The 57,671-nt window shown below is 34.7% G+C and carries 47 protein-coding genes (1 of these 47 running past the window's edge); 9 read left to right on the forward strand and 38 right to left on the reverse strand.

What is annotated here, in order from left to right:
• On the forward strand, window positions 1-701 hold a 701-nt coding region (locus tag BCR26_RS05020; RefSeq protein ID WP_139124885.1), incomplete at its 5' end, for an ISL3 family transposase.
• 99 nt (window positions 702-800) lie between these two features.
• On the opposite strand, the gene BCR26_RS05025 is transcribed toward BCR26_RS05020, so the two are convergent.
• From BCR26_RS05025 to BCR26_RS05060, 8 genes are all read right to left on the reverse strand, one after another.
• On the reverse strand, window positions 801-1,187 hold the full coding sequence (locus BCR26_RS05025; protein WP_069697885.1) for a DUF1149 family protein: 387 nt from the start codon (window positions 1,185-1,187) through the stop codon (window positions 801-803).
• A 102-nt stretch (window positions 1,188-1,289) separates the two neighbouring features.
• Window positions 1,290-2,633 (reverse strand): PFL family protein, encoded by a 1,344-nt coding sequence (locus BCR26_RS05030; protein ID WP_069697886.1) that lies wholly within the window; start codon window positions 2,631-2,633, stop codon window positions 1,290-1,292.
• A gap of 40 nt (window positions 2,634-2,673) precedes the next feature.
• On the reverse strand, window positions 2,674-2,943 hold the full coding sequence (locus BCR26_RS05035) for an ACT domain-containing protein (RefSeq protein WP_069697887.1): 270 nt from the start codon (window positions 2,941-2,943) through the stop codon (window positions 2,674-2,676).
• A 243-nt stretch (window positions 2,944-3,186) separates the two neighbouring features.
• On the reverse strand, window positions 3,187-3,618 hold the full coding sequence (locus BCR26_RS05040) for a hypothetical protein (RefSeq protein WP_069697888.1): 432 nt from the start codon (window positions 3,616-3,618) through the stop codon (window positions 3,187-3,189).
• 100 nt (window positions 3,619-3,718) lie between these two features.
• Entirely contained in the window at window positions 3,719-4,111 is a 393-nt protein-coding gene (locus BCR26_RS05045; protein WP_069697889.1) for a GyrI-like domain-containing protein, read from the reverse strand.
• 74 nt (window positions 4,112-4,185) lie between these two features.
• Window positions 4,186-5,079 (reverse strand): helix-turn-helix transcriptional regulator, encoded by an 894-nt coding sequence (locus tag BCR26_RS05050; RefSeq protein ID WP_069697890.1) that lies wholly within the window; start codon window positions 5,077-5,079, stop codon window positions 4,186-4,188.
• A 25-nt stretch (window positions 5,080-5,104) separates the two neighbouring features.
• The gene (locus BCR26_RS05055; RefSeq protein ID WP_069697891.1) at window positions 5,105-5,506 is read right to left on the reverse strand and encodes a DUF3224 domain-containing protein; all 402 of its coding nucleotides are present in this window, start codon (window positions 5,504-5,506) and stop codon (window positions 5,105-5,107) included.
• A 131-nt stretch (window positions 5,507-5,637) separates the two neighbouring features.
• A complete protein-coding gene (locus BCR26_RS05060) occupies window positions 5,638-6,156 on the reverse strand; it encodes a hypothetical protein (RefSeq protein ID WP_069697892.1) in 519 nt (172 codons plus the stop codon).
• Between the two features lie 169 nt (window positions 6,157-6,325).
• Here BCR26_RS05060 and BCR26_RS05065 point away from each other — a divergent pair, with 169 nt between their 5' ends.
• Window positions 6,326-6,976: a Crp/Fnr family transcriptional regulator gene (locus BCR26_RS05065; protein ID WP_069697893.1), complete on the forward strand. Its 651-nt coding sequence runs from the start codon at window positions 6,326-6,328 to the stop codon at window positions 6,974-6,976.
• Between the two features lie 81 nt (window positions 6,977-7,057).
• Here the strand turns inward: BCR26_RS05065 and BCR26_RS05070 are convergent, their stop codons facing one another.
• Window positions 7,058-7,840, reverse strand: coding sequence for an ankyrin repeat domain-containing protein (locus tag BCR26_RS05070; RefSeq protein ID WP_069697894.1), 783 nt, complete (start codon window positions 7,838-7,840; stop codon window positions 7,058-7,060).
• Window positions 7,841-7,977: 137 nt separating this feature from the next.
• Between BCR26_RS05070 and BCR26_RS05075 the strand changes: the two genes are divergently transcribed.
• The 3 genes from BCR26_RS05075 (at window position 7,978) to BCR26_RS05085 (ending at window position 9,592) form a co-directional block, all read left to right on the forward strand.
• The gene (locus BCR26_RS05075) at window positions 7,978-8,310 is read left to right on the forward strand and encodes an ArsR/SmtB family transcription factor (protein ID WP_069697895.1); all 333 of its coding nucleotides are present in this window, start codon (window positions 7,978-7,980) and stop codon (window positions 8,308-8,310) included.
• Window positions 8,311-8,410: 100 nt separating this feature from the next.
• Window positions 8,411-8,962: a hypothetical protein gene (locus BCR26_RS05080; protein WP_069697896.1), complete on the forward strand. Its 552-nt coding sequence runs from the start codon at window positions 8,411-8,413 to the stop codon at window positions 8,960-8,962.
• A gap of 48 nt (window positions 8,963-9,010) precedes the next feature.
• Complete coding sequence (locus tag BCR26_RS05085) at window positions 9,011-9,592, forward strand: NAD(P)H-dependent oxidoreductase (RefSeq protein WP_069697897.1); 582 nt, start codon at window positions 9,011-9,013, stop codon at window positions 9,590-9,592.
• A gap of 131 nt (window positions 9,593-9,723) precedes the next feature.
• Here the strand turns inward: BCR26_RS05085 and BCR26_RS05090 are convergent, their stop codons facing one another.
• Entirely contained in the window at window positions 9,724-10,800 is a 1,077-nt protein-coding gene (locus BCR26_RS05090) for an endonuclease/exonuclease/phosphatase family protein (RefSeq protein ID WP_069698092.1), read from the reverse strand.
• A gap of 545 nt (window positions 10,801-11,345) precedes the next feature.
• Window positions 11,346-12,794 (reverse strand): glycoside hydrolase family 1 protein, encoded by a 1,449-nt coding sequence (locus BCR26_RS05095; protein ID WP_084387027.1) that lies wholly within the window; start codon window positions 12,792-12,794, stop codon window positions 11,346-11,348.
• Window positions 12,795-12,985: 191 nt separating this feature from the next.
• Here BCR26_RS05095 and BCR26_RS05100 point away from each other — a divergent pair, with 191 nt between their 5' ends.
• Window positions 12,986-13,804: a MurR/RpiR family transcriptional regulator gene (locus BCR26_RS05100; protein WP_069697899.1), complete on the forward strand. Its 819-nt coding sequence runs from the start codon at window positions 12,986-12,988 to the stop codon at window positions 13,802-13,804.
• A 276-nt stretch (window positions 13,805-14,080) separates the two neighbouring features.
• On the opposite strand, the gene BCR26_RS05105 is transcribed toward BCR26_RS05100, so the two are convergent.
• Window positions 14,081-14,932, reverse strand: a complete 852-nt coding sequence (locus BCR26_RS05105; RefSeq protein WP_069697900.1) for a MurR/RpiR family transcriptional regulator — start codon at window positions 14,930-14,932, stop codon at window positions 14,081-14,083.
• Between the two features lie 231 nt (window positions 14,933-15,163).
• Here BCR26_RS05105 and BCR26_RS05110 point away from each other — a divergent pair, with 231 nt between their 5' ends.
• Window positions 15,164-16,183, forward strand: a complete 1,020-nt coding sequence (locus BCR26_RS05110) for a Gfo/Idh/MocA family oxidoreductase (RefSeq protein WP_069697901.1) — start codon at window positions 15,164-15,166, stop codon at window positions 16,181-16,183.
• Between the two features lie 139 nt (window positions 16,184-16,322).
• Here BCR26_RS05110 and rlmD read toward each other — a convergent pair whose 3' ends face one another.
• On the reverse strand, window positions 16,323-17,690 hold the full coding sequence (rlmD, locus tag BCR26_RS05115; RefSeq protein WP_069697902.1) for a 23S rRNA (uracil(1939)-C(5))-methyltransferase RlmD: 1,368 nt from the start codon (window positions 17,688-17,690) through the stop codon (window positions 16,323-16,325).
• A 257-nt stretch (window positions 17,691-17,947) separates the two neighbouring features.
• Here rlmD and BCR26_RS05120 point away from each other — a divergent pair, with 257 nt between their 5' ends.
• Window positions 17,948-18,460, forward strand: coding sequence for a LysM peptidoglycan-binding domain-containing protein (locus BCR26_RS05120; RefSeq protein WP_069697903.1), 513 nt, complete (start codon window positions 17,948-17,950; stop codon window positions 18,458-18,460).
• 152 nt (window positions 18,461-18,612) lie between these two features.
• On the opposite strand, the gene BCR26_RS05125 is transcribed toward BCR26_RS05120, so the two are convergent.
• The 15 genes from BCR26_RS05125 to BCR26_RS05200 form a co-directional block, all read right to left on the reverse strand.
• Window positions 18,613-21,720: a type I restriction endonuclease subunit R gene (locus BCR26_RS05125; RefSeq protein WP_069697904.1), complete on the reverse strand. Its 3,108-nt coding sequence runs from the start codon at window positions 21,718-21,720 to the stop codon at window positions 18,613-18,615.
• Between the two features lie 37 nt (window positions 21,721-21,757).
• Entirely contained in the window at window positions 21,758-22,942 is a 1,185-nt protein-coding gene (locus BCR26_RS05130) for an AAA family ATPase (RefSeq protein WP_084387028.1), read from the reverse strand.
• A 1-nt stretch (window position 22,943) separates the two neighbouring features.
• Window positions 22,944-24,086 (reverse strand): restriction endonuclease subunit S, encoded by a 1,143-nt coding sequence (locus tag BCR26_RS05135; protein WP_069697905.1) that lies wholly within the window; start codon window positions 24,084-24,086, stop codon window positions 22,944-22,946.
• Between the two features lie 135 nt (window positions 24,087-24,221).
• Window positions 24,222-24,380 carry a hypothetical protein gene (locus tag BCR26_RS18485; RefSeq protein WP_169818857.1) on the reverse strand — a complete coding sequence of 53 codons (159 nt, stop codon included), beginning with the start codon at window positions 24,378-24,380 and terminating at the stop codon, window positions 24,222-24,224.
• Between the two features lie 119 nt (window positions 24,381-24,499).
• On the reverse strand, window positions 24,500-24,811 hold the full coding sequence (locus tag BCR26_RS05145) for a hypothetical protein (protein ID WP_069697906.1): 312 nt from the start codon (window positions 24,809-24,811) through the stop codon (window positions 24,500-24,502).
• 19 nt (window positions 24,812-24,830) lie between these two features.
• A complete protein-coding gene (locus tag BCR26_RS05150) occupies window positions 24,831-26,204 on the reverse strand; it encodes a Tle-like phospholipase domain-containing protein (protein WP_069697907.1) in 1,374 nt (457 codons plus the stop codon).
• A 2-nt stretch (window positions 26,205-26,206) separates the two neighbouring features.
• Complete coding sequence (locus BCR26_RS05155) at window positions 26,207-26,710, reverse strand: hypothetical protein (protein ID WP_069697908.1); 504 nt, start codon at window positions 26,708-26,710, stop codon at window positions 26,207-26,209.
• A gap of 122 nt (window positions 26,711-26,832) precedes the next feature.
• Window positions 26,833-28,389 carry a type I restriction-modification system subunit M gene (locus tag BCR26_RS05160; protein ID WP_069697909.1) on the reverse strand — a complete coding sequence of 519 codons (1,557 nt, stop codon included), beginning with the start codon at window positions 28,387-28,389 and terminating at the stop codon, window positions 26,833-26,835.
• 766 nt (window positions 28,390-29,155) lie between these two features.
• Window positions 29,156-30,223, reverse strand: coding sequence for a diacylglycerol kinase (locus BCR26_RS05170; protein WP_069697911.1), 1,068 nt, complete (start codon window positions 30,221-30,223; stop codon window positions 29,156-29,158).
• Between the two features lie 18 nt (window positions 30,224-30,241).
• Entirely contained in the window at window positions 30,242-31,672 is a 1,431-nt protein-coding gene (gene gatB, locus BCR26_RS05175) for an Asp-tRNA(Asn)/Glu-tRNA(Gln) amidotransferase subunit GatB (RefSeq protein WP_069697912.1), read from the reverse strand.
• A complete protein-coding gene (gene gatA, locus BCR26_RS05180; protein ID WP_069697913.1) occupies window positions 31,672-33,141 on the reverse strand; it encodes an Asp-tRNA(Asn)/Glu-tRNA(Gln) amidotransferase subunit GatA in 1,470 nt (489 codons plus the stop codon). The genes gatB and gatA overlap by 1 nt, the downstream gene beginning before the upstream one ends.
• Window positions 33,141-33,446, reverse strand: a complete 306-nt coding sequence (gene gatC / locus BCR26_RS05185) for an Asp-tRNA(Asn)/Glu-tRNA(Gln) amidotransferase subunit GatC (RefSeq protein ID WP_069697914.1) — start codon at window positions 33,444-33,446, stop codon at window positions 33,141-33,143. The genes gatA and gatC overlap by 1 nt, the downstream gene beginning before the upstream one ends.
• A 189-nt stretch (window positions 33,447-33,635) precedes the next feature.
• Window positions 33,636-35,681, reverse strand: a complete 2,046-nt coding sequence (gene ligA, locus BCR26_RS05190; protein ID WP_069697915.1) for an NAD-dependent DNA ligase LigA — start codon at window positions 35,679-35,681, stop codon at window positions 33,636-33,638.
• A 12-nt stretch (window positions 35,682-35,693) separates the two neighbouring features.
• Window positions 35,694-37,943, reverse strand: coding sequence for a DNA helicase PcrA (pcrA, locus tag BCR26_RS05195; protein WP_069697916.1), 2,250 nt, complete (start codon window positions 37,941-37,943; stop codon window positions 35,694-35,696).
• Between the two features lie 149 nt (window positions 37,944-38,092).
• Window positions 38,093-39,013, reverse strand: a complete 921-nt coding sequence (locus BCR26_RS05200) for an L-lactate dehydrogenase (protein WP_069697917.1) — start codon at window positions 39,011-39,013, stop codon at window positions 38,093-38,095.
• 440 nt (window positions 39,014-39,453) lie between these two features.
• On the opposite strand from BCR26_RS05200, the gene BCR26_RS05205 reads away from it, so the two are divergent.
• A complete protein-coding gene (locus tag BCR26_RS05205) occupies window positions 39,454-40,389 on the forward strand; it encodes a LysR family transcriptional regulator (RefSeq protein ID WP_069697918.1) in 936 nt (311 codons plus the stop codon).
• 58 nt (window positions 40,390-40,447) lie between these two features.
• Here the strand turns inward: BCR26_RS05205 and metF are convergent, their stop codons facing one another.
• The 10 genes from metF to BCR26_RS05255 form a co-directional block, all read right to left on the reverse strand.
• Window positions 40,448-41,329, reverse strand: coding sequence for a methylenetetrahydrofolate reductase [NAD(P)H] (gene metF, locus BCR26_RS05210; RefSeq protein ID WP_069697919.1), 882 nt, complete (start codon window positions 41,327-41,329; stop codon window positions 40,448-40,450).
• Complete coding sequence (metE, locus tag BCR26_RS05215) at window positions 41,330-43,591, reverse strand: 5-methyltetrahydropteroyltriglutamate--homocysteine S-methyltransferase (RefSeq protein ID WP_069697920.1); 2,262 nt, start codon at window positions 43,589-43,591, stop codon at window positions 41,330-41,332.
• Window positions 43,592-44,092: 501 nt separating this feature from the next.
• Window positions 44,093-44,884 carry a MurR/RpiR family transcriptional regulator gene (locus tag BCR26_RS05220; protein WP_069697921.1) on the reverse strand — a complete coding sequence of 264 codons (792 nt, stop codon included), beginning with the start codon at window positions 44,882-44,884 and terminating at the stop codon, window positions 44,093-44,095.
• A gap of 14 nt (window positions 44,885-44,898) precedes the next feature.
• Window positions 44,899-47,508, reverse strand: coding sequence for a glycoside hydrolase family 38 N-terminal domain-containing protein (locus BCR26_RS05225; protein ID WP_069697922.1), 2,610 nt, complete (start codon window positions 47,506-47,508; stop codon window positions 44,899-44,901).
• A 93-nt stretch (window positions 47,509-47,601) separates the two neighbouring features.
• On the reverse strand, window positions 47,602-48,054 hold the full coding sequence (locus tag BCR26_RS05230; protein ID WP_069697923.1) for a PTS sugar transporter subunit IIA: 453 nt from the start codon (window positions 48,052-48,054) through the stop codon (window positions 47,602-47,604).
• A gap of 39 nt (window positions 48,055-48,093) precedes the next feature.
• On the reverse strand, window positions 48,094-49,590 hold the full coding sequence (locus tag BCR26_RS05235; RefSeq protein ID WP_069697924.1) for a PTS fructose transporter subunit IIC: 1,497 nt from the start codon (window positions 49,588-49,590) through the stop codon (window positions 48,094-48,096).
• Window positions 49,591-49,951: 361 nt separating this feature from the next.
• Complete coding sequence (locus BCR26_RS05240) at window positions 49,952-51,220, reverse strand: RidA family protein (RefSeq protein ID WP_069697925.1); 1,269 nt, start codon at window positions 51,218-51,220, stop codon at window positions 49,952-49,954.
• A 1,130-nt stretch (window positions 51,221-52,350) separates the two neighbouring features.
• Entirely contained in the window at window positions 52,351-54,882 is a 2,532-nt protein-coding gene (locus BCR26_RS05245; RefSeq protein ID WP_069698094.1) for a cation-translocating P-type ATPase, read from the reverse strand.
• A gap of 885 nt (window positions 54,883-55,767) precedes the next feature.
• Window positions 55,768-56,967 carry an amidohydrolase gene (locus BCR26_RS05250; RefSeq protein WP_069697926.1) on the reverse strand — a complete coding sequence of 400 codons (1,200 nt, stop codon included), beginning with the start codon at window positions 56,965-56,967 and terminating at the stop codon, window positions 55,768-55,770.
• A 13-nt stretch (window positions 56,968-56,980) separates the two neighbouring features.
• On the reverse strand, window positions 56,981-57,671 hold the 3' portion of the coding sequence (locus BCR26_RS05255) for an MFS transporter (RefSeq protein ID WP_069697927.1). It continues 596 nt past the right edge of the window; 691 of the gene's 1,287 nt are visible here — the last part of the coding sequence; its start codon lies off the right edge, out of view — the gene reads right to left on this strand; it ends in the stop codon at window positions 56,981-56,983.

Consider the following 57,671-nt stretch of genomic DNA (forward strand, 5'->3'; position numbering starts at 1 on the left):
ACTTTTATTCCTATGCTTATAAAACAAGAGCCGCCGTTCAATATATTGTCATTGACATGTACAAGCCTTACGTCACTCTTGTAAAAAAGCTTTTTCCCAATGCAAAATTGATCATTGATCGTTTCCATATTGTTCAACATATTGGACGTACCTTTCTGACGCACCGAATTCAACAGATGAATCAGCTGAATCGAAAAAATTATCAAGAAGAACAACAATACAAGCATTTAAAGAAGTATTGGAAATTACTTCAGAAAAATGCTTGGCATTTAGAGCATAAAAAACAGGTTTTGCATCCTAGTTTTCGGGCGCATTTGACTGAATCAGAAGTCGTTGACCGCTTGCTTTCCTATAGCCCGGAACTCAAGCAAGGATATGGTGTCTACCAAGATTTTCTAGCAGCGGTTCGAACGAAAGATTCTCACTGGTTTCAAGAGCTTTTAAAACAAAACTATTCTCATCTACCAGAGAAGTACACGACAACCATTAAGACGTTTAAACAGTATCAAGAAGGTATTTTAAACGCACTTGAACAGCCATATTCTAACGGTTCCTTAGAGTGTTTGAACAACCACATAAAAGTATTGAAACGAAATGCGTACGGCTTTAGAAGCTTCTATAACTTTAAACTGAGAATTCTATTAACCCTAGGAACAACTCTTTTTAATCCACAGAAAAAGAAAAAGCCTGTAGAGAAATAATTTTCCCCTACAAACTTTTTCTAGCTTCACATTATTCTATTGGTTATTCTTCACCAACACTAGTTGACAATGAGCCAAAACTATCACAAACTTTTTTTCTTATTCAGCTTCAGAAGACTGAAAATTCAATTGAATACCAGGCTGATCTAATGCAATTTCAGTAATTTCATAAGCCATACGTTGCACGATATTAAACAACGGTCCAACTAATTCGTCTACTTCTTCTTGAACAATATCTTCTTGCTTTTCAATTTTACGATTGATAATATGGTTAATTTGGCTAACTACACCAGATAGTACATATGTATCAAAGACTAAACGAAATTCTAAACGAGCAGCAATCACTGTATTTTCTTTAGGATAGTTCTCATCATCTGGTTCTATTGGTGAAAAACCTACTCGTAAGTCTGTTTCTAATTCTTCATTTTCTTTTCTTAAGTCATAATGAAAGGCTTCTACAACCTCTTGCTGACGTTTAATTTCCACTTGATTAACACTCCTTTATTCTACTCTTTGTATATTCTATATTTTTTTGTCAAAGAGGTTTCCTATTGATTATAACATATTTTTTTTCAAGCAGAAAACTATTTAATTTTTAAAGGAATGGATAGGAGCTGGAATTCTTCCCCCACGTAAGATAAAATCAGTTGACCCATATTTGTTGACTTGCATCACGGGAGCTCGCCCTAAAAGCCCACCAAATTCCACCATATCACCAACTTTTGTCCCTTTAGCAGGAATAATTCGAACAGCGGTGGTTTTATGATTGATTACGCCAATAGCTGCTTCGTCTGCAATCATTGCTGCAATTGTTTCAGCCTTTGTTTCTCCTGGGATCGCAATCATATCTAAGCCAACTGAACAAATAGCAGTCATGGCTTCTAGTTTTTCTAAATTTAAGGCACCATTGTTAACAGCATCAATCATACCAGCATCTTCTGAAACAGGAATAAACGCTCCTGAAAGTCCTCCAACATGATTACAAGCCATTACGCCCCCTTTTTTTACAGCATCATTCAATAGCGCTAATGCTGCTGTTGTTCCATGTGTACCAACACTTTCTATGCCCATTTCTTCCAAAATATACGCTACACTATCACCAACAGCTGGTGTAGGAGCAAGAGAAAGATCTACGATACCGAAAGGAACATTTAATCGTTCAGAGGCAATTCTTCCAACAAGTTGACCCATTCGTGTGATTTTAAACGCCGTTTTCTTCACTACCTCGGCTACTACATCAAAAGGCTCTCCTTTGACTTTTTCAAGTGCTCTTTTGACTACTCCTGGACCACTAACCCCTACATTAATTACACAGTCAGCCTCGCCAACTCCATGAAAGGCGCCGGCCATAAAGGGATTATCTTCCACTGCATTGGCAAAAACAACCAATTTAGCACAGCCCATATCTGATTTATCAGCGGTTTCTTTAATTACGTACCCCATATGTCTAACCGCATCCATATTAATTCCAGCACGAGTGGAACCAATGTTTACAGAAGCACACACAAAATTTGTTTCTGCTAAGGCTTGTGGAATGGAATTAATTAAAATATCGTCTCCATATTGGTAACCTTTTTCTACTAGTGCACTAAAACCACCAATAAAGTTTACTCCGACTGATTGAGCTGCCCGGTCTAATGTTTTAGCATACTTGACGTAGTCTTTATCTTTACATGCTGCAGCTACAATACTAATGGGTGTGACAGATATTCGTTTATTAATGATTGGAATCCCATATTCTGATTCGATTTCTTCTCCGACTTTTACAAGATTTTTGGCCATACGTGTGATTTTATCGTAAATTTTTTGACAGGCCTTTTCGCTATCACTATCGATACAATCCAAAAGCGAAATTCCCATCGTAATTGTACGAATATCTAAATTTTCTTCTTCAATCATACGTATTGTTTCTAATATCTGATTAGTTTCCAAAGATACTCACCTCTATTTTTAAGTAGTTAATCGCTATTCTTTATAATTTATGCATGGTATTAAAAATTTCTTCATTTTGAATACTAATCTTAACCCCTAATTTCTCTCCCAAAAGATTTAAGTCTTCACGAATTTGCTCAATATTATGATTTTCTTTCGGAATTTCCAACATCATCATCATCGTGAAATATTCATCCATAATTGTTTGAGATACATCAATAATATTAATTTTTAATTCAGATAATTTCTGGCTAACCCCTGCAATAATTCCTACTTTATCTTTCCCAATTACTGTTAAAACAGCTCTCATAAACGTGCCCCTCCTAAATTGTTTGCCCTATTATATCATAGTTCTGTTTATTTTTTATAAGAAAGTCAGAACAAATAATCATTAAAAAAGATGATTGTTCGGGTTTCTATTTACTCCCAATCAATCATCTTATGTTCTTTTGGTATCATTTAAAAATTGAAACTACCAATCACTTTTTACTTTTTGATCTTGTTTTATTTTGACCATAGCTTGCTTCTACTCTTTATCTTATAGAAGCATAGTTTAAACCTTTTTCGAAAACTGTTGATGACATTTAGAACAAGTTACTTTTATTTGACCTTTACCTTTTGGTGCTCGTAAAGATTGTTTGCAACTTGGACAAGTAAAATACTTATAGATTTTCCGTTGTTGAAACCTTAGTTTGATCTTTTTTATTTTCCCGAAAATACGATTATGAATCTTCAAATATTTAGTATTCTCATTTGCACGAACATAGATTCTTTTTGAAAGAAAACGATAATAAATAAACACAATTAGCGCAAGTCCAATCCATCTTAAAACAGAAGTTGGCAAAAATGAATTTGCAATAATCAAAACGATACTACCAATTAGCATTGTTTTATTTAATTGATCCATTCGTGCATATCTTCCTTTTAGAAAGTGTTGTAGTTTTGCATTCCATCTCATTAATCGTTCCATCCATACTTGGCCCATAAGACTCACCCTTCTATATCAATTACATACTGCATAGTATAACATATTCAGATTTAAAAGGATGAATCTTTAGTTATTCTGATATTCATTTTATAAATTCTTATTGAATACCAATATAGAGGGTCACAGTTCCATCTAAATCATATTTTTCAAAATCGTATTGATAGGTACGTTCAATTTTACTTTCTTCTTCTAAACTCCAAACTTTTTGCCAAGCTTCTATCACTCCTATTTCAGAGGTCGTATCAACAGGGAATAATTCATATTTTTGACTTGGTATGTCCAAAAGTCTTTTGACTGTTTTTTGCTCAGAAGCAATCGTTAATGTGTAGTCGCCATGATAATCATTTTCATAATCATGGTAGATCCCATATATAACAGTATCATCATTTTGGACTTGTGACATCACCTGTGACCATAATTGGCCAATTTTTTCACCCACGTCTTTTGAAAAATTATTTGTTCTTACTGAATCAATCTCATAAAGCTTCATGTTATCATCCTCTTTTCATTTATTTTGTAACTAACTGAATCGTAACAAAAAAAGGTGACAACAGTTTGTCAAGTTTAAAAATAAAGTTGATTTAATTTGGTTAATTCTTTCTTTATCTCTTCTCGGATTTCTTTGGGATGCAAAACTTCTATTGTTGAACCAAAGGACAACAAATAATGAATTAGCCAATCTCCTTCTGGCTGTAAAGTTTTAACTTTAATCATCCCATCTCCAATTAATTCAGTTTCTTCTATTCCACGCAACTCTTCTCTTAAACGCTGGTATAAAGAGTCCTTTACAATAAATTCCACATAGATGTAAGCATAGTTTGGTTGGTATTCTTTCACCAGTAAAGTCTCGTCTAACATTCGTTCAGATATAACCACTTCTGTGATACGTTTTAATTTAAATAATCGGGTACTCTTTTTTAAGCAGCAATAGCCAACTAAATACCAAGCATTTTTTTTGAAGAATAATTTATTAGGCATCACTTCACGAATTGTTTGTTCATTTTTGCTATTTGTATAAGAAAATCGGACACACTTTGATGCTATTTTTGCTTTTGTAATCACTTTAATTGCTATTGATTCTTCCTCTCTACCCCAACTTGAAAAATCAATTGCCATTAAGGGCTCTGGGCTTTTATTAAATAGAGACGACATTTTATTTACTAAAGGAGAGGCTTCTTTAAGATTGGTAGCAGCTAAATTTTGCAGGGCTATGAGGATTTGGTCTTGTTCTTCTCCACTAACAAAGGTTGATGGTACGTGATGGTTGTCTAATAGCCGCAGTCCCCCTCCTCTGCCATTTTGAGAATAGACCGGGAAACCTAATCCAGATAAAGTATCAATATCTCTATAAATTGTTCTTGTGGAAACTTCTAACTTCTCTGCCAATTCTGTTGCCTTCGCCTGTTTGTTGAGAGATAAAAAATAAACAATATAAAATAATCTTGATAAGCTATTCATCACTAATCCCCACAATCATTTCAATTCAGTCTATTCCTTTAAAATCCAAAATTAATTTACTCATTTGACCAATAAACTGATAATGATAAGAACCTTTTAGCTCCGATAGGTTCCCTGTACTTTTAATAATCATACCTGGAGAATCAAGATGACCTTTATCAAAAATTCCTTTTTCAGCAGCAGTAAAGGTTCCTGTTTTTCCTTTATAAGTGCCTTCAAAATAAAGAAATCCAGCTGTTCTTGCTGTAGCTAAATGTCCGTCCTCCATATTACTTTCTAAATAATACAACAAATATTCTACCGTTGCTTTGCCTTGAAGCTCTCCTTCAATTTGATATTCAGCATGAACGCTGTTAATTGGAAATCCGGTCATATGCTGAGAGATTGGTTGTTCTTCCCATTTTGTCACACTAAAATCTACTTTCATAAACGTCCCCTCCTTCATATTCACATTATACAGAACGTAAGTTCTTATTTCAATAGCCAGATACTCTAAATAAAAAAATAACTCAAGACATACAGCCATGGCTATTTATCTTAAGCTATTTTCATTTTTTGCTATTTATCCGCAATAAACGCTAGAATACCTTCGCTAAAAATTGAAATATTTTCTTTTTTTGATGCACCCGTAGTCGCTTCAATGTTATCTGGTTGTTTTGACCACACTCTTGAGTCTGCTGTTAAAAAAATGCCGATATTTACCTTTTCCTCATATTTATTGATATAATCTAAAGCTTCTTTTGGAGGGTCACTTGATTGGACTGTGGATAAAATTATAACCTTATCCCAACCAGATGGATTATTCTTATTAATTTTTTCAATAGGTTCAATTTTAAGGTAGATATTTTCATCTTTTATCTGCTCTTTTACTTCTTCTAAAACGCTATTTTTGAAAGCTCTATCTTGTGTATAAACAACAACTTTATTCGTCTTGCTTCTATTCTTGATTGAGGCATTTATTTCCTCACTTGTTGCTTTCCCTTGAATTCTTTGAAGCCGATAAACGCCTAAAAAGCCACCTGCTCCAATGATAATGACTGCTAAGGAAATCAAAAAAATCTTAAGTTTTTTATTCATTTAAATCCCTACTTTCTTTTTTAATAGGAATTCATTGTAATTGAATTTGTCCGGCGTATTTATATCACTGAGATAAACACGGGATTGTTTTGCAATTTTTCTAAATGAAATAGTCTATCTTGCTATGCTATAATTTAATTATCTTATCAATGAATCCGGAGGTAAAATTTTGGAATACTTTAAAAACAACCTTGCTTTGATTCATTTTTTAAAAAGTAATGATTTATCAAAAACGAACTGGATTGAGCAAAAATATCTCAAAGAGCAATCTATTATCAATGAATTTGAAAAGTCAGATCGAATCTATTTTATGAACAGTGGGGTTGGCGTTGTTGAAATTCTAGGTCATGAGAAGCAATATATTTCAAGCTTTATTTTTGAGAACGATTTATTTGGTTTGGATAGTTTTTCGACGTTTAAACAAAAAGCTCATTCAATCAGAATTGTTAGCGATCAGGCTGTTATTTTTAGTATAAAAAAAGAGCACTTATTAGCTGCTCTAAATCAAGAACCTACTTATTATGAAATGATCCTAACAAATTTTGCTGATATCTTGCAACGGCACTATACCTATTTTGATTTTTTGCATCTTCCTACTACTGACAGAGTTAAGCAGGCGTTAACTTATTTAAATGATCGAATCGGAGTATTATCTGAAGAAGAGATAATTGAATTACCTAAATATATTACGCAAGATGTTTTAGCAAAATTTTGTCGAACTTCCCAATCTAGAATCTCCGTCTGTCTGACTGAATTGCATGTGGCTGGCTGGTTGAAAAAAAAGACCGTTCCGATTACCTTAAACGATTGTCAGTATTAATTTTTTTGGTCGTATAAATATAGAAGTCTGGGGTAAGCTACAATATTTTTTATTTCAACTTTTTTAAAACTGCGGAATCATTTAATAGCTTTGTAGCAATTCTATCATATTTCCATAGCCAAATTGTCTAGCATAATCTACTGCACTTCTACCGGTATTATCTCGTAAGGTTTTATCTGCACCGTTCTCTAAGAGCACTTTAACAATTTCTTGATAAACTTCTGAACCATCTCTTAAAGCCACAGCTTCAATCAAAGCCGTATAGCCAGAATGATTTTGATGATTCAGGTTTACTCGACCATCTCGTAATAGTAGTTTCACATTTTCTAGATGTCCTTTTTCTGCTGCCGGAATAAGTGCTGTTCCCCCGAAACGATTAAATTTTTGTTGATCTGGAACTTGTTTATCTAGCATATAAGCTAAAATTTCAGTCCTACCCTGTGCTCCAGCAAATAAATAGGGACTATCAGAAATTGCATCTTGTTGATTAATATTTGCTCCTGCATCAATTAAAGCCTTGGCAATCTCAATCAAATTTTGATGTGTGGCAATTAGAAGTGATGTTTCATTTTTCTCATTTACTTCATCAATCGAATACGTTTCATCTTGCAAAATTCTTTTTACCAGTAACAAATCATTGTTACTAACTGCTTTTAAAAGCGTTCCATTGGAAAACCTCTCCGGTACTATTTCTTTTATACTTGATGTATCTTGATCTGTTGCCTTAGTTACTGAAGAATCCATTCGTAAACTTTCTCGTGTAGTCTCTTCTTTAATAGGTTTTGTTTTATCTGCACAACCACTAAAAAAGATCGCCAGACACACACAGCCTAGCACAAATAAATAGGTCTTTAAACTGTTCATATTGTCCTCTTTTTTAATTTTTATATAGTATAACTCACTCACTAAAAGTAAGCAAATGTATTTGCTTATCAAACTATTTTAGATTTACACTTGACAATGCATAAGTGTGCACATATAATGTTTTTAGAGGTGAAAAAATGGACAAGAAAAAAATCAACGATGAGGTTTGTTCAGACAGAATTGAAAAAGCCTTAGATTATGAATTTTATAAGGTGCTATTTGATCCTGTAAGAACTAAAATAATGGCCTACCTTGGTGCTAACGGAGCTCGTTCTATTTCAGAGATTGCCGAACACTTTCCGCAAGATAGAACCGTTATCTCTAGGCACTTGAGCTTGATGAATCGTTATGGCATTCTGGAAAAAAAGAAAAAATCACGAGAATACATTTATTACTTAAATGCAGAATTTGTGATTGAAAAGTTCGATCAAACAACTAACAGCTTAAAGGAATTAGCTCGTAATTCTTGATAATTCCTTTTTTCCCCCCATAAAGATGCATAAGTGCACACTCTTGAACTTTAAAGAAAGGAGCAAATAATAAATCTATTTTTAAGGAGACTAACCTATCTTGAATATTTCAACTAAAATAAGAGAAAAAAGTACTGGAAAAGTAGTAACAGTGACGACACTACTATTCATCAGTATGTTAATTCTATTAAATGTCATTTCTTTTCAACTAACCAAGAATACTGGTGAGCAAATATTCGATTTTTCACTTAACTATTCTCCAGAAACAGCCTATAGAATGATAGCTAATTATGGTTCAGAAGGTCGATCGCTATATAGAATTATGTTAATACTCGATTTCCTATTTCCAATCACGTATATGCTATTTGGAATAACTTTGACTGGCTATCTAGTCAATCATTATTTTCCCGAAAACAAAAAGCTGAATACTTTATTTTTTGTGACAATTATGGGTATGATTTTTGATTGGATTGAAAATATTTTCATTCTTACTATGCTAAATAATTTTCCTGAAAAAACGGATTTCTTAGCCAATTATACAAGGAGCTTTACTATTTTAAAATTTTCGCTTCTTGGAATTACTGTCTTGTCCCTACTCTTGATGACAATCGTAGGTTTATCGTCGAGATATAGAAAACAGGTTAAATACTAACTATAATTTATACAACTAATTACAAACAATCATAAAGGAGTTTAACATATGAAACAAACAACGATTATTCTAGCACATCCATGGCATGGTAGTTTTAACAAACGAATTTTGGATGAAACAATCCGGAACTTAGAAAGAAAAAAGCAAAAATATCAACTGATTGATCTAAATAAAGATCAATTTAATCCGGTTTTAAAAGAAGAAGAACTGGCTCTATTTGCAAAAGGGGAGCACTTAGATCCATTAGTTAGTAAATATCAAAAGTTGTTAAAAGAATCCGATTCGCTAATTTTTATTTTTCCTATTTGGTGGGCAGATATTCCCGCTATTTTAAAAGGGTTCCTTGATAAAGTGATGTTAAAACAGTTTGCCTATACCACTGGAAAATTTGGATTAGAAGGACGTCTAACGCATATCAAAAAAGCAACGGTAATCACTACTTCTGATTCACCAAAATGGTATCTTCGCTATTTTGCTGGCAACTCGATTAGAGGTGTTTTTATTAATTCAACATTGAAGGGAATCGGCATTAAAAATGTACGTTGGTATCATTGTAATCATATAAAAAAAGAAGGGTTACCACAGCGGAAAAAGTTTCTGGAAGTGATTAAACAAGCTTCATTTCAGTAGAAAAAAAGAGCTAAAGAGCTTAGAAGTCGTTTGTAGTAAATTTCCGAAGACACAGACTTTTGATCACTATTTATTCAGATTTAGAGGATGAAACAAAACTGATTTTTAGTTTTGTCTCATCCTCTTGCTTTTTATTTAATCAATTTAAAATCTAACTTGACGGGATTATGATCTGAGTTTTGAAACTCCATATTGATCACTTTGTTGCTTACTTGTTTTACATTGTCAGATGTAATAAAACCATCAATAACCGCCACAAATGATTTCCCTTTTTCATACGGTTTATCTAAATTACGAACAGAAGGGACTGGTTCTTTGGTTTCAGTTAAAGTAGCTACCTTCATTCCTTTTGGTAAGTCCTCTTTAGGGAAAGCTTGCAACCATGAGTAGGCTTCTTTTGTCTCATTTTCAAATGTTTCCGAAGAAGAATCTAACAAATCATGATTAAAATCCCCACCACAAATAACATAATTTCCATTGTCATACTCATTTTTCATATGATCAAATAGCTTCAACATTTGCGCTTTTTGAATTTCTTTATCTTTGATATAAGCGGAAAGATGGACATTGTAAAGCATTAAAAATTTTCCGTTTTCAACAGGCACCTTAGTCACCGTAAAAGAACGATCCAGATCAAAAAATTTATTGAAATTCGTTTCGATTGGCAAGCTATGACGAATACTATTTTCAATCATAGTATTACTTAGTGTTAAAATGCCTGATTTTGATTTACCAATCGGGTCTAAGAAAGGATACATTAGGTAAGCCGAATCATAGTTAACCGCAAAACTATTAGAATAGTCTGGAAAAGAATTCTCTATTTCATTAACTTCATTGACTTTTCGACTTCTTGTAGCTTGTTCGTCAACTTCTTGAAATAAGGCGAAATCTGGTTTTTCTTTTTGAATCGTTTTAACAGCACCTGAAATATTTTTCTCGACTGTTTCTTTATCTACTGCTTTCGACTGCTTCCCACCGTCCATAAAAAAGGTGTAGTCTGGTGTATACGAGCCATAACCAATATTGAAAGTTGTCACATTGTATTCTTTCTCTAATGACAGTTGCTTTTCTTTCGCTTTTTGATTAACTGTCAGCTCTATATTGTCGTTAATTCTTGAATAACTAAAATAAACATATCCAACATAGGATAAAATAATTGCAATTGCTAAAATAATGACGCCAAAAAAAACTTTTAGAACTTTCTTCATTTTCACTTAACCAACTCCTCTATGTGACTTACTATTTTATTAAAAGATACCGTTTTTTAGACTATTTGAAAACGATTCTTTTTATGTTTGGAGCCATTCTACCAGTTTATCTCCATTGTTTTTTTAGCTGAATCTATCGATATGATTCGCTTCACCTAACATTATCCCCCAACAACAGAGAAATATATGTGCGCACTCCTCTCTTGACTATTTATCCTTTTAAAAGTATTCCATTTTTATAAAAATATGAATCTACCTAAAGTCTAATCAAAATTAGCTAATAAAACAACCTCCTAAAAGGAATTTAACCATTTTTTTGAAAAAAAAAAGAAGATTTAAAGAAAGATTTACTCATTTATTTTATTGGTTTATTTTATAATTATTTATCCATTTTTAATCGTTATTTTTTTGAAAAAAAGGATGAAACAAAACTGATTATTAGTTTTGTTTCATCCTCTAAATCTGAATAAACGGAGGTCAAAAGTCTGGGTCTTCGGAAATTTCCCGAAAATGACTTCTGTCTCAAGCTCTTCTATTTTTGACTTTTATTTCAAATCTGCTCCGTTAGTCGCAATGACTTTTTTATACCAATAGAAGGAATCTTTTCTGGAACGTTTTAGTGTTCCTTTCCCTTCATCATCTAAATCAACATAAATAAACCCGTAACGCTTAGACATTTCACTTGTACTCGCACTAACTAAGTCAATACATCCCCAAGGAGTAAATCCTAGCAAATCAACACCTTCATCGATTGCTTGTTCCATTTGCTCAATATGACTTCTCAAATAATCAATACGATAATTATCATGAATGCTTCCATCTGCTTCAACAACATCTTTCGCTCCTAAACCATTTTCCACGATATATAATGGCACTTGATAACGATCATACAGTTTATGCAATGTCACTCTCAACCCTACCGGGTCAATTTGCCATCCCCAATCACTTGCTTCTAAATAAGGGTTTTTCTTAGAACCTAAAAGGTTACCAGCTGTTGTTTCGCCGTCTTTCTTGTGAGAAGCAATGCCACTCATATAGTAACTAAAGGACATAAAATCAACTGTTCCTTCAAGTAAAGTCTCATCATCTCCAGCTTCTTTTTGAATGACGATTTCATTATCACGGAAAAATTTATCCATATATTTTGGATAATAACCACGAATTTGTACATCTGAATAGAATAAATTGCTATGATCGCTATAAACACTTTCCATTACATCTAAGGGATGACATGTTTCTGGATAAGATTCCATTCTGGCTAACATACAGCCAATTTGAGCATCAGGAATAATTTCATGACAGGCTTTAACTGCTAAAGCACTTGCAATAAACTGATGGTGCACGGCTTGATACTGTGCTTGTTTCATATTCTTATGATTATCAGCTAAAATTCCTCCGCTTAAATAGCCAGTCAAACCAATAATATTAATTTCGTTAAAGGTCAACCAATATTTTACTTTATCTTTATAGCGATTAAAGAGGACACGAGCATATCTTTCAAAACAAGCGATCGTTTCTCTGCTTTCCCAACCATTTTGTTTAAACGCCAATCCCAGAGGAAACTCATAGTGGGAAATCGTTACTAAAGGCTCTATATCATATTTTAAACATTCATCAAACACCTTGTCATAAAAAGCTAAACCAGCTTCGTTAGGTTCAAGCTCATCACCATTAGGGAAAATTCTTGGCCAAGAGATTGACAAACGAAATGTTTTGAAGCCCATTTCTGCAAACATCGCAATATCTTCTTTGTATCTATGATAAAAATCAATCCCGTGACGCTTTGGATAGACAGCTTTCTTATCGTTCATTGCAAACTCAACATCAGCCTTTGTCGTTGGTTTTAGCAAAGCGTGTAAATTGGTTCCTGCATCTTTATTGTAACGAGCAGTGTCTGCGGTAGACCACCCTTTTCCATCCTCTAAAAAAGCTCCTTCAAACTGGTTAGCAGCCGTTGCTCCGCCCCATAAAAAATTCTCTGGAAATTTGCTCATTTTTTTCATCCTCTCAAGATCTATTTTAGTGTATAATTGTCGTAACAGTTTTATAGTAACATGAGTCATGCCCTAAATGAGTTTCTTATTCAAGGTAGTATTTTCATGATGCCCGATCATTTTCATGTTTATGAAAATGGGTTAATGTTATCAACGAGTATATAGAAAAAAATGAACAGGAGATTGGTAAGATGCTTGATATTTATGATTTACTTAATTATTTGAACGAAAATAGTAAAGAAGCTACCTATTCCAAAATAATTATCTACTTATTAACCCATTCTGATGAAGTACACTCTCTAACCATCTCAGAGATTGCAGCAAAATGTTATGTTTCTCCAGCAACTTTAACTAGGTTTTGCCATCATTTTAATATACCTTCATTTCCTTATCTAAGAGATGCTTTAGGTGCCTTTAGCACATTGCAAGGACACAGTGGTCTGCGAATGAAAGAAGCTGAATTAACGACTTTAAAAAATGATCCGAAAAGCTATTTAGCTTCCTATGGTCAAGAAATTATTGCTTCTATCAACGATACAATTGCCACTATCAATATTGATGAAATTGATGCTCTTTTAAAGGATATTCATGCTGCTGAAGAGATTTTGATTATTGGTTATAGCTCCACCTTAGAATTAGCAAAAGATATGCAAGTTTCTTTTTTGTCTAACCGAAAACTATTATTTGTAGGAGAAACTGATCTAATCCAAAGACGATTTGTTAAACAACTTAGTAAAAATTCGATGGTTTTTGTGATTTCTTCTTACGGTACACTGCTAAATAAAAGCAGTCGCTTGATTCAAGAAATTATAAGCAGTCCTGCAAAATCTGTTTTGCTGACACAACATACTCAAAATACCTTGACGAATTTATTTGATCAAGTAATTAATGTTACCACTACTAATTATGTCCGCATTGGAAATTATCCTCTTGCCTTTTTCATTGATTATCTGTCGAGAAGATACGCTAGTTTGTATAGCCAACAAATAAATGTTATGCCTAAAATGTAGTACACATACAAAAAAAGCTAGCCCTCAAAATAATGAAATAAGAGGTCTAGCTTTTGCGTTGTCTCTACAAGTCCTGCACGAAATATCTTTTGACGCAATACAAAACAATTTAGTTTTTCTCATTAAAACATCCTTCAAACTATTAGAATAATTAGCTCCAGTACAATAAAAATTCACAAGAAAAGAATATTTATTGGCTTGCATTACACTGTAAAATCAACGATGTTTTTAATTATTCACTTTAAATCTGCGTTGATTTTTTCTAGTACTCCATTTTTATTTTTCAAAGCGTGTATTCAAAAAGAGCATTTCTGAAGCCACTCGCTTATTTTGATTGACCTCGTAATTAGACATAAAAATACAAGCATAAAGAACATTTAGCATATAGTCAATTGCAATTTGAGAAGAAAAGGTAGAAAGTTTTACAGATTTACTTTCATTTTTAGCCACTGGTAATACTAAACTAGCTAACTTGGCGATGTGAGAGTCAGGATAGGCTGAAATGACAATTATTTTCGTTTGATTTTGTCTGAGAATGTTAGCAATCATATAATTATCTTTACTTTCTCCGCTATAGGATAAAACAATAGCACAGTCCTCTTTCGTAAAATTAGTAGCCAAATGACGATTTTCCCCAGGTAATGTGCCAATCTGAACATTTGTATTAATCTTCATCATTTTATTTTGAAAATTCAATGCTGGCAAAAAGGTATCTCCATAGGCAAAAATCCCAATTTTTTTAGCTCCCAAAATCATTGCAACTGCTTTTTCAACTTGTTGCTTATCAATAATGGTATATGTATTCTTCAATGAATCTGTAAATAACTCCAATACTTTTTTAGGGATTTCACCATAGGTATCTCCCTCATTAAATGGAAAATCTGGATTGATATTAGTGATTTTGTTATAGTTCATTTGCAGCTCTGCAGCCAATCGGATTTTAAAATCTTTAAAGCCTTTTAGTCCAATTTTTTGACATAGCCTAAAAATCGTCGATGTTGAAGTAAACGTCTCCTCTGAAAGCTGTTGAATCGATTGCTCCAGTACTTTCTCTTTTTTTACTAATATATAGTCTGCTAACAGTTGTTCTGAGTCATTAAAATTCTTCTTTTCTTCTAGTGCACTCATTATATTCAGTTTAAAAACCTCCAATCTATCAAATACCTATCCTTGAAAAAAAATTCCAAATAACAGAACTTTTTTGCTCTTTTTTTTGAATAAAATGTTGAATTATATAAATCAGATTTACACTTATCACTCTCCATGATTTAATTAAAGCACTAAGTTCTCCCCGCTAATACTTCCTTAGCAAAACTATCTCTTAGAAAAATTTTTATTTAACGAAATGGAGGAACAATCATGTTAACTATAGCATATATTGGTAATGGAAAAAGTACAAATCGCTATCATATCCCTTTTTCTCAAAAGATAAAAGATATCCGTATTAAGACGATTTACTCTCGAAAAGAGCAATCCCCTTGGACACCGATAGCTGGTGTCAATTATGTGCAAGATATCAATAAAATTTGGGATGATGCTGACATTGAACTGGTGGTTATTTCTACTCCACCTCAAAGTCATTATCAGCTTGCAAAAGAAGCTTTGGAAAGCGGAAAACATGTTCTTGTAGAAAAACCTTTTGTAGAAACGTCTCAACAGGCGAGAGAACTTTTTGATTTAGCCCACCGAAAAGGGTTATTCATTCAGTGCTACCAAAATCGTCGTTTTGATTCAGATTTTTTAACCGTTCAAAAGGTCATTGAAAGTAAACGATTAGGCGATATTTTAGAAGTTGAAATGCATTTTGACTATTTCCGTCCAGAAGTGCCTGAACAGACAAAAAACTTTGAAAAAATGAATAGCTTTCTATATAGTCACGCTTGCCATACTGTAGATCAAGTGCTATCCTACTTCGGAACGCCTTTAAATATACACTATGATGTTAGACAGCTATTAGGAACGAACCATATGAACGACTATTTTGACTTAGATTTCTTTTATGAGAACAACCTGAAAGTATCAGTCAAATCTAGCTTTTTCCGATTAAAGGAACGCCCAAGTTTTATCGTCTATGGAAAAAAAGGCAGCTTCTGTAAGCAAACAAAGGATCGCCAAGAAGAACATCTGAAACTCTTTTACATGCCTACGAATGAAGATTTTGGTGTAGACTTACCTGAGCATTATGGTACTTTAACGTATATAGATGATAATGGAACCTATCACGAAGAAAAAGTTATTTCTGAAATAGGTGACTATAGCCGTATTTACCAAGGTGTCTATAATACTCTAAAAAAAGGCCAGCCAAAAATTGTAAAAGACCAAGAAACAATTGAACAAATTGAGATTTTAGAAGCAGGAATCAAACAAATGAACGATTAGACCGTTCAGTCTGTGATAAGGGTCAAAATGATATTTAATAAATAGATAGAAAGACAACTGGAACAAAAAGGTAACCCTTTTGTCTCAGCTGTCTTTCATTTATTATCCTAAATCTACTTGATAAAAAGGATTAATCCTCTTACTTCTTGATTAACAAAGCAACACTTTCAATATGTGTGGTTTGTGGGAAATTATCAATCGGTTGGACTTCTTTGACTTCATAGCCACCTTCTGCCAATAGCTCTAAATCACGAGCTAAAGTAGCTGGATTACAACTTACATAGACAATTCTTTGTGGTTTTGTTTCAATTAGCGTTTCTACCAAACTAACTTCTAGACCTTTTCTTGGTGGGTCAACAATCACAACGTCTGGTGTAATTTCTTGTTCTAGCAATCTTGGTAACGCATCTTCTACTAAGCCAGCAGTGAATGTCGCATTTTCGATGCTATTTAGCTTCGCATTGCTTTCGGCATTTTTCACCGCTTCTTCAATCACTTCGATACCGTAAACATGTTTAGCTTCTTTTGCTAAGGTTAAACCAATCGTTCCGATTCCACAATAAGCATCAACAACAATTTCATTGCCAGTTAAAGCTGCATATTCTTTGACTTTATTGTACATCACTTCTGTTTGAATTGGATTTACTTGATAGAAAGAACGAGAAGAAATCTCAAATTTTAAGTCAAAAATAGTATCTATAATTTGATCTTCTCCATGTAAAACAATGGTTTCATCACCAAAGATGACATTTGTTTTCTTAGAATTGACATTTTGAACAATACTCACAACTTCTGGTAAGGTTTCTAAAATATCAGGAATAATTTTGCTTGTTGGAAATAATTTAGGTGTTCTTGTAATTAACACAATCATCATTTGTCCAGTATGGTATCCACGGCGAACAACTATATGTCTTAAGTTCCCAGTATTGTCTGATTCATTATAAGGTTTTACGCTATATTTTCTCATAATATCACGAATTTTGATAATCGCATCATCAATTTTTGGGTCTTGAATGTAAAAGTGTTCTAAAGGAATTAATTGATGGCTATTTTTTCTGAAGAAACCAGTTTCTAATTTACCTTCAATTTTTCTTACAGGAATTTGTGCCTTATTTCGATAGCCCCAAGGATTACTCATCCCAATAGTATCTAAAACGGGAACTTCAGGTAGTTTTGCAATCCGCTGCATGACATTTTTTACTTGGTTAGTTTTAAAACTCAATTGTGCACTATAAGCTAAATGCTGAAGTGGACTAATACCGACTTTAGTAAAGTTAGCATCTTTTACTGGTACACGATCTTCACTTGATTTTAAAATAGTTAAGACTTTCCCATAGCCAAAACTTTTTCCTGTTTTTAAAACTTTAATTTCTATCTTTTCACCTGGCAGTGCATCTTCAATAAATAATGGATAGCCGTCAACCTTAGCAACCCCCATTCCTTCATGAGTTAGGTCAATGATTTCAACTTCGATGGTTTCATTTTTTTGTACTGGAAAATTATTCATAAGTAGCTCCTTCTTTTATACGCTTTCCCCATTCTAATGAAAAAATGGCAGAAAAGCAATAGAGATCTTCTATTTACAAAGGAATACAGAAAGATTTTCTAGAAGAACGTTTCAACAAGACTTTCAAAAGACTAAAAAGGAAGTTCCGATTATTATTTTAATAAAGAAGTAACAAACAAATACATATTTTTTATTCCATGATTTTCTGATTATGATATACTAGACTTATATCTATCACGAAAGGAGTTGAATATATTATGGAAAGAGACTATTCTAGAAAGAAAAAATCAAACACAAAATCTTCCCCTTCTGGTTCTGCAATTGTTATTCTCTTACTTTTACTTAACACCGTTGCACTTGGAACATTAGTCGTTTTTGCTTTTTATTCATTTGACCAAGCATCAAATCAAGATCAACGTTTAAAAACAATGGAAAACAAAATTGCTTTGTTGGATAATTCTTTAAAAAAGACCTCTAATGTAGCTCTTGGTAATTCAGAAAAAAACAATTTACCTATGACAAACGGATCAAATACAACTAATTCTAGTACAAACGAAACAAATCAAGTATCTGTAGATGAGCAAAACACGCAAGAATCAAACAAAAGTGAAGGGAATTCACCTACTTCAAACAAAACTTATATTGTTCAATCTGGAGATACGCTTTCTAGTATTGCTGAAAAACATTCATTGTCTGTTGATGAATTAATGAGTAAAAATAATCTTACAGACTCAACAGTCTGGATCGGTCAATTGTTGACAACTCGTTAGCATTTACTGAATAATTATCACATAATAAAAATGATTAATGTGTGAAGTTAAAGAAAAGATAGATAGTACAAAATAGCTTCTGAACGACTTTTTATTTGAATTTTAAAGAGATGAAATCAAACTTTGAAAGTTTGATCACATCTCCTTTTGCTTTATAATAGCCCACCGACACCTTTAAATTTCTCAACAAAAACTGAAAGCTTTTGAAAGACCCTCTGTTTTTTGATTAAATATTTAGGATTTAAGGGACTCATTTTAGGAAGAATTTCATTAATTTCTGTCCCATTTTCACTAACATATTCTTTTTTCAATGAGGCAAGGATGTATCTCTTTGCCTCATTTTTATTAAGTTCTTCTTCTTCAATTAATTCATCAGCTTCTCTTTTTTGTGCCTTTTGCGCAAATGAAAAGAAGGAGTCAATAATACTAGCTTTATCTTGAAACTCGTCTAAATCCGTCTGATTAATAAAATCTACCACCAAACTCTCTTTCGCTCTATTTCCGATGCTTGCGCGAATAATCCGACGTATTTCCTCCACTAGAATTTCTTTATCTTTTACTTTTTTATTTTTTTCAAAAATTAGTTCAAGGATATAATCTAAATTTATTTCTTGCGATTTTAATAAATCCACTTCAAAGACAACATCATCCCAATCAATTGACGCCTTGTCCTTTTCTTCCCCTAGTTGTTCTCGACGAATCCAATCGCGAATATCGTTATATGTAGAACGATAATCTTGAACCATCCTTTCATCAAGGATTTTGATTCCTTCCATAGCATCTATATCTTCATCACTCACATAATGAGTTTCTTTAAATGTTTCCAAAGCTTCTGGATCATGTCTATCAACTAATTGTAGTGCTTTCAAGTTAGTAAATTCATCATAATTTTGTAATACATGTTCAACTTTCAAATACTCACCAAATAGTTTAACAAATGCTTTTTTATCTTTTTCTGTAACGATATTATCAACATTAGGGAATCGTAAATTCAACTCATCGACTACTTCCACATACCCACGTCGTGCCTCACCTGTAGAAACATCAGTGAAGCCTTCCAGATATTCTCTATAGCTTTTTTCAAGCACAACATTTTTCGTGTTTTTATCTCCAAAAAGAGTAATTGCATCAATTGTTGCTTGTTCTAGATTTCTGAAAGTAACAATATTACCGAATGTTTTTGTAGCATCATAAATGCGATTCGTTCTAGAAAATGCTTGCATTAATCCATGGTAGCGAAGGTTTTTATCAACAAATAGAGTGTTCAAAGTCGGCGCATCAAACCCTGTTAAAAACATTCCGACAACAATCAAAAGATCAACTTCCTGCTTTTTAACTCTTTTCGCAAGATCTCTATAATAATTTTGGAACCCCTTACTATCCACACCAAAATTAGTTGAAAACAGCCTATTATAATCTTTAATAGCTAAAGTCAAAAACTCCTTAGCACTACTCTCCATTGCTGTTGGTTCAAACGTTTCATCTGGAATTTCACCAATAGCCTGTTGCTCTTCATTTGCTGTAAAAGAAAAGATGGTGGCAATCTTTATAGGTTTATCACTATTCTTTTGCAACTCTTTTAATGATTCATAGTATAACTTTGCTGCATCAACACTGCTTACAGCAAACATAGCATTAAAACCATTTGTACCAATTCCAGAACGATGCGTTTTCACTCTAAAATTAGTTAGAATGTACTTAGAGACTTCCTTAATTCTTTCAGGGTGTAACAACGCTTCCTTCGTCTCAGCCGCTGACAATTTTTTTTCGTCTTGTTCCATCTCTAGAGTTTTAAATCTCGGGCGAACGTCATTATAATCCACTTTAAACTTAAGAACTTTCTCATCCCTAATTGCATCCGTAATCACGTATGAATGTAGTTCGCGTCCAAATACTGAAGCAGTCGTTTCAGCTCCCAGTGCATTTTCAGGAAAGATAGGTGTCCCTGTAAAGCCAAATTGATAGTACTTCTTGAACTTCTGATTAATATTTTTTTGTGCTTCACCAAACTGCGAACGATGTGCCTCATCAAAAATGAAAACGACCTGTTTGTCATAAATTGGTAAATCTGCTTCATCTTTTATAAGATTATTTAATTTTTGAATCGTAGTAACAATAATTTTATTGTCATCATTTTCAATATTGCGTTTCAGCCCAGCTGTATTTTCTGAACCATTTACACTATCCGGTGAAAAACGCTGGTATTCCTTCATTGTTTGATAATCCAAATCTTTTCGATCAACTACAAAAAATACTTTATTGATAAAATCAAGTTCCGTCGCCAATCGAGCCGCTTTAAAACTTGTCAGGGTTTTACCTGAACCCGTTGTATGCCAAATGTATCCCCCACTTTCGGGCGTTTTCCAATTCTTTACTTCATAAGAGCTTTTAATTTTCCACAAAATTCTCTCTGTCGCAGCTATTTGGTAAGGACGCATAATTAATAAAGTATTACTTGAATCGAAGACTGAATAGTGCAATAACACACTCAAAAGCGTATTTTTTTGAAAAAAAGTTGCAGTAAAATCCTTTAAATCTTTAATTAACGTATTGTCTGCTTTTGCCCAATTCATCGTAAAATCAAAACTATTCTTATCTCGCTTTGTCGTATTTGCAAAATAACGCGTATCAGTACCATTTGAAATAACAAATAATTGCAAATATTTGTAGAGGGAATGTTGACTGTTGAAGCTCTCTTTACTATATCGGTTGACCTGATTAAAGGCTTCTCGAATTGCAACACCGCGTTTCTTTAATTCCACCTGAACCAATGGTAATCCATTCACTAAAATAGTAACATCATACCTATTTGCTTGAGCTCCTGTTTGCTGAAACTGTGAAATTACTTGAACTTTATTTTTAGCTATCTTTACTTTGTCCACTAGATAAATATTTTGAATATGCCCATCATCAAAGACAAAATCATACACATAGTTATTATGAATTTTGCGTGTTTTATCTAAAGAACTATCACTGGGCTTGTCAAGGTATTCCTCACAAAATCTGATCCATTCCGCCTCATTAAATAGAGTGTCATTAAGTATCTGAAGTTGCTCCCGTATATTGCTGAGCATTGCTTCTGGTGTCGTTAATTGAGGCAAATACTCATAGCCTTGATTCATTAAGTCTTGTATGAACTCCTTCTCAAGAGAAGACTCTGTTTGATAAATAGCAGATGCTTCATGTAGAACGGAGTATTTTGTGTATTTATCTAAGACTATAAAATTATTTGATTCTGCAATAGGTTTATACTCTGTCATCGGCTTCCCTCCTCATCGCATGCTCTTTCTTAGGCTCTTACTTAAATTTGTAATTGTCATTTAGCTGCTCCAATAGATATTGTAATACACGTTCATCTGCAGGTGATAATTCAATCAATTCGTCTCCCGAATGTTTAGAATGACTAGCTATGTTAATAATTCTACTTTCATATGGATTAGCTCGACCATCTTCTTGTTGAGGTAGAAGCTCACCCCAATTTTGATAGCCTAAGAACGTTGAAGTTTTTTCTAAAATATTTCTAAGAAAATTAAAATGATACTTTTTTAATTGTTGTGTTTCAATCGCTTTTTCAATTTCAGACTTTAAGAACAGATGATAAGAAAAAGGAGAATCATTTCCCTGAGGAGTCAACTCATACTCGTTATGTTCATCTTTTTTTAGAATGTATTTTTTATAGGTCCCTTTTTTAAGCTCGTTATGGAGCACATTATAGAAAAGAGGGTTATGGGTTGTAATAATAAACTTTAGATTAGACCGACTAGATTTTACTAATTGTGCTAAATTCACCGCTAGTTCAATCAAGTGATTTTCGTCCAATGAGCTGACAGGATCATCGATAAATACATATTCTAATTCATTAAACTGATTTGTTTCTCGATCCATCTCATCTGGGACGTTCAATACACTGACTACCTCTTCAAGCAAAGAATAAAAAACACTCCAAACAAAACAGCTTTCTTCCCCCTTAGAAATTTTAATATTACTGGAACGCTCATCATTTCCACGTTCGTAAGAGAATGTTATTTCTGTAAACGCGGGAACTATCGTATCGCTTCCATCCTCTTTCGTAATAGTATAGTTTGCATTAAAATGCGGGGCTAATTTTTCATTTGTATAATGTTGAAACGTCCTAATGACATTGCCATCTTGACCTTGTTCTTCAAAAATCCATTTTGTGAAGTCATTAGGATGTATTTTTAATTTTGGTTCTGCGCTATTTAATAGGTCATTATCCCAGTAAAACAAATCTTCTGTAAAAGCATTATAATAAAGAATTTTCCTACTGCTTGCAAGTTCCATGTCTTGATTGTTTGAATCATCTATCAACGTCTTAAACACTCTTGAAAGCCTAGTCTTTCCTGTGCCGTTAAAAGCATAAATCAATTGTACCTTTACTTCGTTTTCATTTGATGCTTGCGCCCTTGATCTATGTCTTGCATCTTTTAATTCTTGTGCAATTTGATTTAAATTTTTTCCCATATTACACCTCTATCTTCGCTTTAGGAAAAGTAAGCAGCTGCTTGCGATAATATTCGTATTGCTTTTGTCTTGCCAAAATTTCAGCAGGTAGACCTTCTGTGAGATCATTACACAGAGTATCAAAACGGTCTAATATGTCAACAATGCGTTGTTGTTCAGAAAGTGCTGGAAGAGGAATTTCAATACTATTCAAATTTTTTTGGTTCAATTTAGGCTGAGCTGCACCTGTAATATACGGTGTTAAATCAATAGAATTTAAGTATATTTCAACATACCTTCTTGTTGCGTACTCATCAAATCTAAGTACATGTGCATGATTATTTACCCAACTTTTTCCAGAGATAGAAAATGCAATTGGTGTAGTTCGTGCTAAAAGATTTGCACCATCCTCAGATATTAAAAGATAGTCTCCCTCATAAATATAGTCTTGCACATGGTCAATAATTCCAGATGCACCATAATACGGGATATCTCCAATTTCTCTAATACCGCTCTTAACAGGCTTTCTTTCGGAATCACAATTTTCTGCTATATTATCCAAAGTTTTCATTTGAACGCTTTTTACACTATTAAATAAATAAATTCTATAATACTCATATTGTTTTTTTCTTGCCATAAGCTCCGCTGTAAGCTCCGCTGTAAGCTCCGTGAAATTGTCCAAAATTCGGACAATTTCTGCTTGCACTGGCAATGGTGGAAGAGGAAAAACAAAATCTTCAGTCACTTTTAAAGATATCTGTGGTAGTGCCCCCATACCTGAAGCTGAATCTCTAAAAATTTGAATACTATTTTTAAGTACATAAAATAGATACTTAACCGTCACTTGTTCATCGTTAGTATATGCCCACATCTCATTTTTAAATGTAAATGGTTTTTCAAAATAGACTATATCTATGACTCCACGTGATTGAACTAAAACGGCTGGAACTCTTGTGATATTTGCATTGGGAATATCTTCTTCTTTTGCATTAACAACCGTTTTTCCTCCAGCAAAAATTTTTATTTCTCCATTTTTATTTTCAATCTCCTTCATTTTCCCAGCGGTGATAGAAGTTCCCTTTAACCTAGTAAAACAATCTTTTACTTTCTTATACTCCACCCCATCAGGGCAAAGTTCTTCAATCAATTCTTCTAATTTACTCATTTATTCCACCATAGTTTCTATACGATTCTTTTTTATTCTCTTTTATTTTTTGAGTGTTAAATGTATCATCTATTGCGTGATTTTACTTCTTTCTACTAAGTTTCATGACTTTGTCTGAATTACAAGGTTTCACAATTAGAGTCTATTTAACATTTTTCCTTGTTCTTCTAAAACTTGTGTTACTTTCTTTCCAAACTGCCCTTTTACGGTTTCCCCTAGACCGCTTGTTGCAGAAGTAATGGAACTTTTTGCACTTTCTGATTCCGTTTCTCCAGATTTTTTTGTTTTTTTCACCAAACTATCTTTTTTTGAACAAGTGCCATTGCAGTGGCTTGAGCGCTCATTTTTTGTAAATTCTTTTTATATTCTTTTAATAGTTTTTCGATTGCTTCTAACACGTAATCATACTCCTTTTACGGTTTAGTTTGTTCTTGAAGTTTTTTACGATAGGCTTGTTCCGCTTCGTCTTCTTTTAACGAAAGGGTTCGTTTCTCTCTGTCTAATTCTGAGAAAAAATTTTCTTCAAGACGTGATAGTTCACGCCTTGCCCATTCCATCGGCTCATTTGTTTCACCAAATCGTTGTATTTGCCGTTGCATTTCAGAATATGTATCATTCGTTGCTTGTTCCGCTTGTCGCCTAATTCTTGTCAATGCATCAGATTCTTCTTCAAGTTGTCGTCTCGTTTCTTGATAATCCGCTAATGCTTGCTCTTCTTGATTCATACTCGTGTCGCTCCTTTTTTTAGGCGAGTTGTCTCGCTAATTCTTGGTCTCGTTGAACTAATTCACCTATTTTTGCAGTAATGTCTTTGGTTAAGGAACTAAATTTACTACTCATTCGATGCGCCAAACTTAGCTTTTCTTGAAATTCTTGCGAAGGAATCGTTACCATTGTTTGTTCCGTGCACCCCATTGCCTGCATAGCATCTAAAACTTCACCATAAGATAAGTCAGGACAATTACTTTGAATTGTTGAACGTCCTTCTTGCCACATTTCTTCTAATTCCCTAACGGCATCTTTATACAGCTTTACAACGTTCTCCATTGCCATATCAAATTTTGAAGATGCAAGCTTCACAATGGTTAGCGCTTGGCTATCGTCTAAATAGATTTGTTCATTTCCAGATAAACCGCCACCGCTTTTCGTTAGTTTTTTTCGCAGTACATTTAATTTTGTAAAACTATCGATTTGCGTTTGAAGCCACTCATTTTCTTTTTTTAAGCGTTGATACTCTTTTTTACCGCCCATTTTATCTACACCATAATGATCTAATCTGCGCATCTGGATATTATTTTCAACTATACTTTGCGCTAAAAGAGTTTGTTCGATTGAGATACCACCATTCAAATTAGAATAAACGACGATATCACCGTATTTGTTAATATAATTCCCTTTTTTATCTACTTGAAACTGATCTAATGAATGACCAGCTGTTCGCCACCATGGATTGTCAATACCTATACTTAAAAAAGGTATTTTTTTCCGACCACCGGTTAACACACCACTTGTCACGGCATCCGTTGTATCGAAAAGATTCACAATCGTTCCTTTGTACTGCTTAATCTGTTCATCTGATAATCCAGACCCAGCAGCGCCATAAGTAAATGCATTGTATCCTAATAACACCGCAACATAAATGGCTTCTGCACCACCTAACGAATGTCCTGTGGTTCCAATCGTAAAGCCATTTTCTTTTGGATATTTTCGTTCAATTTCATTAGCATAATCTAGCGCGGAAGAGAACGCTCCATTTTCATATTTTGCATTCATACCAATTTCTATGAAATCTGTTGTCCAATCCTTAAAGCTACTTGTTCCTGCATACACGATTGTTATATCTTTTTTTACGACTGATTTTGGATAGCCTGGCACCTTTTCTAATCTTTTCTCTATTTTATATTCATCTTTAATTTCCGCTACCGTCATAGCTTGCATACTATTTTTTCTTGGGATAGATTCTGTTTTTAAGGTATCTTTGTTTGTGTCTATGGTATCTAAAACTAAATATTTGTCATCTACTACTCGGTCACCAACTTGAACGTTATTACTTTCCACTTGGTAAGACTCATTCGATAATTTGTTATAGTCGTCTAATTCTTTTTGTACATTAGCCATAATTATTCTACCCCTTTGTTGTTGTAGATAATGTTTTCTTCAGACATCTTTTTGTCAGTACTTTTTTCTTTTCTTTCTAAAATATATCCGTTTCGGTTATTCCCAGAATTGAAACTGTACAACCATTTCCCTGTTTCTGCAGAAATGGTGCTTAATGTCGTATCGTCTGAGTACACATTATTGATTTTAAAATTAACGACTAAACCCTTCATCGGCCCAACAGAAAACCCTGTAAATTCTATTTTTTGTATGTCTGAGTATTTAGCTATCTCATCTACATGTTTAGAATATTCCGGAAACGTCATTTTCCCACTATCATATTCCTTATCTAATTGTTCTAATTCTTCTTTGTTAAACGTGTAAAGTTGGTAGTTGTTATACAAATAATTAGCCAAATCTGTTTGAATATCATGTAATTCTGCTAAATCCTTTTCTCTTTTCATATACCATACTCCTCCAATGACTATTAAAATTACGATACCTAAACCAATCAGTTTTTTGTTCATTTTTTTCTCCTTAAAGTAAGAGTAAGTTAACTATATCATATCAATCCCATCTCGGAAATTACCTGTATAATATATTTATTCTCTATCTGTATCCGAACACTTCCCTTTTAAAATTTAACTCCTCACCCATTTCTATTTTCGATATCCTTAATGATCTTAGCTATTTCTGATCGTAGAACATCGACTTTTGATACAATTGTTTCTATTTCTGCATTTAACACCTTAATATCAATGGGCGGTCTGGAATCTTTCTCTTTTATGTAATAACTTACGGAAAGATTATAATTCTCCTCTGCGACTTTGCCATGATCCACATTTTTAGAAACATACTCTTTATCTTTTTTGCAATCAAAGATTTTGAGTATTTCTTCAATGTGCTCTTCTGTTAAAATGTTATTGTTCGTTTCTTTTTTATAAAACTCCTCTCCACTTGCATTGATAAACTGAATCTTGGTATCCATTTTATGCTTGGACAAAACTAAAATATTCACTGCAATTGATGTCCCATAAAAAAGGTTAGGAGCCAACGAAATAACTGTCTCAACAAAGTTATTATCAACTAAATATTTTCGAATCTTTTGTTCTGCACCACCCCGATAAAATATTCCTGGAAAACAAACAATAGCAGCACGCCCTTTACCAGAAAGATAGCTAAGTGAATGAAGAACAAAGGCAAAATCAGCTTTTGATTTTGGAGCAAGGACACCCGCTGGCGCAAAACGGTCATCATTAATTAAGGTTGGATCGTCACTACCAATCCACTTAAGTGAATATGGTGGATTAGAGACAATTGCATCAAACGGTTTTTCATCCCCAAAATGTGGCTCTAAAAGCGTATTGCCTAGAGCAATATTGAACTTATCATAGTTTACGTTGTGTAAAAACATATTCATACGAGCTAGATTATAAGTTGTATGATTAACTTCTTGACCATAAAACCCATCTTCAATAATGTGCTCATCAAATTGTTTTTTTGCTTGTAATAAAAGTGAACCTGAACCTGCTGCAGGGTCATAAATTTTATTGATGCTTTTCTGGTTACGCACAGCTAGTTTTGCAATCAATTTAGAAACACTTTGAGGGGTGAAGAATTCTCCACCTGATTTTCCCGCATTGGCAGCATAATTAGAAATTAGAAATTCATAAGCATCTCCAAATAGATCAATTTGATTTTCTTCAAAATTTCCAAAATCAAGCCCTGCAACACCTTTAATGACAGCTGCTAAACGGCTATTTTTCTCTTTTACCGTACTACCTAATCTATTGCTTGTTGTATCAAAGTCAGTAAACAAACCTTTTATATCTAATTCAGAAGGATATCCATTAGCTGAATTTTCAATCGCTGAAAATATAGCAGCTAAATCGGTATTCAAACTTTCATTAGTATTTGCATTTTTAGCAATATTAATAAACAATTGACTAGGGTAAATAAAGTACCCTTTTGTCTTTATTGAATCATCCTTGATTTCCTGAGTTAGAATACTATCAGGTAGTTCAGAGTAGGTAACGCTCTCATCTCCCCCTTCAATATAGTTAGAGAAATTTTCACTAATAAAACGATAAAACAGCGTTCCCAGAACATATTGCTTAAAGTCCCATCCATCTATAGATCCTCGAACATCATTTGCGATTTTCCAAATTTGTGCTTGTAATTCTGCTCTTTGTGCAGTACTTGACATTTTAATTCCCCCAGTTAGTTCTAATAACCAATTTTTAAAGTTTCAAAGACCTATCTTTACTTACGCTTCATTATATCATATTTCTTAAAAGGTACTTATCTGCTTTCCTATCTCCCCTAACCTCTGAGCTTTATCTTCTTCTGTTTTTTTAGATAAAAAAAACATCTAACAGTTAGTTTGTTGATGGTCAGCTTCATATTTATTATAAGAATCATTGCTTCATATCTAAGCTTGTTCGCACTGTACTTTCCTTGAGCGATACTTATTAGTATATTTTCATAGCAAGATAACACATTTAAATTATAGCGTAACAACAATTCAATAAAACTAATCAATCACAGATTAGGATAAGAAAAAAACAGCTTATCTCATTAGTCTTATTGTAAGTCTCTAAAGTATAAAAAGTGAGATAACAATCATATTTGCTACCTACTAAATAAATTACGATTCTTGATATAATGGTACTCATTTAGAATATTTAATGAAATGAATGTACAGCTTTTTTTATTGATTTATGAGTCAGTTAATGAAGTTTGCTAGGAAGACAAGAACAAGCAGCTTCTAAAGCAATTGGGGAATTACGAGCTATGTTACCAGTTTTTATAGCTCGTTTGACTCCAATTAGGAATGAGATCGGGGGTCTTTTCCGAGCTGCTTCCGTGCTAGCTGCCTCTTCTTTTGCTCCAAGCACTGTTCATTTTTTACTATTTTACAATTGTTCTTCAATAAGCACTATTTACTTCTAGTTCTTCTATTACTTTCCATTTTACTTCTCTTGCCCTGCGATTGTGCCATCGCCATCAATATCTTCATCTGTCAGTTTTTCAACTTCCTTGACGAATTCTTTACTGGCAGTGGTATATTCATCTTCGTCGTCCTCTTCAGCATATTCGCCTAATATCGAGCCCATAATTGCATTCGATGGTATCGCATCAGCATTAGCAAACATTTCAATATGTTGGTGAAAGTTGGTAAACTCCATCGGCGCGTCACCACCATACTCACCATCCAAATTAATCATCATACGATTATTCTCTTCTAAAGTTTCCGCATAGAGGTAACTAGTTTTAGTATAAATTAAACGTGAATCCTCTACATGCTTACCGCCATTAAGCATTAAAGCTGCGAGATGCAAGATTTCAAAAACATTCGCTGTTTTAACGATAATCAATGAAAATTTGCCATCATCTAATTTGGCATCAGGTGCAATTTGTTCAAAACCACCTACAGAATTGGTTAATCCTAAAAAGAACATAGAAGCTCCGCCTTCATAGACACCTTCATCATAGGTCATTCTCATTTTGATTGGTTTTACTCGTGGTAATAATTCTGCTCCTTTAGCTAGATAAGCTAAATAACCAAAGATACTTTTCAACTCTGAAGGGACTTCATAGGTTAATTCAGTTAAATGGCCACCAGCTGCAATATTGATAAAATAATTTGAGCCAGCTTTCCCGATATCCATCTTCACTGTTTGATTTTTCTTAATAACATTTGCTGCTTTCACGATATCATCTCTTGGTATTTTCAACGCTCGAGCATAATCATTGGTGGTTCCGGCTGGAATAATCGCCATTTTAGGACGATTTTCTAACGGGGCAATGCCGTTGACGACTTCATTAATCGTTCCATCTCCACCAGCTGCAACAATTAGTTCGAATCCTAGTTCTGCTACACGTTGTGCTTCATTTTTTGCAGAATTTTCTGCTGGAGTTGTCGCAAAAGCACTAGCTTCATAGCCACACTCTTCTAATACCGAAAGAATATCCGCAAGATTTTTTTTGACAAGTTCTTTTCCTGAAGTTGGATTATAAATGACTCTTGCTTTTTTCATATATACATCCGCTACTTTCTATCGTTTTGCTAACTCTTCTTGCAACAACTTGTTCACAATCCCTGGATTTGCTTGTCCTTTAGTTGCTTTCATGATTTGTCCTACTAAGAAGCCCACTGCACGATCTTTTCCGTTTTTAAAATCATCCACAGATTGTTGATTATTATCTAGTATTTCATTAATCATTGGTAGTAATTGAGCTGGATCAGATAATTGAACGAAACCTTTAGCTTCCACGACTTGCTTCGCGTCGCCACCATTTTCTATTAATTCTTTAAATACTTTCTTCGCAATTTTAGAACTGATTGTTCCATCTGCAATTAACTGAATCATGCCAGCTAAATTAGCTGGTGTTAATTTAGTTTCCAATAATTCTAATTTTTCACTATTCAAGTATGCTGAAACTTCACCCATCAACCAGTTAGAAGCTTGTTTTGCATCTGCACCTTCTGCAAGAGTTGCTTCAAAGAAATCAGACATTTCTTTTGTAATTGTTAGAACCATTGCATCATATTCTGGTAACCCTAGTTCGTTAATATAACGAGCACGACGAGAAGCTGGCATCTCTGGTAAGCTATGACGAACCTTTTCAACCCATTCATCATCAATCACGAAACGTGGTACATCTGGTTCTGGGAAATAACGATAATCGCTTGACCCTTCTTTTACACGCATTAATAACGTTTTGTTAGTGGAATCATCGAAGCGGCGTGTCTCTTGTTGGATTTCGCCACCAGATAATAATACTTTTGCTTGACGTTTTTCTTCAAAAGCTAAGCCTTTTTTGACGAACATCATAGAGTTCAAGTTCTTAATCTCTGCTTTTGTTCCAAATTCTTCTTGTCCATAAGGTCTTAAAGAAACATTGGCATCACAACGCATTGATCCTTCTTCCATTTTCACATCAGAAACACCTGTAAATAAGATAATTGAACGTAGTGCTTCTAAATAAGCATAGGCTTCTTCTGGTGAACGCATATCTGCTTCTGATACAATTTCAATTAACGGTGTTCCTTGACGGTTTAGGTCAACAAAAGAATAGCCACCATTTCCGTGAATGTTTTTTCCAGCATCTTCTTCTAAATGAACACGTTCAATCCGAATTCGTTTGGTCTCGCCTTCGACTTCAATATCAATCCAGCCGTCATGTCCGATTGGTTGATCGAATTGTGAAATTTGATACGCTTTGGGATTATCTGGGTAAAAATAATTTTTACGGTCAAAATGTGTTTCTTGTGAAATTTGGCAGTTTAGAGCAAGGGCTGCTTTCATCCCAAATTCAATCGCTTGTTTGTTCATAACAGGTAAAACACCTGGGAAACTCCAGTCAACAACGTTCGTGTTGCTGTTTGGTTCCGCACCAAAGTGTGCAGGTGCAGATGAGAAGATTTTAGAGTTAGTTTTTAATTCTACGTGTACTTCTAATCCAATGACAGTTTCAAAATTCATTAGTCATTCCCCCCTAAAATCAGTGGTTTTTTCGTATGGAAATCTGTTGCTTGTTCAAAAGCATACGCTGCTTTATACATTGTATTTTCATCAAAATGTTTTCCAATAATTTGTAAACCTACAGGTAATCCTTCAGAGAAACCTGCTGGGATAGACATCCCTGGCAATCCAGCTAAATTGACTGGAATTGTTAAGATATCACTCATGTACATAGTAATTGGGTCATTAATATTTTCTCCTAGTCCAAAAGCAACCGTTGGAGAAGATGGACCAATGATTAAGTCATAATCCGCAAACACTTGATCGAAATCACGTTTGATTAGGGTTCTAACTTGGCCAGCTTTTTTGAAGTAAGCATCATAATATCCAGCACTTAATGAGAAAGTTCCTAGCATAATACGACGTTTTACTTCTACTCCAAATCCTTCCGAACGAGAATTCACATAAACATCTTCCAAAGTTTCAACATTTTCTGAGCGATAACCATAACGGATACCGTCAAAGCGTTGTAAGTTAGAACTTGCTTCTGATGATGCGATAATATAATAGACAGCTACCCCGTATTTTGAATGCGGTAAACTTACTTCTTCTACTGTAGCACCTAAAGATTTGAAGGTTTCAGCTGCTTTCAGAATTGCTTCACGAACGCCAGCGTCTACACCCTCCCCAAGATATTCTTTTGGCAAAGCAATTTTCATTCCTTTGATGTCACCTGTTAAGCCAGCTGTAAAATCAGGGACTGACATGCCAGAAGAAGTACCATCTTTTGCATCAAAACCGCTAATGGCATTTAATGCTAAGGCGTTGTCTTGAACATTTCTAGTCAACGGACCGATTTGATCCATACTTGAAGAAAAAGCAATTAAACCAAAGCGAGATACACGACCATAAGTAGGTTTCATTCCCACGATTCCATTAAAAGCTGCTGGCTGGCGAATACTCCCGCCTGTATCACTTCCTAAAGAAAGCGGTACTTGACCTGCCGCAACGGCTGCGGCGGAACCACCAGAAGAGCCCCCTGGAACTTTCGTTTGATCCCAAGCATTTTTAGTTTTCTTAAAGTATGATGTTTCAGTACTTCCACCCATAGCGAACTCGTCCATGTTTAATTTTCCAACAGGAATCATATCCGCTTGATAGACTTTATCCATTACAGTTGCATCATAAATTGGATTAAAATTATATAACATTTTTGATGCCGCAGTGGTCAAAATATCTTTCGTTACGATATTATCTTTGATTGCAATGGGAATTCCTGCAAGGGGACTTGATTCAGTTATCCCTTTAAGGTCAATTCCTTTTGCCAATTCTAAAGCTTTTTCATCACTAATTGTAATAAATGACTCAACTTCGCCTTCGGTTTCTTTAATTCTATCTAAAGTTGCTTTCGTTAAGTCTGTTGCAGTGATTTCTTTTGATACTAGTAAATTGTGTAATTCCGTTAAGGATTTATCGTATAATTTTGTCATTATGCACCAGCCTCCCCATTGTCAATAATTGCTGGCACTTTGATATAGCCATCTTCTGATTCAGGTACGTTTCTCATTAAATCTGAGTGTTTTGTGTCAGAAATAGCAATGTCTTCTCTCATAACATTGATTGTTTCTACTACGTTTGAAGTAAATGGTACACCCTCTGTATCCACCTCTTCTAATAATTCAACCATATCAATAATCTTGCCTAATTGGTTTGTAAAATCTTTTAACTCATCTTGAGAAAAAGACAGCTTAGACAACTTGGCTACATGTTTTGCTTGTTCTTCACTTATTGCCATACAGACCCTTCTTTCTTTCCATTTTTAAAGACTCACTTTTTCAGTATCAGTAATTTGTACTAACTGAATGTGTCATTTATTATCAATTATTAAGCAATTTTTCATATAAAAACAGCTTTTCTCCTATTTTATCATAAAATTGCTACGGTGATTAAAACATCTTGAAGAAAAATAATTCTTTTCTCCTTTTTACTCTGAATCGTCTTGGATATAGCTATTATCAAGAGCGGTTACCATCTGCTGCTCATCCCAAACTTCAATGCCTAAGCTTTGTGCTTTCGTCAATTTACTACCGGCTTCTTCTCCAGCAACAACGATATCTGTTTTTTTAGAAACACTTCCAGTCACTTTTCCACCCAAGCTTTCAATTTTTTCTTTGGCTTCTTCACGGGTATAGTGTGTTAATTTCCCTGTTAAAACAACTGTCTTCTCTTTAAAAGGTGACTCAACCTCTGCTAATTGTTCTTTACGAATCCCTTTATATTCAAAGTTGACTCCTGCTTTTTCCAGCTCATCAAGAAGCTCATGAACCTCTTCGTTTTGGAAATAAGTGACTAGACTGTCCGCAATAATCTCACCCATAGAATCAAGAGCAACGACTTCCTCTTTTGAGGCTTTGCTAATTGTCCGTAAATCACCAAAATGTTCCGCTACTACTTTAGCTGCTTTAGCTCCTACATGGCGTATTCCTAAACCAAAAATCAATCGTTCAACTGAATTATCTTTACTAGCTGCAATTGCTGTATAAATATTATTAGCTGCTTTTTCTTTGATTTTCTCTAATGTCATCAGCTGCTCTTCTGTTAAAAAATATAAGTCGGCTACATCTGTCACAAGTTGTTTATCATACATCTGTTCTAAAACTCTTGGACCTAAGCCATCAATATTCATAGCATTTCTAGAAACAAAATGATTCAAGCCCTCTTTTATCTGAGCTGGACATTTTGGATTGATACAGCGCAGGGCAACTTCTTCGTCCAAATGAACTAGTTCGCTGTTACAAACTGGACAATGGGTTGGAATTTGGTAAGGAACACTCGTTTCAACTCTTTTTTCCTGCAATACTTGTGAAACTTCTGGAATGATATCCCCTGCTTTATATATAATGACGGTATCATTTAAACGAATGTCTTTCATCGCAATGAAGTCTGGATTATGAAGACTCGCGCGACTAACCGTTGAGCCTGCAATTCTCACTGGAGACATTACAGCTGTCGGAGTCACTACACCCGTTCGTCCAATCGTCCATTCAATTTCTTCCACGATTGTTTTCGCTTCTTCTGGTGGAAATTTATAAGCAATCGCCCATCGTGGTGCTTTTACGGTGAAACCTAGTTCATCTTGAATATCAAAATCATTTACCTTAATCACAATTCCATCAATCTCATAAGCTAGTTCACTACGTTTTTCATGAAATTCTTCAATATATGCCCAGACTTCTTCAATAGTTTCGCATAATTTCTTTTTTGGGTTACTTCTAAAGCCCAGTGCAGATAATTCATTTAATGCATCAAATTGTGTTTCTGCTTTCATTGGACCAAAATCAGCCACGGTGTATAGAAAAGTGTTCAATTGTCGACTGGAAGCAATTTTCGTATCTAACTGGCGTAAACTACCTGCTGCTGCATTTCGAGGATTCGCAAAAACATCCTGTCCTGCTTCTTCCCGCTCTTGGTTCAATTGTGCAAAAGCTTGCTTAGACATGTAGCATTCGCCTCGAACTTCAACAGAGATTGGCTCTTTTAACACCATTGGAATTGATTTAACTGTTTTCAAATTTTCGGTAATATTTTCGCCAACGTTCCCGTCACCACGGGTTGCTCCTTGAACGAAGCGTCCATTTTCGTACTTTAATGAAATTGCTAAACCATCAATCTTTAATTCGCAGCAATAGCTAACAGGTTTTCCAGCTAATTTTTGGACTCTTTCATCAAAATCTAGAAGATCTTCTTTACTAAAAGCATCGTTTAAGCTGTACATTTGAACTGAATGGGTTACTTTTTCAAACCCTTTTAACACTTTTCCACCCACTCGTTGTGTCGGTGAATCAAAAGTAATTAACTCTGGATAGGTTGTCTCAATTTGAACCAACTCTGTGTAAAGACGATCATAAATATAATCTTCTACGGTTGGATTATCTTCATCGTAATATTCAAAAGCATATTGATTTAGTTGTTGTCTTAATTCTTTTGAACGCTCTGTTGCTTCCTCTAATGTAAGTAGTTTTTCTGACATGCTCTACCCCTCCTATATTTTTTCAATCGGAGCAAATGCTGCTAACAAACGTTTGATTCCTTTTTCTGGAAACGCCACGTCCAATTCTAAATCTTTGGCACTTCCACCTACTCTGACAACCGTTCCCGTACCCCAAGCTTTATGTTTCACTTTATCTCCTGCTTGCCATTCTAGCGATTCCCCACCACTGGCCACTTTATCTGAGACCGATTGTTTCGTCGGCTGAGAATAAGCAGGTTGTTTAAATACTTTCGGGTCGAAAGTTCGAGCTGGTGCTTGTGTTTGAGAAGATGTTTGTCGACCTTGCATTTCTAATAATTCATCATCAATTTCGTCTAAAAAACGACTCGGACGATTAAATTGTGTTTTTCCATATAACGTTCTTGAAAAAGCATTGGTTATATACAATGTTTGTTCGGCTCTGGTAATGCCTACGTAGGCTAATCTTCGTTCTTCCTCTAATTCACTTTCTTCCAACATCGCTCGTGATAGCGGGAAAACTCCTTCTTCTAAACCAATTAGAAAGACAACTGGAAATTCCAAGCCTTTTGCTGCATGTAACGTCATTAAAGTAACTTGCGAAGAGCTTTCTTCAAAGCTATCTAAATCAGAAACAAGAGCCAAATCGTTTAAGAAAATCGCCAATTTTTCTTCTGGCGCATCGGCATCATCTTCATTTTGTTGGGCAAACCGTTTATCAAATTCTTGTGTGACTGTTAAAAATTCATCTAAGTTTTCTAACCGCGCTTGTGATTCCAAATTGTCTTGTCGTTTTAATTCATCGCGATAACCACTACGATCAAGCACTTCTTTGACTAATTCGGTAATGGACAAGTAGGGAATCATTTGGTTTAAATCTTGAATCATAAAACCAAAATTGCCTAACTCTTTCCCTGCTTTTCCAGTAATATTCGCTAATTCAATATTTTGAGCCGCTTCTAGTAATGACCACTCATGCATATTGGCAAAGCTTCTTAATTTTTCAACGGAGCTTTTACCAATACCACGCTTTGGTTCATTAACAATCCGTTCCAAACTAATCGAATCACTCGGATTTGAAATGACATTTAAATAAGCCAAAATATCTTTAATTTCCTTACGATCGTAGAATTTGTGTCCACCAACCATCGTATAAGGAATATTTGATTTTAAAAGCATTTCCTCCATGACACGAGATTGCGCATTCGTGCGATACAAGACCGCAAAGTCCCCATAAATTCGTTCGTTTTCACGGATTTCTTTTTGAATCTGTCCAACGATATATTGGGTTTCATCCCGTTCTGTATCGCCACGATAATAAACAATTTTTTCCCCATCTATATTTTCTGTCCAAAGTTGCTTGTCTCGACGATTACGATTGTTTTTAATGACGTTATTAGCAGCTGATAAAATATTTTTTGTGGAACGGTAATTTTGTTCTAGTAAAATCACAGAGGCATCTGGATAATCCTTTTCAAAATCTAAAATATTTTGCATATTTGCTCCACGCCAACCATAGATACTTTGATCGGCATCTCCAACAACACAAAGATTTTTGAAGCGCTCCGCTAACATGTTGACCAACGTGTATTGCGCGTGGTTTGTATCTTGGTATTCGTCTACATGAATGTAATGAAATTTGTTTTGATAGTAAGCCAATGTATCTGGATGATCATTAAATAAACGAATGGTGTTCATAATCAAATCATCGAAGTCCATCGCCTGATTTTTTCGCAATTCTTTTTGATACGCAGCATAACACTTTGCTGCTACATCTTCATAAGGTGTTCCTTGTAGTTCTGCCATTTTTTCAGGCGTTTGTAGTTCATTTTTTGCATTGCTGATGGTGCCTAAAATCGAACGAGGATCATATTTTTTTATATCGAAATTTAGTTCGTTTAGAATTCGTTTCATCAATGTTTTCTGCTCGGAAGGATCGATAATGGTAAAATTACTGTTGTAACCAATTTGATCTACATCTCTTCTTAAAATCCGTACACACATGGAGTGAAAAGTGGAAACCCAAACCGCTTCTCCTCCCACTGCTAGCAAATTGTTGACACGTTCTTTCATTTCCTTGGCAGCTTTATTGGTAAAGGTAATCGCTAAAATATTCCAAGGATTCACATCTTTTTCTTCAATTAAGTAGGCAATGCGATGAGTTAGTACTCTTGTCTTTCCACTGCCGGCCCCTGCCATGACTAGTAATGGGCCTTCTGTATGTAAAACCGCTTCTGCCTGTCTAGGATTCATTCCTTGGATCAGGGCGTTTTTCTGTGACATTGACAACGTCCTCTCTCTTTTTCAATCTTATCTATTATAGCAAAAAATTGGATAAAATTCTTTAGAAAAGATGAAAAAGCCACTATGTAAATTAGTCGCTTTTTCATAAAATATATTTTTATTAGACTTCGCCATTTTTTGATCGGTTATCATACGATCATTTTTTTCAACGCCTCAATAGATGTGCTCATTTTTTTCATTTCTTCTTCGTTTAGTGGAATCTCGATAATTTCTTTGATCCCATTTTTGTTAATCACAGCTGTAGAACTGATACAAATATCTGATGCTCCATACTCTCCAGTTAAATGAACCGACACTGGCAACACTGCATTTTCGTCATTTAATATAGCTTTGGTGATTCGAGCAAGTGAAATCGCAATTCCATAGTGGGTGGACCCTTTCGCTTCAATAATTGTGTAGGCAGCTTCTCTAACTTCTTTGGCTATTTCATCTAAGTCATTACGACTTAAATCGGGATGCTTGTCCAACCACTCTTCGATACTTAACCCTCCGATATTCCCATGAGACCAGACCGGAAATTGAGTATCTCCATGTTCTCCTAAAACAAAAATATTCACGTCTCTCGGATCTACTTTTATTCTTTCACCTATCGTATTTCTTAATCTAGCGGTGTCTAGAGAAGTTCCTGAGCCAATCACTTTATTCGCTGGAAAACCAGTCAATTCTTTCACATACTGAGTTAAAACATCTACTGGATTGCTGGCTATAAGGAAAATCCCTTGGAATCCACTCTCAACAATTTCAGTCACGATAGTTTTCATAATTCTGGCGTTACGATTCAGCAATTCCAACCTTGTTTCACCTGTTATTTGAGCTGCTCCTGCTGTAATCACTACTAAATCAGCGTCAGAACAATCTTGATAACTTGCGGAATAGATACTTTTAGGTGCAACATAAGCAAGTCCATGAGCTAAATCTTTGATATCTCCAGAAACTTTTTGTTGATTTAAATCAATAATGCCAATTTCAGTGCCAATTCCCTGAGCAACCAGTGCAAAACTGTAGCTGGATCCTACATCACCATTCCCTACTAAGATAATTTTATTCACAAAAAAGCCTCCATTTCTTACTGACTTAAAATCCTTCTTTCATAGTTTATCAGGATACTAAACTTTTTTCGACTCATAACCATTGCCGTATTTTGACCTAATTTTAATTTATTTTACAAATATAATAATAACAAAGTTCAAGCACTTAGAACCGTCTCAAAAGAAATGGAGGTATTTTTTCATTTCAATCATACACTTGATGATCTCTTACTGGAAAAAGCAGCAGTAGATATTTGTGTAATTAATTTTGAACCCATTAACGAACTAAGCTTTTCACAAATTGTAAAGCTGTCAACTTTTCCATTAGAGAATGAATGGAGAGAGTTATTACTGATGTTCCATAGGTTCTAATGTTTTTAGCTGTAACGCCTTATTTTTCTTTGCTTGTCAGGCTCCCCCTCTTTGCCTTATACTGGTTGAAAAGATCACTGGGGGAAACCATGAGAATAAAGCAGCTAGAATATTTAGTAAAAATTGTAGCGTTTGGTTCCATTAACGAAGCCGCGAAACATCTATATATTACGCAGCCCAGCTTGTCAAATGCGATAAAAGAATTAGAAGAAGAAATGGGGATTCAAATTTTTAAAAGAAGCCAAAAAGGGGTTGCTTTAACAAATGATGGGTCAGAATTTCTAGCTTACGCTCGCCAAGTTCTAGAACAAGTAGATTTAATGGAAGTTCGATACAAAAATAAAGAAACAAGGCGTCGTTTATTTTCAGTTTCGGCCCAACACTATGCCTTTGCAGTTCATGCATTTGTGGAATTAATCCGTTCCTATGAAAAAAATGAATATGAATTTACCTTCAGAGAAACGCAAACGAATCAGATTATTGAAGATGTCAGCACCTTTCAAAGTGAGATTGGTATTCTCTTTTTAAACGATTTCAATGAAAAAGTACTTCAAAAATTATTAAAAGAAAAAGAGCTCATTTTCCACCCCCTTTTTATTGCTCGTCCCCATGTTTTTGTTAGTAAAACAAATCCTCTTGTTGGAAAACCATTTGTCACTTTGGAAGATTTAGAGGATTATCCGTACTTATCATTTGAACAAGGGCAAAATAATTCTTTTTATTTCTCAGAAGAAATTTTAAGTACACGCTATTTGAAAAAAAATATTCGTGTCAGTGATCGTGCGACAATTTTTAATTTTTTAATTGGATTGAATGGCTATACTATTAGCTCTGGAGTAATTAGTACAGAGCTAAACGATGAAAACATAATTGCGATCCCTCTCAAAGTAGAGGAGAGAATGACGATTGGTTGGATTAGTCCTTCAAAGGTAGTCCTTTCGACAATGGCTCAAGAGTATTTGCGCTATCTAAAAAATCATATCTCAGAATATGGCTTTTCAATAATAAATGAAGAGAATGGTTGAGTTCCATTGCATTCACCATTATACGTAAAAGAACCATCCTTCTGATTCAAAAAATGAATCAAGAGGATGGTTCTTTAGGTACATTGAAGAGGCTACGAGTCGCGACTCTAATGCGCTGAGCAACATAGGGGTTGTTCATAGTATATAGATGAATGCCATCTACTCCTTGTGCCACTAAATCGACAATTTGATTTATCGCATAAGCAATTCCTGCATCTCGAAAGGCTTCAGGATTATGTTCATATTTTTCCATCATTTTTATAAACTTCTCTGGCAAACTGACATCAGACATTTTGACTATTCGTTCAACCTGCTTTTTGTTCACCACAGGCATAATCCCAGCTTGGATAGGTACATCGATATTGGCAATCTCACATTTTTCTTTAAAATTGTAAAATGAACGATTATCAAAAAATAGCTGAGTTATTAGCTGATCTACTCCACTATCCACCTTGATTTTTAGGCTCTTGATATCTTCAACTGAATTTTTAGCTTCCGCATGAACTTCTGGATAGCAAGCCCCAACAACATGAAAATCACCATTTTCTTTAATAAATTGAACTAAATCACTGGCATATTTAAAATCGGTTTTAGGTGTACTATCTGGTAATAGATCTCCTCTAAGGGCAAGAATATTCTTTACCTTTTTTTCAGATAACTCATGTAAAATGTCACGTACTTCAGCTTTGGTTAAATTAGCTGCAGGCAAATGTGCGACACTTGGCAAAAAATGCTCCTTTTGAATTTTTTCAGCAATATCAACAGTTAATTGATCGTTTATGTTCCCTCCTGCGCCAAAAGTAACACTGATAAAATCGGGCTCCAGCCCTTTCAAACGATCTAATGTAGAATAAATCGTTTGAATAGAAGCTGTTGGCCTAGGTGGAAAAATTTCAAATGAAAAGACTGTTTTCTGCTTAAACAAAGGACCTATTTTCATTTAAATCTCTCCTCTCACTTTCTTGACTGCCTTCACCATGTTTACTAAACTTGCTTCTGTTTCTGGAATCCCACGAGTTTTCAACCCACAATCTGGGTTAATCCAAACACGTTCTTTTGGTACATTAATCAAAATATTTTCTATAGTTTCCTTCAATTCAGTCACACTTGGTACTCGAGGTGAATGGATATCATACACTCCTGGTCCTACTTGTGTTTGAAAATTGATGGCTTTTAGTGTCTCTAAAATGGTTAAGTTAGAACGTGATGCTTCAAAAGAAATCACATCTGCATCCATATCCTCAATCTCTTGAATAATATCTGAAAATTCACTGTAGCACATATGTGTGTGAATTTGTGTTGTTGGCTGTACTTTACTATGAACTAATCGAAAAGCCGGAATTGCCCAGTCTAAATATTCAGAATGCCAATCCGTTTGACGCAAAGGTAATTTCTCTCTTAATGCTGCTTCATCAATTTGAATAATCTTGATCCCGTTTGCCTCTAAATCGAGCACCTCTTCTTGAATTGCTAAAGCTAGTTGCATAGTAGCTGCCTTCAAGCTAATGTCTTCTCTTGGAAAAGACCAATTTAAAATAGTTACAGGGCCTGTTAACATTCCCTTCATTGGTTTAGTCGTTAAGCTTTGCGCATAGGTTGAGTAAGCAACTGTCATTGGTTCAGAACGAGAAATGTCTCCCCAAATAATTGGTGGTTTGACGCAACGAGTTCCATAAGACTGAACCCATGCTCTTTTTGTAAATAAATAGCCTTCTAAGCGTTCTCCAAAATACTCTACCATATCATTCCGTTCAAACTCACCATGGACTAAGACATCCAACCCAATTTTTTCCTGAAATTTCACACATTCGGCAATTTTTTCTTTATTGAAAGTGTTATACTCTTCTTCACTAATCTCATTTTTTTTGAATTTCGCTCTATTCTGTTTTACTTCTTTTGTTTGTGGAAAAGAGCCAATTGTTGTAGTAGGAAGGACTGGTAAATTTAATGCTTTTGCTTGAACTAAGACCCTTTCAGAAAGTGGGGCTTGGCGAATGAAATCTGATTCTTTTAATGATCGAATGTTTTCTTCCACTGCTTGATTTTTGTGAAAACGAGTTTCCGCAAGTAATGTCATATTGTCTTGGAGAAACGATCCATCCTCTTCGTCTTGAAGAATTTTTTTCAGCTCATTTAGCTCTGTCAATTTTTCAACAGCAAAAGAAAAATGTCTCTTGACTTGATGACTTAGTTCAAGTTCATTTTCCAATGTAAACGGTACATGAAGCAATGAACAAGATGTATTAAGTACTACCTCTGCTTTAGTTTGAAGTTCCTTGACAAGTTCCAATGTCTTTTCATAGTTATTTTTCCAAATATTCTTACCGTTAACTACCCCTGCAAAAAGTAATGTCGCTTTTGGAAATCCATATTCTTCTACCAAGGCTAGGTTTTTTCGACCTTCAATAAAATCCAAACCAATGCCATCAAAAGGCAATGCTATAACTTCTTGATAAACATCTCTAAGATCACCAAAATACGTTTGTAATTGAATAGATAACATTTTTTTCTCTGAAAGAAGCTCTTTGTATAAGCCAACAAAAAAGGTTTTATCTGTTTCAGATAAATCTAAAACTAATGCTGGTTCATCTATTTGCACCCACTGACAGTCTAGTTCTGCTAATTTTTTGATAATTTCTTTGTAGGCAGCAATTATCACCGTTGAGAAATCTGCTGCTTTCTTTTGACCATGATACGTTGCCAATTTCAACAAAGTAAATGGCCCAATTAATGTTGGTTTAGTCTCGATTCCTAAAGCTTTTGCTTCTTGATATTCTGTGAACAATTTATCCCCAACTAATTTTATATCCGTTTCATCATCAATTTCAGGAACCATATAATGGTAATTGGTATTAAACCATTTTTTCATTGCTAAAGCCGTGACATCCCCAGCATCGCCTTGATACCCACGTGCTAAAGCAAAATATTTTTCTAATGCCGTGACATTCAGTTCACTATATTTTTTAGGAATAATATTCAATAATACCGCAGTATCTAGGGTAGTATCAAAAAAGGAAAAATCGCCACTAGGGATAAAATCAATTGTTTTTTCTTTAAGTAAACGCCAGTGCTTCTCTCTGATTTTTTTCCCTTGTTCTATCAATTCTTTTTCTGAAATTTCATTTCTAAAGTATTGTTCTGTCACAAACTTTAATTCTCTTAATTCCCCAACTCTGGGAAAACCCGTAATTGCCGTCTTCATCTCTTGCCCTCCTAATAGAAATTTAATTAAATAAATGTTTTGTCTACTTTAACATGATATTTCAATATAGGATAACTCTTATTTTTTATAGATATATATAGTTAAAAACTATATATTAATTTATTAGCCTCTTCGTCTAATCATTATAGATAATAAAATATCTAGTATTTATAGGAATTAAACATCTTCTTCCACTGGTTCGAATGTAAAAATAGTCCTACTAAAATGCGAACCCGTAACACCTACATTTTCAGAAAAATCTAATATTTTAAAATAATAGTTTTACTAAAAAAGGAATTTTTTTGATCCAATAAAAAAAGGAGTCTGCAAAGTCTCTTTAACTCTGCAACTTCCTTCTTCTTAACTGCCAATCCTATTTCATTTAGTTGGCAACACTAATTTCAAAAGCAAAACGTTTAACTTCTCTTTACAATTATTTACTTAGCAGCTCATCGAAAAAATAGTGCTCGTATCTACGTTTCCATACTTCTTTACTTCAATTTATTCAGATAGAATTCGTTCTGATTCAATCCAATAATTAACAGAGTCAGAATATAGATGAATATATCGCTCATATATTGTGTCAAGTTGAATAAGAATTGGAATTTGTGGAGAAATATTCCCTAAGCTTTCTTCTCTCGTAAAACTAGCTGCAAATAATGTTTTATTGGCAAAAGGAATCAAAGGCGAATGTTGATTAGAAGTCACTAACAAAATAGGGATTTTTCTTTGCTTAGCGACTTGCATAGCTGCTAACATATTTTCATCATTTCCCCGTAAACTAGAAACAAGAATGAGTTCGTCTTTTTTCGAAAAGTTCGCTGAAAGCATAATTGAATGTTCATCAGAAATGATTCGAACATATTTGCCTAATCTAGAAAATTTAAACTGGAAGTCTCGGCCTGCATAAGAGTTAAACCCTTTCCCAAAAAAGTGAATAATTTTACATTGATGTAGATACTCACAAAAAGCATCTACATCCATTTCATTGTAAGTACTGTCACTTCTGGTAGCTAAAGCATGGTAGGAAGCTGTGACAGCTGTAGAAGCAGACCATTCATTTTGATCTTTACTTAAAGATAATTTATACAAAAAAATCAATTCTTTATAGTTATTCAGAGCTATTTTTTTACAAAATCTTGTGATAGAAGCTTTTGACACTGATAACTTTTTTGCTAGCTTATCAATTGTTAACGGCTTTTTTTTACTTAAAAAGTAGTCAGCAATCACTTGCTCTACTACAGTAAAATCCTTACGATAGGATTCCATCAAAATAAAAATATCATCTTGCAAGAGAACACCTTCTTTTAAATAATGCGAATCGTTTTAATTTCTCCTGGCTTAAATTCACCTAAAATAATTTCCTGACCCACTTCTCGCCGGTTTAATGGCATCCCTTTTAAATCTACGTATTCATACTGTTGCTCTTTAGAGAGTATAATTTTGCCACCCTGAGTAGTCTGTGTATCGCTTGGATTGTAAAGTCTAACCTCAGAACCTTCTGCCTTTACTGCCTTTCTTAATGAACTAAAAACTAAGTTTTCACTTTGCAATGTCATCTCAGCCTTAGGATCTATTTTTTCTGGCAACAGATTGGAAACAAAATATTTCAGCTTTGTTGTGAATCGATTCAGTTCTTGAATCTGATAATAGGGTTGAGCTACTGCGTAATTAAGATAGTTTCTCATTAATTTCGCTGGATTGTATTTTTTTTCAAGCTGAATCGCAAATTCAAAAGTCAATGTTTGCAATAATTGGCTATCAGGTGTTGGAATGAGTTTGAATTCATTACCAGAAGCGACTCCTGGTCGACGTAATAAGTCTGGACGCCCAAGATAACCAACTGATCGGAATAAGGTCAGGGCCATTTGATTATACTTTTCTCCAATCAACTGGTATTCTTTGATTCCTTTTGTAAATAGTGTAACACTTTTTTCATGGTTATGGGTATTTACATAATGCAACATTGGGAAAATCGTTGTCGGTTCCTCCCGCCAATTAAGCGCCTTCCAATCATTTATATGAGGATCTTCTACAACACGCTTTATGGTTCCAAATGGAGTGTCAGTATATGAAAATTGATTCTCGTAAGGAACTTGTATAACAGCTCTCATCCGGTGATTATATGCTGTATTCTGAATTTCTAGATGACACTGAATTTGTTCACTTTCTTTTTGAAGGACGATGGTAAACGTATACGGAACCAACTGAGTACGGATTTTACGTTGTCGTTCGTCAAGATTTTTCGCAATAAGCCATTGTCCAGACAGCTTCATCCTACTTTGCAGACGATTCGCTTGAACAGCTATCTCTGCCTCATCAAAATAAAGATTGTATTGATCGTCTTCATAGGGTGGGGAATAATCATAAGTATCGCCTTCATCGCCACTATCTTCGATTTTCAAAAAGTTTTTGTGTAATTGACCACTTTGCTTCTCTTTTAGACAGAGTTGTCCATTAACTAGAAAGATCTGATAATGGCTATTTTCGATATTCGGCTCTGTTTTCTTGTTGGTAGGAACGATTGTTTCTTTGTTACAAATTTGATAACTTGTAAATCCTAACGCTGGTATTTCTGCTTCAAACATAATCGTGTGAATGTAATAAAACTGACTTTGATCCATTTCAGTAACATTTCTTTTTATGGAACCATTATATTCTTTAACGGTTTGAAGGACTTCAATGGGGAGGGAGACGCCCTCTTTTTGGATGGATACCTCATGATGTTCAGAAGAAATAGCAACAGTCACTATTTTTTTAGTTCCCCATGGCAATGTATTGAAAAGGGTCAGCTTATTTTGCTGAGCATCCACCCGTGATTCAGCAATCTTACGTGTTAAATAATCGATAATGGAAGCTGAAAGTTGATCCGCCTCAATTAAGCGGTCTAAAATGATTTTATTTGTTGCATCACTATTACAACCACCTGCGCTATCATGCGCTTGACTTTTGTTCAATAATTTCCAAATTCGATCCAAAGCGCCTTGTTTATATGGGATTCCCCATTTTTCAGCTAAGGTCATCAAAGGCTCCACCTGATAGATCATCCGTCTTTCAACCTGATCATGCAAATATTTGTGATCGTATCGGGAAGAATAAATCGAACGATGAATTTTTGAAACAGAACTGGAAATAAATTCTCCCTGCACCTCAACTAAAGGATAATTTTGAATTTCCTTAAAAAACTGCTCATAGGAACTCTCAACTAGTTCATATTCAGGTAAGTTTTCATTGTATCGATCAATTCGTTCTCTTAGATTAAAATCAACATATCTTTGATCTCCTCCAACAGGCAGTACTAACTGCTGATTTGTAGCCCCGTTCTCTATTATGTTCATCAAGCTTTGATAGTTATCATCAGTGATAAGCCCCACGCCAACAAAATAACCATTTTTTATATTTGAAACAGTAACTTTTGAACCATCTTCACTGAACCAATCAAATTCTCTATCTGTCGTCACATCATTAGGAACCCCTCGCCAAAAAACCGCATGATTGATTCCTAACCCATTATAGATTTTCGGCATGTCTTTGCTTTGCCCAAATGAATCTGGAAGATAACCAATATTCATATAACCACCTAAATTATTTGCTAGATCCATCCCCAGATTCAGATTTCTAACAATTGATTCTCCCGAAACAATCAACTCATCGGTTTGTGTATACCAAGGACCGATTTTTAAACGCCCCTCAACAACCAAATCTTTAATTCTTTCTTTTTGTTCAGGAAAGCATTGAAGATATTCATCTAAGATACTCATTTGACCATCTAATAAATAGAAATCTATTTGGTTTGTTTCCAAAGCGTTCATCACTTCATCCATATGGTACGCAAGCTGAATAAATGATTCATTCGTTGTAAAATACCATTCAAAATCCCAATGAGTGTGATGAATAACATGTACTTTTTTCTTCATGTTTCCTCCTCTTCCCTTCCATCAAACTATCTATCGAAAAAAACTGACTTCTGTTCTACTGACTTCTGTTCTATCGTTTCAAAATAATGATCCTTAAAAATCAATCTGATTGACAATATCCGCAATTTTTTCTGGGCTCTCTTCCTTCAAGACTCCTTCTCTAAACTCATCGTCAATTAATTTACGTGCAATTAGACTCAATAATTTCAGATGCTCTTTCGCTCCTTCTTCAGGAATTGTCAAGGCAAAAGCCACTTTAATCGGCTGACTATCAAGCGCCTTCCATGGGATTGCATGAGAAAATTTCACTAAAAATAGGCCTGGTTTCAAAACAGTGGCGTGTTTACTATGCGGAATCGCAATTTGATCTTTAAATCCTGTTGTAGATTCTACTTCTCTTGCTTTTAACCCTTCATAATAAAATTCCTCACTTGCTACAAAGCCTTTTTCAAAAGCAAAGTTTGCAATGACTCTAAAAGCCTCCTCTTGTGTTTTTGCTCCATCATCAAATAAAATATGTGTTTGATTAAATACTTTAGCATTCATTCTACTTCCTCCAAATGTTCCTTTATTTCTGTTTCTTGATTAAATTGAAGCAACTTCCTCTTCAATATTTTTTAGTTTTGGATTACGGGTCAGCCCAATTAACAAAGCAGTGGTTAAAATTCCGACACTGACACATAGAATCCATGTAACAAAAGGAATCGGTTGTTCGATATAGCCGATAAATGTCCCTAATGGAGAACCAATTCCACCATAAAATTTGCACCCAGTCGCTGAAACTAAACCACCTGCGACAGCAGAACCAACAACATTCGCAAAAATCATCCGAACAGGATCGGCTGCCACGAAAGGAATCGCTCCCTCTGTCACACCAACAATTCCCATACCAAATGCGGCACTTGCTGCAACTTTTTCATCTTTACTAAATTTATTTTTAAATAAGATTGTTGCCAACCAAACGCCTAATGGAGCCACTGAAATCGCTGCTTGTGTTGCTGTTCCTGGAACAAAATTTGCTCCTTCAATCCCATACTTAGTTAATGTGTCTGTAAAAATAGCCGTTCCAAATACTAGCGCTGTTTTATTAATTGGCCCTCCTAAATCGAAGCCGATCATCGCTCCACAAATTGCTCCTATCAGGATTGGGGCACCTGCATAATTGTCATTTAAGGCGGTCAATCCTTTATACATCGAATCCATCCCAATCGCAATTGGGGTACCAATGACATATAGAACGATTAATGTAATCACCAAAGTAGCAATAAAGGGAATAATCATGATGGGAACAATTGGTATCAAAAGCTTAGGCCATTTAATTTTCTTAAGCCCTTTAACCATATATCCGACGATGAACGCTACAATAATCGCTCCAATAAACCCGCCACCTGCTTCAGCTCCTAAAAATTCAGGGTCATTAACTAAATAAGCCCCCATCATGGCTGGTGCAATGGCTGGTTTGTCTGCGATTGAATTTGCAACAAATCCGGCAAAGAGTGGAATCATCAATTTAAACCCAACTTGTCCAACGTAGAATAGCTTAGACATCAAAAAGCCCATATTTGTATCTAAATCAAACCCCCATTTCACGATACGTCCAAGATCGTCTTTCTGAAACGCATAGATGTTTGCAATGGTTAAAATCAGCCCAGCTGCAATAACCATCGGAACCATATAAGAAATGCCACTCATAACATGAGTAAAGAAGCCGATTTTTTCTTTGTCATTTCCAATTTGAATTTTCCCAACTTTAGATCCTTTTTTTCCAAATACTTCTGCTTCTTCAAACGCTGTCTTGATTAATGATGCTGCGTCTTCTATTGCAGGGATTGATTTTGTAACATATAGAGGTTTACCTGTAAAACGAATCGGATCTATTTTTATATCTGCAGCAATTAATACTAAATCTGCCTGTTCAATATCTTCTGCGGTTAAAACATTTTCCGCTCCAATGGCGCCGTTTGTCTCAACTTTCACTTCGTACCCCAACTTTTTCGCAGCTTGTTCAATTGATTCTGCTGCCATATACGTATGAGCAATTCCTGCAGCACAAGCTGTTACCGCTACTATTTTTTTAGCCATCTGATACACTCCTAATTGTTATTTTATTGCTTTTACAGACTAAATATTATCAGTCTCCTCAACAAAATCACACCTATTTTCACTATTTAGAAACTAGTATCACAATTAATTATGAAAGCGGTATTATTTTCAATCCTATAAACAAAACTTGTTATCATTTTCCACTGCTACAGAAATCTCAAAAAACACCTTGCTAGAAAAAGCAAGGCGTTTTTTGAAATCTATTCAATTAGAAATTTGACTAAATTTTGTTAATGCTATTTTAGTCACTTAAATCTTTTGGAATAAAAGAGATTGTTTAAAAACACTTATATGTTCTTTTTTTAATACCAAAACTCTTCCCTAAGCAACCAGTTATTCATTAGACTATCGGTGGTGTTCCTTCAGCATTTGATACGACAACATCCATCTGAATTAAAGCATTTTCAAGTAAAGCTGATACGCCAACGACTCTTCTTGCTGGAATACCACCTGGGAAAAATTGTGCGTATACTTCATCTACAACATCTATATCTGTGATGTTTTTTAAGAAAATATTTACTTTTACAACATCCTCTAAAGAATGGTCAATACTTTCTACAATCGCTTTAATATTTTTTAGGCATTGCTCAGTCTGTTCTTTGATACCACCCGATACTAATTTACCAGTTTGCGGCTCTAAAGGTAGTTGAGCGGAAAGATGATTGTAATGTGAAAAAGCAACTGTTTGCGTAGATAGAGGATTTTTTGGTGCCTTTTCAGTATTATTTGCTTCTATGATTAATCCATGTCTATCTTCAATTGCTTGCGGCGGTGTACCATCTCCGTGAGAGACAACTGCTTCAATTTGTACTGAAGCTCCCATAGGTAAGTCAGAAACAACAATGATTGTTCGTGCTGGAACATAGGCTACAGCCCTAGCGATAGCTGAATCCGGGAAAAAAGTAGCATAGGTTTTATCTACTTTTTCGACATCAGAAAGATTTTTTACAAAAATGTTGATTTTAACAATGTCATCAAAAGGAACATCGATACTTTCTAGAATCGCTTTAATATTTTGCAAGCATTGTCTGGCCTGTTTTTTCACACAGCCAATCACTAATCTACCAGTTTTTGGATCAATGGGTAGTTGTGCTGAGAGATTATTATAATGGGAGAAAGATACTGTTTGTGAGGATAACGGACTTATTGGCGCATTCATAGTATTATTCGTCAATTTAATAAGATCTCCTGCTTGTGGCGCATTTGGGATCGTTCCTTCACCATTAGAAACAAGTGCTTCAATTTGTACTAAAGCATCCATTGGTAAGGCTTCAACAGCTACTGTAGTTCGTGTAGGAACATAGGTTGGATAAAAACTTTTATAAACTTCTTCTACTGCGTCAACATCTTTGATATTTTTAACAAAAACAGTAATTCTAACAACATCACTCATCACGTGATCGATGCTTGCTAAAATTGCCTTGATATTTTTAAAGCACTGTTCTGCCTGTGCTTTTATTCCACCAGCTACTACTTTGCCTATTTTTGGGTCAATAGGTAATTGAGCGGAAAAGTTGTTGTAATGGGAAAAAGCAACTGTTTGAGAATGGAATGGGCTTGTTGGTGCTTTTTCTGTATTTCTTGCTAAGACTGCGTTATCGTTACTCATAATAGACTTCCTCTTTTCTTTCAAATAGATTCCAAAAAATATTTTAGCTTACCTTCAAAATTTTAAGCTACATCAAACTCAATGTCAACGCTTTCAGAGAAATATATATAATAAAATTTGAATTCTCCTAAAATCTAGATATAACCTTTATCGCTCATTTTTAGAAATAATCTTTTGGTAGCCATCTAAAAAATATCTTTCCTTCATTTCACTAAAAATAACAAATAGTACAGAAAAAGGAATAGAACTTCTGTCTTTATAAGTACATTTTTATCCATTAAAATTGAGCACGATAGAAATAGCATAGTCATGAATCTAAAATGAAAAGCAATTATGAATAACAATATGTCTCCAGTGCGTTCCTCTTTTACTAGCTAATAAAGTCAACCAAACCAATATAAAAAAGAGGATAAAGCTGTTTACAAAATTAACAACTTGTACCGGTAATTTTTTTACTCTGATGATTTTATCAATAAGGATACCGTACCTTCTATTTCATCTGATTAATCATATCTTAACCCACACCAATTTATAAACAACTAAGTAAATTTGACTCAAAAGATATTTTATTATGAGTCAGGTCGTTTAACCAGTTAAAAAAAAGGGGGGCTTCCAAAGAAACAGCGGAGCTAAGATGTGTTTGAAAATGGCAGTGACATCCGAATTTTTCAGTGAATGGTTTGAAAATCTAGGAAGAAAACGCAGTTTATGTGGTACATAAACGAGGCTTTGTGACGACGCGTTACATACAATTCACGAAAATATTCGTCGTTGTCGTTTCCAAACACATCTTAAATAGCAGTTGTTACCCGTATCCGTGACTAAAATCCAATGTGAATTACTTGGGCTTGGTATCTAGTTAAGCCCATGCTTGAAGCTTGGAAGCTCTGAGACCTGACCTTTGGGCTCAGAGCGGTCCTCGGTTTTTCACTGACAATAACTGTTGGTAGTGGAGCCTACTCTCCCGTTTTTAAATCGAAAGATCAGAATAGTCTAATCTAGCTTATCCAACACTAATGGTATTTGTTTCTATTTGTGGCTTGGTATAGTCTCTTTATTGATAAAAAATTCTTACTGAACAGGATAACAAGAATAAATAGGAACAATCTCTCATTCAATGGGACTCTCTGTTATATACTCGTTTTATTTTTAACCATTTTTACTAAGTCATACCACAAAACAGAAACCATCCCTAATACAATACACACAAGAAGTTGTGTCAATGATAAAGCTGACAGGCCAAGAACATCGTTCATTGGGGAATAAATCAACGCTAATAAACCAATACTTGTGCCTCCCAAAACTAGCCAGATTACTTTATCATAGATTAGTGTTTTAAAGGTTTGGATTGCTAACAGTCTATTTGAACTATTCACTTGAACAAGAAATAAGTTAGCCACCACTAAGATTGTCAAACCCATTGTACGTGCCAATGAATCATTATTTGGATTTTGTTGTAGCATTAAATAGTAGGTAAAAAAAGAAATAAGAAAAATGACTAGTCCTTGAATGATACTCTTAACAAGTAAGCTTTTTGTTAGTATCGTTTCTTTGGGATTTCTTGGTTCACGCTCCATAATATCTGGTTCGCTAGGTTGTCTTTCTAGAACGACCGAACAAGTTGGATCAATGACTAATTCTAACAAAACAACATGAACCGGTAAAAGGAATAAAGACATCTGTGGGATCCCTAATAAAGGACCAACAAAAGCAATTAATGCAATGGGAATATGAATAACAAAAATATAGCCAATTGCCTTTTTTATATTATCATAAATTCTTCTGCCATCTTCAATTGTATTTACTATTGTTGAAAAGTTATCATCCATTAAAATCAAATCTGCAGCTTCACGAGAGACTTCCGCTCCTCTTTTCCCCATCGCGATCCCAATATCAGCGTACTTAAGAGCTGGCGCATCATTCACGCCATCGCCAGTCATCGCTACAATTTCTCCGTTTTGTTTGTAGGCTTTTACAATGCGCATTTTATGTTCTGGTGTCACTCTAGAAAAAATGTTCGTTGTTTTTATATGTTCGCCTAAGTCGTCATCGCTTAACCGATCAATTTCAATTCCAGTTAGGGAATGGTCTGCATTGGGAATCCCTACCTGTTTTGCAATAGCACTTGCAGTAATTCCATTATCTCCAGTGATCATTACTACATTAATACCTGCTTTTTTACACTGCATAATGTCGTTTTTGATTGTTGCTCGCGGTGGATCTGACAAACCGATTAATCCAAGGAAAGTTAACTGACACTTCTGAATAGTTTCTGGTACTTCAGCTATAGTTTGAACGAGTTGTTCACCCACAGCAATCACTCGTAATCCTTGATTTGAAAAAGCTGTGATTTTTTCCAAGGTGCTTCTTTTTTCAGCATCCGTTAACGTCGAAATATTGATAAGACTTTCTGGAGAACCTTTTACAGTAATTTCAATTTGATTATTTCTATTCCAAACGTGTCCCATCATTTTTAATTCATCAGTAAACGGATATTCTTTTACGAGTTCACCATTAAATAGCTTTTCTTTTGACCACCCTTCAGATTCATCATACGCCAAAATAGCAATTTCCATAGGATCATATGGATCAGTTTCACTAGCTAGTCCCATCACTTCAGTAAGTCTTGTTTGATTCTCGGAATATAGTGGCCATAATTCTGTTACAGTCATCCGATTCTCTGTAATTGTTCCTGTCTTATCTACTGCCAAAACTGAAATAGCTCCCATCGTCTCAACAGCAGGTAATTTTCGGATAAGGGAGTCTTTTTTTGCTAATCGCCAAGCCCCCATTGAAAGGAATACCATTAATACCACAGGGAATTCTTCTGGGATCATAGCCATAGCAATGGTTATGCCGGATAAAATACTTTGCACAATTCGACTTTTTAAATCAAGACTGGCATCGTTTATGAAGGTAACACCAGCGACTAAAAGTAGAAAAGCCAATGTTACTAGAGCACAAATTTTCACTAATTTTCCTATTTGTAGGTCTAAGGGGGATGGCGTATTTTCCGCGTGCGCTAAATGTTTACCAATTTTCCCGTATTCTGTTTGTGATCCTATTTTATCTACTAAGATTGTCCCGCTACCCGTAGTAACAAGTGTTCCTGTATAAACGTAGTCCTCACGCCAATAATTATCTAATTCATCATTAACATTACCTTTAAAATCCTCACAAATAATTTTCCAAACAGCTTCTGTTTCACCAGTTAGAGAAGACTCATTAATTCTCAAATCATTGGCTTTAATTACGAAACCATCTGCTGGAACTTTAACACCTTCTTCGATCAGCATCAAATCTTTTGGAACCAATTCTTCACTATGAATCTCAATGGTTTTTCCTTCTCTCACAACCTTTACTTTGGGCGCCGAAAGATCTTTTAAAGCATTTAGGGTTTGGTCTGTTTTCCACTCTTGAATAATCTCAATAGCAATAATAACCACCACAAAGATTAACATAATCAAGCCATCTTTTGGTTCACCTAAAAAAAAGTAGATAAGAGAAGCCACGATTAATAGTAGAAACATAGGTTCCAAAATAGTATGAACAACTTTTAAATAAAATGGTTCCTTTTTTTGTTTATCTAATTCATTTATCCCATATTTATCTCGTTGCTCTTTGACTTGTTCACTCGTTAATCCATCCCAGTGTAATTTCACGGTTTTATTTCCTCCAATATAAATATGATTTTCCAATCATACTTCCTTTCGGCACATATTTCTACAGAAACGAGCTATTTCTCATCTTATCTTTAGCCTTTAGTTATGCATGTTTTTCAAAATATTGCTCCCTTGAAAAAAGAATTACAGGTCAACCTAAAAATTTAAAATTCGGTGAATCATTCATAAATAAGTAGCTAACAGCATGAATTAAAACTTTCTAAAATACAGCAACTACATTATAAAAAGTGGTAAAAGGAACGTCATATCACCTCCCTACTGTAGCTACTTTTTTCTCGCCATTTATTCGTACGCTAAATCCAAATAAGCGGTAAATAGAGAGTCAAATCTAACCTTCGCTTCGATTGCCTCAAATTCTACGCAAAAAAAAAAGAGCTCTACCGAGACTACTAAGTAGTAGTTTTTCGGTACAACTCTTCGTTATTCAGAGACAAAAAAATTTCTCTACAATGGTCGGTTTGGTCCAGTAAAATAGACAACTTAATGAACTAGCATAATTTTTGCTTGTTCTGGTCAACCACTATTCAATCGTTAGTTTAAAGAATAAATCAAATAGACAACAAATATATATAAACCATAAATGCAAACAAATCCTACTAATCCTAGAATAACTACTTTTTCTGCGCATACTTCACAATATTCCATACTTGGAAAAGAGAACCAGCAATAATCAGCAAACAACCTGATATATATATATTGGATAAATTTGTAGAAAAAAAGTATTTTGCAATCAAATAGGTACTAATTAGTATAAGTCCAATTAATAATAAAAATTTTTCTCTAATCTTTACTTTCACCAGTCTTTCATCCCTTCATCATTTACTTGAAATAATTAAGAAATCAGCCATTAGCTTTACTTTATTCTTACTTTGCTTCATTTAAATAATCAACTACGATACTTCCCATCACTTCTGCACAGACTAGCAATGCTTTTTCATTAAAGTCAAATTTAGGATGATGGTGGAAATATGTTGGTTTGTCTTCGACTTGTCCACCTACGTGAATAAACGTGCTAGGTACTTTTTCGGCAAAATAGGCAAAATCTTCTGACGGTGGCTGTGGTACTGTTTGTTCAATCCCGTCTACTCCATCTAGTTTCGTATTTTTTAAAATATCAACAACTTGTCTCGTAAACGTAGGATCATTGTAAACTACAGGATAATCTGTTGTATATTCTAAGCGACATTTCACGCCAAAAGTAACCTCTAAACCGTCACAAATTTGTTTAATTTCTGCATCAATAATACTACGAGCTTTTTCACTCATGGCACGAACATCTCCATCTAACGTCACTTTATCTTTAATAACGTTAAAGCTTCCTGCTCCATCGAATGAACCAATCGTTACAACGCCCATATCAAAAGGATTGATGCGGCGGCTAATGATCGTTTGTAAAATAGTGACAAAATAACTACCTGCCACAATTGCATCATTCGCTACATGCGGGGAAGAACCATGTCCACCTTTCCCTTCAATGGTTAACTTAAAGAATGAACGAGCGGAGTGCATCTCTCCTTCACAATAGAGGACTTTACCAAAAGGAGCTGTGCTAATAACATGGATTCCTACAACATTATCTACGCCATCTAAACAGCCAGCCTTAATCATTCCAATAGCCCCACCTGGTGGTGTTTCTTCTGCTGGTTGATGGAATACCTTTATTTTCCCATGAAGCTCCTCTTTCATTTCAGCTAATGTTTCTGCTAAAACTAACATATAAGCAGTATGCCCATCATGTCCACAGGCATGCATGACTCCTTTATTTTCAGAAGCAAAAGGCAATTCGGTTTCTTCTTCAATTGGGAGTGCATCAAAATCCGCACGAATCGCTAATGTTTTCCCTGGTTTGCCAGAATCAATGGTTACAATGACTCCATGTTCACCATTTACATCGGTTTCTACCTCTACATCTAATCCTTTCTCGATATAAAAATTCGCAATATATTTTGCTGTTTCTGTTTCATGAAACGATAATTCTGGATGTTGATGTAAGTAGCGACGGATGTCAATCATTCTAGTTTCTTTTTCTCGTAGTGCTGCGATTAATTTTTCTTTTACATTCATGATTTGCTCTCCTTTATTCTGCTAATTCTATATCTTCTACAATTGGCTTTGACTGACCAAAATATTTTCTAGAGGTTAAATAAGAACCAATCCAACTAACAAGTGTCAAGAAAGTAAAGACGATCATAAAGAGCCAAGCGATTTGATAAGAACTCGTCATATCCAAAATACTTGCTACAAAAACAGAGCCTAGGGCTGTTCCAACTGTCATTACACTACTAATCAAACCATACGCTTCTGGATAATTTTTCTGACCAAAAACCCCTGCTGCAAGCAATGGCGGAGAAACTGTACCAATCGGCGTTCCTAATCCAAATGAAAAAGCCATTAAATAGATAACGCCTAAGTTTTGACCGAAAATCATCAAAACAAAAGCCAATAGAAAAGACCCGCAACCAAAAACACTACTAGCAATTAAACCATATTTATCATTAATCCAACCTAGCATCAACTTTCCGAAGATGCCCACCAATGAGTAAATGGAAATAATATTCGCTGAAGTAACTGGATCATGCATTTCTTGAATTGCCGCTGGAAAGTTCGCTAAGGCACCTGTATTGATTAAACCATTAAAGAACATGCCTAACATAATTAACCAAAAGAATAATTTCCCATAAGATTCTTTCACCGTAATCGCAGAATCTTTACTTTCCTCGATTGCTCCTTCTGATTGTTTCTCAGGTTCCAGGTCAGCGCCATAAGCC

The sequence above is a fragment of the Enterococcus rivorum genome (assembly GCF_001742285.1).
GTDB classification, from domain to species: Bacteria; Bacillota; Bacilli; order Lactobacillales; family Enterococcaceae; genus Enterococcus_L; species Enterococcus_L rivorum.

Excerpts from the sequence above, each read along its gene's own strand:
- BCR26_RS05225 (WP_069697922.1), bottom strand. The coding sequence starts at position 47,508 with ATGAAGAAAAAAGTACATGTTATTCATCACACTCATTGGGATTTTGAA.
- BCR26_RS05095 (WP_084387027.1), bottom strand. The coding sequence starts at position 12,794 with ATGAGCAAATTTCCAGAGAATTTTTTATGGGGCGGAGCAACGGCTGCT.
- BCR26_RS05125 (WP_069697904.1), bottom strand. The coding sequence starts at position 21,720 with ATGACAGAGTATAAACCTATTGCAGAATCAAATAATTTTATAGTCTTA.
- gatA (WP_069697913.1), bottom strand. The coding sequence starts at position 33,141 with ATGACAAAATTATACGATAAATCCTTAACGGAATTACACAATTTACTA.
- BCR26_RS05130 (WP_084387028.1), bottom strand. The coding sequence starts at position 22,942 with ATGGGAAAAAATTTAAATCAAATTGCACAAGAATTAAAAGATGCAAGA.
- BCR26_RS05170 (WP_069697911.1), bottom strand. The coding sequence starts at position 30,223 with ATGAAAAAAGCAAGAGTCATTTATAATCCAACTTCAGGAAAAGAACTT.
- BCR26_RS05135 (WP_069697905.1), bottom strand. The coding sequence starts at position 24,086 with ATGAGTAAATTAGAAGAATTGATTGAAGAACTTTGCCCTGATGGGGTG.
- BCR26_RS05060 (WP_069697892.1), bottom strand. The coding sequence starts at position 6,156 with ATGAATAAAAAACTTAAGATTTTTTTGATTTCCTTAGCAGTCATTATC.
- BCR26_RS05045 (WP_069697889.1), bottom strand. The coding sequence starts at position 4,111 with ATGAAGCTTTATGAGATTGATTCAGTAAGAACAAATAATTTTTCAAAA.
- BCR26_RS05145 (WP_069697906.1), bottom strand. The coding sequence starts at position 24,811 with ATGAATCAAGAAGAGCAAGCATTAGCGGATTATCAAGAAACGAGACGA.
- BCR26_RS05050 (WP_069697890.1), bottom strand. The coding sequence starts at position 5,079 with ATGAATAGCTTATCAAGATTATTTTATATTGTTTATTTTTTATCTCTC.
- BCR26_RS05075 (WP_069697895.1), top strand. The coding sequence starts at position 7,978 with ATGGACAAGAAAAAAATCAACGATGAGGTTTGTTCAGACAGAATTGAA.
- BCR26_RS05120 (WP_069697903.1), top strand. The coding sequence starts at position 17,948 with ATGGAAAGAGACTATTCTAGAAAGAAAAAATCAAACACAAAATCTTCC.
- BCR26_RS05100 (WP_069697899.1), top strand. The coding sequence starts at position 12,986 with ATGCTTGATATTTATGATTTACTTAATTATTTGAACGAAAATAGTAAA.
- BCR26_RS05155 (WP_069697908.1), bottom strand. The coding sequence starts at position 26,710 with ATGAACAAAAAACTGATTGGTTTAGGTATCGTAATTTTAATAGTCATT.
- BCR26_RS05150 (WP_069697907.1), bottom strand. The coding sequence starts at position 26,204 with ATGGCTAATGTACAAAAAGAATTAGACGACTATAACAAATTATCGAAT.
- metE (WP_069697920.1), bottom strand. The coding sequence starts at position 43,591 with ATGAAGACGGCAATTACGGGTTTTCCCAGAGTTGGGGAATTAAGAGAA.
- gatB (WP_069697912.1), bottom strand. The coding sequence starts at position 31,672 with ATGAATTTTGAAACTGTCATTGGATTAGAAGTACACGTAGAATTAAAA.
- BCR26_RS05035 (WP_069697887.1), bottom strand. The coding sequence starts at position 2,943 with ATGAGAGCTGTTTTAACAGTAATTGGGAAAGATAAAGTAGGAATTATT.
- BCR26_RS05105 (WP_069697900.1), bottom strand. The coding sequence starts at position 14,932 with ATGAGTGCACTAGAAGAAAAGAAGAATTTTAATGACTCAGAACAACTG.
- BCR26_RS05055 (WP_069697891.1), bottom strand. The coding sequence starts at position 5,506 with ATGAAAGTAGATTTTAGTGTGACAAAATGGGAAGAACAACCAATCTCT.
- BCR26_RS05235 (WP_069697924.1), bottom strand. The coding sequence starts at position 49,590 with ATGGCTAAAAAAATAGTAGCGGTAACAGCTTGTGCTGCAGGAATTGCT.
- rlmD (WP_069697902.1), bottom strand. The coding sequence starts at position 17,690 with ATGAATAATTTTCCAGTACAAAAAAATGAAACCATCGAAGTTGAAATC.
- BCR26_RS05070 (WP_069697894.1), bottom strand. The coding sequence starts at position 7,840 with ATGAACAGTTTAAAGACCTATTTATTTGTGCTAGGCTGTGTGTGTCTG.
- pcrA (WP_069697916.1), bottom strand. The coding sequence starts at position 37,943 with ATGTCACAGAAAAACGCCCTGATCCAAGGAATGAATCCTAGACAGGCA.
- BCR26_RS05250 (WP_069697926.1), bottom strand. The coding sequence starts at position 56,967 with ATGAATGTAAAAGAAAAATTAATCGCAGCACTACGAGAAAAAGAAACT.
- BCR26_RS05090 (WP_069698092.1), bottom strand. The coding sequence starts at position 10,800 with ATGAAGAAAGTTCTAAAAGTTTTTTTTGGCGTCATTATTTTAGCAATT.
- BCR26_RS05110 (WP_069697901.1), top strand. The coding sequence starts at position 15,164 with ATGTTAACTATAGCATATATTGGTAATGGAAAAAGTACAAATCGCTAT.
- BCR26_RS05230 (WP_069697923.1), bottom strand. The coding sequence starts at position 48,054 with ATGAATGCTAAAGTATTTAATCAAACACATATTTTATTTGATGATGGA.
- ligA (WP_069697915.1), bottom strand. The coding sequence starts at position 35,681 with ATGTCAGAAAAACTACTTACATTAGAGGAAGCAACAGAGCGTTCAAAA.
- BCR26_RS05240 (WP_069697925.1), bottom strand. The coding sequence starts at position 51,220 with ATGAGTAACGATAACGCAGTCTTAGCAAGAAATACAGAAAAAGCACCA.
- metF (WP_069697919.1), bottom strand. The coding sequence starts at position 41,329 with ATGAAAATAGGTCCTTTGTTTAAGCAGAAAACAGTCTTTTCATTTGAA.
- BCR26_RS05160 (WP_069697909.1), bottom strand. The coding sequence starts at position 28,389 with ATGTCAAGTACTGCACAAAGAGCAGAATTACAAGCACAAATTTGGAAA.
- BCR26_RS05205 (WP_069697918.1), top strand. The coding sequence starts at position 39,454 with ATGAGAATAAAGCAGCTAGAATATTTAGTAAAAATTGTAGCGTTTGGT.
- gatC (WP_069697914.1), bottom strand. The coding sequence starts at position 33,446 with ATGGCAATAAGTGAAGAACAAGCAAAACATGTAGCCAAGTTGTCTAAG.
- BCR26_RS05040 (WP_069697888.1), bottom strand. The coding sequence starts at position 3,618 with ATGGGCCAAGTATGGATGGAACGATTAATGAGATGGAATGCAAAACTA.
- BCR26_RS05085 (WP_069697897.1), top strand. The coding sequence starts at position 9,011 with ATGAAACAAACAACGATTATTCTAGCACATCCATGGCATGGTAGTTTT.